Origin of the sequence: Mesorhizobium sp. M0621, assembly GCF_040320745.1 — a bacterium.
Taxonomy (GTDB): domain Bacteria; phylum Pseudomonadota; class Alphaproteobacteria; order Rhizobiales; family Rhizobiaceae; genus Mesorhizobium.
Genome location: NZ_JAMYQF010000043.1, coordinates 1 through 56,120, shown reverse-complemented (window position 1 = coordinate 56,120; position 56,120 = coordinate 1). Strand labels below are relative to the sequence as shown.

Below are 56,120 nucleotides of genomic sequence, written 5' to 3'. Positions count from 1 at the left end.
GCTGGCTGCCAGATAGGGGTCGCTGGTTTGTATAAGCCCTCGACTGGTGAGCTTTTGAAAGCAGGAAGCCATTGAGCCAAGCATGCGCTCGAAGCCCTTTTCGTACCAACTGCGGCCAAGCTGCGGCATTCGATCCGCGTTGGCGATAATTAGGCGCCGCAGCTTCAACAACTCTTCATCCATGAGAATCGCTATCAAACGTCTGGCAAGCTGCTGCAGGCCGCCTTCCATGAATTTCGACTCGGAAAGCAGCGTCGTCACGGACTCGATAATATCGTTGGCCTGGGTAGCGGTTGCCAGAACGACTTCGCCGAAAAGCGTCTCCTTGTCCGTGAAATGCTTGTAGACGGTCTGCTTGGAAGCGCCCGCCCTGGTGGCGATTTCCTCCATGCTGGTCCCATCATAACCCTTACCGATGAACGCCGCCGTGGCCGCCTGGATGATTTCACGATCCTTGCGCGCTGACCTGGTCTCACCGTCGATTTTCATGGCACCTCTCAACCAGTACTAGACGGTACCGTTCCTGCATGACAGCCATGGAAACGGTACTGGACTGGCTAGTACCTGTCAACGAAATGCAAGGCTTAGACCGATGACCAAGATGATCTTTATAAATCTGCCGGTGCGCGATCTGCAGGCAGCCACCAACTTTTATCTCGCGATTGGCGGCACGCTGAATCCGCAGTTCTCGAACGACCAGGCCAGCTCGATCATGTTCTCAGACTCCATTGGGGTCATGTTGCTTACGCACGGGCATTACAGCCAGTTCACGGCGCGGCAGATCGGTGACCCCAAGCGTGACAGCCAGATGCTGATAGCGCTCACCACAGACAGCAAGGATGAGGTCAATGCCGTAATCGAAAAGGGCGTGGCGGCAGGTGGTCGCGCTGATCCCAATCCAGCGCAGGATCTCGGTTTCATGTTCAACCGCCACATCGAAGATCCCGACGGAAACGTCTGGGAGTTTCTATGGATGAACCCGTCTGCCATGCAATAGCCCCAGCGGGATCAAAGCGTGTGGGATGACGAGCCATTTTGGCACTCGCCCGTCGCATCCATGCCGAGTCGGGCAGGCCATGAGCATCCTTTCGGATGCATCATGGCCTATCCTGATATGACGGCGCGGAAATAGAACTCTTAGCCTAATTCCGGGCGGAACGCCCTAAACGCTGGTCCCGGATTTGCTAAACCGCCGCCGGATCGAGCGCCGGCTGTCCCTTGCGGCGAGCGACGATCGCCTCGAAGTCGGCGGTCTGGAAGGCATCGCGCAAGGCGTCAAACGACGGCAGCACGAAATAGGCGCGCTGGAACTTGTCGATCTCGTAGCCGGTCCGCATCACTGTCTCCAGGTCGAAGGGCACGTGGTGGGCGTCCTTGCCGTCGACCGCGAACTGCAATTCCGTGAACGACGACATCAGGCCGGCGCCAAAAGCCTTCAGCGGCTGGCCGGCCTCTTGGATCAGGCCGTATTCGGCAGTGTACCAGTAGAGCCGGGTGATCATCTCGTCACCGCCCAGCGCAATGATGTCGCCGGCCTTGCGGCCATACATCTGCATGAAATCGGCGAACACCGGTTGCGACAACACCGGCACGTGGCCGAAGAAGTCGTGGAACATATCCGGCTCGACGATGTAGTCGAGCTCCTGCCTGGTCCGTAGCCAGTTGGTGACCGGGAACCGGCGATTGGCGAGATGGTCGAAGAACGGTGCGGCGGGGATGAGACCGGGCACGGCAACGATCTCCCAGCCGGTCAGCTTGCGCAGCTTGGTGCTGACGTCTGCGAAATCGGGAATCCGATCGAGCAGGCCGAGCTTTTCGACGCCGTCGAGATAGGAATGGTGGGCGAGCTTGCGCGTCAGTTTGGTCTGGCGGTCGCACAGCGTGCGCCACACCGCCTGCTCCTCGGCGCTGTAATCGTAACCCTGCGCCACGGTGAAATCGGCTCGGCAGACCGAATAGTCGCCGCGAAGGCCTTGCGCCGCGCAATCGCGGGCGTATTCGGCAACGCTCATCGTCGTCATGGTTTTCTCCTCGCAAATCATGAATGGTTGACCTGCTCAAGATTAACCGGATTTGCCGAGGCAAATCGGTTTTGATGGTAGCTCGAAGGCAGAAATCGAGATAAGATTCACCCATAAAATGTCTATAAGGAGTGCAAATGCCTCAATTCGACGATTTCGAGATCAAGATGCTCGATGTCCTGCAGCGCGACGGGCGCAAGCCGGTGTCCGAATTGGCGCAAGAGATCGGCCTGTCGACGACGCCGTGCGCGCGGCGTTTCGAGGCGTTGCAGGAGGCCGGCATCATCAAGGGCTTTGCCGCGGTGATCAGCCGGCGCGCGGTCGGGCTGATGGTCGAGGTGTTCATCCAGGTGCGCCTTGTCAGCCACAGTGACGGCTCGCCCGAAAGCTTCATCGCCGCCGTCCAGCGCATGGATGAGGTGTCCTCGTGCTGGACGATGACCGGCGACCACGATTTCCTGCTGCATGTCATGGTGCCGTCGGTCGACGAACTCAACGCCTTCGTCATGCATCGGCTGATGCGGCTCGACGGCGTGCGCGACGTCCACACCCAGCTCGTGCTGCAGAACATCAAGGGACCCGGCCACGTGCCGCTCGCCCACCTCAGGCGATGACGATGCCTGCCTTCCGTATTCTTGCGGGAAAGCTGCACGCAAACTGCTGGAACTAGCCAAGCGCGTGTCCACATCGCCGGCCAGTTTGCGCGGACCAAATGCCCAGGAGGTCCGCCATGAAAATCGTCCTGATCAATCCGCCGCACACCGCCATCGGCAGCCGCGTGCCCGACGATCACCTGCCGCCGCTCGGTCTGCTGGCACTCGGCGGCCCGCTGATCGATGCCGGCCATGAGGTGCGCCTTGTCGACGCCGAAATCGGACCGATGCCGCTCGACGGCGTCGTGCGCAACGCTCTGGAGGACCATCCCGATTTTGTCCTGATCGGCCACTCCGGCTCGACCTCGGCGCACCCCACCGCCTTGCTGATCGCTGAGTTGATCAAGCAGCATGAGCCGGCGACCATCGTCATCTATGGCGGCGTCTTCCCGACCTATCACTGGCGCGACATCCTGGCCGCTACGGACGTCTTCGACTTCATCGTGCGCGGCGAGGGCGAGGCGACCGTCGTGGCGCTGGTCGAGGCGCTGGAAATGCACCAGCAGCCGGCGAGCGTGGCCGGCATCGCCTATCGCGACGATCTGCGCCGTCCCTTTGCCACGCAGCCTGCCATGACCATTGCCGACCTCGATGCCTACCGCGTCGGCTGGGAGCTCGTTGACCACTCCCACTATAGCTATTGGGGCGGCAAGCGTGCCGTGGTCATGCAGTTTTCGCGCGGCTGCCCGCATCTGTGCAACTATTGCGGCCAGCGCGGCTTCTGGACCCGTTGGCGGCATCGCGATCCAGTGAAATTCGCGCAAGAGATCGCCTGGCTGCACCGCGAGCACGGCGTCGAGCTGATCAATCTTGCCGACGAGAATCCGACGGTTTCGAAGAAGGCATGGCGCGCCTTCCTCGACGCCCTGATCACCGAGAATGTGCCGGTGCTGATCGTCGGCTCGACCCGAGCCGACGACATCGTGCGCGATGCCGACATCCTGCATCTCTACCGCAAGGCCGGCATCATCCGCTGGCTGCTCGGCATGGAAAACACCGACGAGCGGACGCTTCAATTGATCCGCAAGGGCGGCAGCACCTCATCCGACCGCGAGGCGATAAGGCTGTTGCGCCTCAACGGCATCCTGTCGATGGCGACCTGGGTGGCCGGCTTCGAGGATGAGGGGTTTCGCGACCTGTGGCGCGGCTTCCGGCAGCTCATCGCCTACGACCCGGACCAGATCCAGGCGCTTTATGTGACGCCGCATCGCTGGACGCCGTTCTTCAGGATCGCGCGGGATCGCAAGGTGATCCAGCAGGACGCACGCCTGTGGGACTACAAGCATCAGGTGCTGCGGATGACGCGTCTGAAACCGTGGATGCTGTTCTTCAGCGTCAAGCTGATCGAACTGGCGGTGCAATCGCGGCCGAAGGCGCTGGCGCGCATCCTGTTTCACAAGGATCCGGAGCAGCGCCATTCGATGCGCTGGTATACGCAGATGGGCCGCCGCGTCTGGTTCCGCGAGGTGTGGGGCTTTCTGGCCCGCGATATCAGGGTGAAAGACGGCCCGACACTTGCCGAGTTCTGGGGCGCGCCGCAGGACGCCGAGGAGGAGGCGATGACCGTTCGACGTGCAGTGCGCAAGCCAGCACCGCCCGAGATTACGATTTCACCGCGCGCCTGAGAGTGCTTGGCAATCTTCTAATCCTACGCGACGAATGGGCATTGACATACGCAGCGTATGTACCCACATCCGTCATACGGTGCGTATGTCAGTAACGCCCCGGATTGGTGCAGCGCAGCGATCCAAACCCTGAAGCCTTTGCGAACGGCTCGCCTTCTCGGCGAAGCCGCGTCACGATCATCAGGAGGTCGGACCTGCCTTATTTTTGAATGGAGTGAAAATGACCAAACGCGACGCGATCTTTCCTGCCGGCCGGCAGGCCCTCTACGAGATCAACCGCTATTCGGCGGCGATCCGCTCGGGCGACCTTCTGTTCGTCTCTGGCCAGGTCGGCAGCCGCGAGGACGGGTCGCCCGAGCCGGTCTTCGAAAAGCAGGTGCAGCTGGCCTTCGACAATCTCGCGGCGGTGCTGAAGGCGGCCGGTGGCACGTTCGACGACATCGTTGACGTGACCACGTTCCATACCGATCCTGCCGCGCAGTGGGAGGCGATCGACGCCGTTCGAAAGAAGGCGTTCGGTGAACCACCCTATACGAACTGGACCGCGGTGGGCGTGAACTGGCTGGCGGGCTTCGATTTCGAGATCAAGGTCATCGCGCGCCTTCCCCAATCTGCCTAAACGATCGGCGACGGACGATCAACAGATCGGCCGCCGCTCAGGGCACGATCAGCGTGCCGGCGCCGTGTTCGGTGAACAGCTCTAGCAGAACCGAGTGCGGCGTCTTGCCGTTGAGGATGACGACACCTTCGACGCCGCGCTCAATCGCTTCGATGCAGGTTTCGACCTTGGGGATCATCCCGCCCGAAACCGTGCCGTCCTTGATCAGCGCCTTGGCCTCGGCCACGGTCAGCTCGTCGATCAGCTTCTTGTTCTTGTCGAGCACGCCCGGCACATCGGTGAGGAACAGCAGGCGTGTCGCCTGGCAGGCGCCGGCAATAGCGCCGGCGAAGGTGTCGGCGTTGATGTTGTAGGTGTGGCCGTCGCGGCCGGGCGCCACCGGCGCCAGCACCGGGATCATTTCGGAGCGCGCCAGAAGGTCGAGCAAGGTACGGTCGACCTCGACAGGCTCGCCGACAAAACCGAGATCGAGCACGCGCTCGATGTTGGAGTCCGGATCGATCATCGTCTTGCGCGCCTTTTCGGCGAACACCATGTTGCCGTCCTTGCCGCACAGGCCGATCGCCCATTCGCCCTCGGCGTTGATCAGCGCCACGATCTCCTTGTTGATCGAACCAGCCAACACCATCTCGACGATCTCGACCGTCTTCTGGTCGGTGACGCGCAGGCCGCCCTCGAACTTGGATTCGATGCCCATCTTGGCCAGCATGGCGCCGATCTGCGGGCCGCCGCCATGGACGACGATCGGGTTGACGCCGGATTGCTTCAGGAGCGCGATGTCGCGGGCGAACGCCTTGCCGAGCTCGGTATCGCCCATGGCATGGCCGCCATATTTCACCACAACGGTCTTGTTCTCGTAGCGCTGCATGTAGGGCAGCGCCCGTGAAAGCAGGGCCGCCTGCATTTCGGCGGTGGCGGTTATTTCCGTCATCGGCTTGTTTCCCTGGAGATCGGTAAGGACGGCGGCGTCTTAGCGGGAATTGGCGCCCCCCGCAAATGGCTTTGCTGTCATATTCGAGCGCCTCACGACCTCGTCATCATGACGGCACCTTCAGCGGCGCCCTGCGGCCCAGCCAGCCCGAGATCTTTTCCATTTGCGCGGCGAGCGACAGCAGCGTCTCCTCATCACCCGGGCGGCCCGCCGCCTGGATACCGAGCGGCAGGCCGGCATCGGTGACATGGACCGGCAGTGCGATCGACGGCTGGCCGCTGACATTCTGGATCGCCGGCCAATGGGTGAACCAGAGGCTCTTGTCCATCAACTGGCCGAAGAACGGCTTCAGCTTCAGCAAGGGCGTCAGATGAAGCTTGTCGAGCAGGTTCTCAATGAACTCGTCGGTGCCTTTCGGATCCATGGCGCCGCAGGCGAGCGGCGGATGGGCAATGATCGGCATCAGCACGGCGTCATACGGAGCGGTCTCCGCGATCAGCTGCCGCGAGGCGGCATGCAGCCGCTGCAAGTCGGCATAGGTTTCGCCGGCCGACAGCATCTCGCCCAACCTGCCGAGCACGCGAGTGGCCCGCTCGACATCACCCGTAACGGAACGGCCGACACGCAGCGCCTCCGCCCTCATCGTGCCGGCGACGGCCGAGGCAACCGTCCTGCAGAAGCCGGCGAGGAAATCGCGCCCTATGTATGGCAAGTCGATCTCCTCGACGGTGTGGCCGCCCTCGCGGGCAAGCGCCACCGCCGTGTCGAGCGCTTTGAGCGTCTCATCCGAGATCGGCAGGCCAAGCGGTGATTTGCGGTACACGGCCAGCCTGAGCTTGCCTGGATCGCGCGCTGCGGCCGCCGCGAACGTGCCTTTCGGCGGCGGCGCGGCATAGGGCGACAAAAGGTCGGGACCGTGGGTGAGATCGAGCAGCAGGGCGCTATCGCGCACCGAACGGGTGAGCGCATGGTCGACCACCATGCCGTACCAGCTTTCGCTCACCAGGGGCGTCAGCGGTGTGCGGCCGCGCGACGTCTTCAGGCCGACAAGCCCGGTGCAGGCGGCAGGCACGCGGATCGAGCCGCCGCCATCCGAGGCGTGCGCCACCGGCACGACGCCGGCGGCGACCAATGCCGCCGCACCGCCCGACGAGCCACCGCTGGTATGGCCGGTGTTCCACGGATTGCAGGTGATGCCAAAGGCTTTGGACTCGGTCATCAGCCGCAGCCCGTGTTCCGGCGACGTCGAGGTGACGATCGGAATGAGCCCGGCGGCAAGATAGCGGTCGGTGAGCGCTGAATCGACGTCGGCCAGCCATGCCGGAATGCGGCTGCCGCCATGCGTCGACACGCCCTTGATGGCGATGCCGAGATCCTTGATGGCGAATGGAACGCCAGCCAGCGGCAGCGAGCGGTCGACGGTCTTCGCGCGGGCGCGGGCGGCATCATAGAGCGGCTCGACCGTGGCGTTGATGTCGGGACGGGTGGCCTCGGCGCGGGCAATCGAGGCTTCGGTCAGCTCGATGGCTGAAATGTCGCCCTTGCGGACCAGGTCGGCGAGGCCGGTGGCGTCTTGCGCCCACAGTGTATGTTCGACCGACATGCGCGCTCCCCGTCCCTACAGCAAGCTAGCCAGTGGCGACTATATTGGCAATCGACGGGCGGTGCCGGGCTAGCGACACGCAAAGCTAAGGCGTGCACAAGGTTTTCCGCCGTTGCAAATATATCGCAATCGCCTAATTTGCCTGCGATGACGCCGCAGGACATCACCAAGCTGATCGTCCGGACTTCGATGAAGGATCGGGCCGCGTTCGATCTGCTCTACCGGCAGACCAGCGCGAAACTTTTTGGCGTCTGCCTTCGTGTATTGAACGACCGGGGAGATGCGGAAGAAGCTCTACAGGAAGTCTTCGTCAAGATATGGACGAAGGCGGATCGTTTTGCCGTCTCCGACCTGAGCCCGATCTCCTGGTTGGTGGCGATCGCGCGCAATCATGCGATCGATCGCATCAGGGCGCGGCGCAAGCCTGCTGCCGACATCGATGCCGCACTCGACGTGGCCGATCCGGCGCCGGGGCCTGAAGCGATGGCGGTGGCGGGCGACGAATCCGAACGCATCCACCATTGCCTCGATGAATTGGAGAAGGACCGGGCGGCGGCCGTCCGGGGTGCTTATCTCAAGGGCGAAAGCTATGCCGAACTGGCGGAGCGCCACGGCGTGCCGTTGAACACGATGCGTACCTGGCTGCGCCGCAGCCTGTTGAAACTCAGAGAATGTCTGGAAAGATGACGCTGGCAGAAGACATAGGACCGGAACGTGGAGGCGACGACCCGCTCGCCGCCGAATACGTTCTCGGCGTGCTTGATGCCGACGAACGCCAGATCGCCTCCCGTCGCATCGACGCCGAGACGGATTTCGCCCGCCTTGTCGACGGCTGGGAGGTCAATTTTTCGCCGCTGGCTGCCGCCTATCCGGAAATCGAGCCGCCGACTTCGGTCAAGCCGGCGATCGACCGCAGGCTGTTCGCCTCCACCGCTTCGATGACGACGCCCGTTCAACCGCGCGGCCTGTGGTCCAGCCTGGCCTTCTGGCGTGGTCTTGCCGCGGCGGCGGTTGCCGCACTGGCGATCTACATCGCCGTGCCCCTCCTCAACCCGCCGGTCGAGCAGCCCCAGGCGCGCCTCGTCGCCTCGCTGGCCGCCGAAGGCAGCGACGTCAAATATCTCGCCGTCTATGATGCCGCGCATCATGAAGTCGGCCTGTCGCACGTCTCCGGCGAGCGCGCCGCCGGCAAGGACTTCGAGCTGTGGATGATCGAAGGCAAGAACCCACCGGTCTCGATGGGCGTCATTCCGGCAGGCGCTACGGCGCATATCATCGTCTCGCCGGCGGCCCGGCAGAAGCTCGCCCAGGGCGCGGTGCTCGCCGTCAGCCTCGAGCCGTCAGGCGGCTCGCCGACCGGTCAGCCGACCGGACCGGTGGTCGCCGCGGGCGATCTGAAGAGCATCTGATCGGCTCTTGGCGCCTGCAAACTCAAAATAGCTTGCCTGAAGTCTATCCTTTGCCACACATGCCCCTGGACAGCATGTTAGCCGACGATCAGTCGCGGTCGAAAATCTCTCTGGAAGCATCTATAGTTTAAAAAATCACAATATTTCTGAAACTCGCGCGTTTTTGTTCCGTATCTCCTCGCGTTCCCAAAGATGGGAAGAGAAAAACCCGAGGAGTTTGATATCATGCGTAGAATCGCCACCCTTTTGCTCGCCGGTACGATCGCCGTTTCGGCCCTTGCAACCGCCGCCTATGCCGAAAATCCGATGGTCGGCGGCGCCGCCATGTATGCCAACAAGAACATCGTCGAAAACGCCGTGAACTCGAAGGACCACACGACGCTGGTCGCCGCTGTGAAGGCCGCCGGCCTGGTCGAAACGCTGCAGGGCACCGGTCCGTTCACCGTGTTTGCGCCGACCAACGACGCCTTCGCGGCACTGCCGGCCGGCACAGTCGAGACGCTGCTCAAGCCCGAGAACAAGGACAAGCTCACCAAGATCCTGACCTGCCATGTCATCGGCGCCAAGGCGATGGGGGCGGACGTCGCCTCGATGGCCAAAGCTGACGGCGGCGCCCACAAGGTCAAGACTGTCGGCGGCTGCGAACTGTCGCTCAAGGCCGACGGCGGCAAGGTCACCGTCACCGACGAGAACGGCAATGTCGCCAATGTGACGATCGCCGATGTCGAACAGTCCAATGGCGTCATCCACGTCATCGACAAGGTTCTTTTGCCTAAGATGTAACTTCTTTTGTCGAAGATGTAACAGGGGGCTTGCTGCCGGCGAACTGGCTGCAAGAGCCCTCCGCCGATTGCATGATCCCGCTCCCGGGATCCGCCATCGACCTGCGCGCTCCGCGCCGCCCACATCCAGATGTGGGACGGCGCGGAGTGTTCGTTCGAGGGCGCACCGTCACCGGCTTTTGATTTCCGCGTGGCGGTATAGTTTGGCAAACAGACAACAGGAGGAATTGGTCATGAACCGTCGCGACTTTCTTTTGAGCGGTGTAGCCGCCATCGGCGTCGTCGGGGCTGCGGCGACAGTGCTGCGCATGGGCAATCCGCAGGCCGCGCAGGCCGCAGAAAAGTTCGAGGTCACCAAGACCGAAGCTGAGTGGAAAGCCATCCTGTCACCGGCCGCTTTCGACGTGCTGCGCAAGGAAGGCACGGAATATCCCGGCACCAGCCCGCTGCTCAACGAACATCGCAAGGGCATCTTCGCCTGCGCCGGCTGCGACCTGCCGGTTTATCCGTCGGAGACGAAGTTCGATTCCGGCACCGGCTGGCCGAGCTTCTGGCAGGAGATTCCCAAGGCCATCGGCACCACTGTGGACAGGTCGCTCGGCATGACCCGCACCGAGGCCCATTGCCGCCGCTGCGGCGGCCATCTCGGCCATATCTTCGACGACGGCCCGGCGCCGACGGGCCTGCGCCACTGCATCAATGGCGTGGCGCTGGCCTTCAAGCCCGCCACTGCCTAAGACGATCCGTTGGAATACAAAAAACTCCGGGCTTGCGGCCCGGAGTTTTTTGCGCGGTCGGAGCTTTTTCGGGTGTGGACTGGAGGAGCTTCCCGAAAAACCGCAATTCCTGGTTCAGTGGCCGCCACCGCCGCCACCGGCGGCGACCGGCTTGCGGATCAGCATGGTGAACAGGCCGAGCGTTGCAAACAGCACCGTCAGCATGAAGAACACATCCATGAAGGACAGCAGCGCCGCCTGTTGCTGAACCATGCCCGACAGCTTGGAGATCGCGGCACTTGCCGCGTCAAGGCCGGCGGTCTGCTCGAAATTGAGCGTCATGTTCTGCAGCTTGGTCTGCGCGGCTTCACTGCCCCATTGCACATGCTCGGAGAGCCTTGCGTAATGGAAGGCATTGCGGTCGATCAGCACCGTGTTGATCAGGGCAAGGCCGACGGCGCCGCCGAGATTGCGGGTGAGGTTGAACAGGCCGGACGCATTCTTCAGCCGCTCCGGCGGCAAGGTGCCGAGCGCGATGTTGTTGATCGGCACCATGCATAGCATCATCGAACAGCCGCGCAGGATTTGCGGGATGAGCAGCTCGTAGAAATCCCAATCGGCGGTCAGATGCGTCATCCACCAGGTTCCGGTGGCGAAGCCGAAGAAGCCGACCATCATCATCAGCCGTGGGTCCATCTTGTTCGACAGGATGCCCGAGATCGGAGCGGTGAAGAACATGGCCAGTCCGCTGACGAACAGCGCCTCGCCGATCATCATCGAATCGTAGCCGCGGATGCGCCCGAGGAACACCGGGTAGAGATAGGTCAGGCCGTAGAGGCCGATGCCGATGACGAAGGAGAACAACGAACCGAAGGCGAAGTTGATGTTGGTGAACGCCTTCAGGTCGACGATCGGCTCCTCGGCGGTGAACACGCGCCAGAAGAACAGCACCCCGCCAATGGTCATGACGATGGCGCAGATGAACACGCCCTGGTCCTGCAGCCAGTCGTTGTTGGGACCCTCCTCGAGCACATATTCCATGCAGCCCAGGAAGGCCGCCATGCCGGCGAGGCCCCACCAGTCGAACTTGCTGAACAGCTTGAGATTGGGCTTGTCGAAGTCGATCAGCGTCCAGGCCGCCGTCGTCACCAGGATGCCGGGCACGACATTGACCAGGAACAGCCAGTGCCAGGACATGGCATGGCTGATATAGCCGCCGACGGTCGGGCCGATGGTCGGCGCCAGCGTCGCCACCAGGCCGATCATCGGCGAGACGACAGCGCGGCGCGACGGCGGGAAGATGGTGAAGGCGGCGGCAAAGACGCTCGGGATCATGCCGCCACCGATGAAGCCCTGGACGGCGCGGTAGACGATCATCTGGTCGATGTTGGTGGCGGTCGCCGCCAGCGCGCTGGCCGCGGTGAAGCCTGCCGCCGAGATCGTGAACAGCACGCGCGTCGACAGCATCCGGCTGAGGAAACCCGATAGCGGGATCATCACCACTTCGGCGATCAGATAGGCGGTCTGCACCCACGGAATCTCGTCGGAACTGGCGCTCAGGCCGGCCTGGATCTCGGCCAGCGAGGCGGAGACGATCTGGATGTCCAGGATGGCCATGAACATGCCGAACACCATCGCCAGGAAGGCGATGACGCGCCGCGTCGAAATGGTGTCAGGCACAGCCGGCCTCGCCGGCAGCGCTCCTACTGTCAGGGTTGCGGTTGCCATGGCATTGCTCCCCAGCAGCCGCTCAGTTCGACGCGGCCGCTGACGCCGACGCGGATGGGGCGGTGCGGCTGTCGACGGCGACGACGACGCTGAGGCCGGCGCGCAGCTTGCCACTCTTCAGCGCGTCGGCGGGCACGTCGATGCGGACCGGAACGCGCTGCACGACCTTGGTGAAGTTGCCGGTGGCGTTTTCGGGCGGCAGCAGCGAGAACACGGCACCGGAAGCCGGCGCCAGCGACGAGACGGTTCCCTCGAAGTCCTGGCCGTCGGTCGCATCGACCGAGATCTTGACCTTCTCGCCGGGAACCAGCCGGCCCAGCTGTGTCTCCTTGAAGTTGGCGACGATGTAGAGCTTGTCCATAGGCACGATGACGGCGAGCTTCTGGCCGGGGCTGACGAGATCGCCCTGCTCCACGGAACGGTTGCCGACGACGCCGTCATAGGGCGCCTTGAGCACAGTGAAGGAAAGGTCGCGCATGGCCTTGTCGTGGCTGAGCTGCAAGGACGCCAGTGTGCTTGCCGATTCACCGCGCTGCGCCTGCAGCACGCCGATATTGGCCTGTGCCGCGGCGATCTGGGCGTCGGCACCGACAAGGGCGGCATCGGCCTGCTGCACCGCCGTCTGGGCGTCGTCCAATTGCGCCTGCGTGCCGACATGCGTCTTGAGCAGCTGCGAGGCGCGCGCCGCGATCTTGGCCGCATTGTCGGCGGCGGCCTGGTCGGCGACCTTCTGCGCCTGCGCCTGTTGCAGCGAGGCGCGCGCCGCGTCGGTCTGGGCGTCGATACGGTCGAGCGTCTTGCTTAAGGTGGCGATCTGCGCCTCGGCCTGGGCGACGGCTATTTTGTAGTCGCCATCATCGACGACGAGCAGCGGATCACCGGCCTTGACCAGCTGGTTTTCGCTGACCTTGACCTGATCGACATAGCCGGAAATCTTGGGCGAGATGAACGCCATGTCTGCCTGGACATAGGCGTCGTCCGTCGAGATCATGAAGCGGCCCGTGGTCCAGTAATCGTAACCATACCAGGCGCCTGCGCTCAACAAAGCAACGCCGATGACCGGCAGCAGAAAGGAGCGCACCGAGCGCTTCTTCTTGGCCGGAGCCTCTGTCGGCGGCGGCGATACCGCGGGCTGGGTGGGTATTTCAGGTGCTTCCGTCGCCGGCGCGACCTTAGCGTTGGGGAAGGGACGGACTTCGGCTGACGTTGATGCGTTCGAGGACATGACATCTCTCTAATGTAATAGTACTGAACCGTTCGGTTCGATCTGGACGTTGACATAGCGCGTAAAGAGGACCATATCAAGTGCAATCGAACCGGATGGTTCGAATTATTTTCGAGGTGTGACCTTTATGGCCGAGACTCTGCCCAACGTCGAAACCGACCAGTGTGGCGATTTGCTGGACAGCTTGCGCCGCGGTCGCCCGGCGGCAGGACAGGACCCGGTCAAGCGCAGCCAGATCATCGATGGCGCCCGGCGTGTCTTCATCGACAAGGGCTTCGAAGCGGCGTCGATGAACGACATCACCCGCGAGGCCGGTGTCTCCAAGGGCACGATCTATGTCTACTTCGCCAACAAGGAAGAGCTGTTCGAAGCGCTGATCGAGGAAGAGCGCGGCAGCATCTTCAAGAACATGTATGACATGCTGGAGAAATCCGACGACCTTCGCCAGACACTGGTGAAGTTCGGCAAGGTGCTGGCGCTCAAGATCACATCAGCCAAGGTCATCCAGGCACAGCGCACGGTGATCGGCGCATCCGACCGGATACCCGACATGGGCGCGCGTTTTTATGAACGCGGACCCAAGCGCGGTCACGATAAGGTCGTGGCCTTTCTCAATGCTGCCATCGAGCGCGACCTGCTGCGGATCGATGATGTCGATCTCGCCGCCTATCAGTTCACTGAACTGTGCTTGGCCAGTCTGTTCCGCCAGTGCATCTTCGCCTACCGAACCAAGGCCCCGTCGCAGGACGAGATCGACCACATCGTCACGTCAGGCGTCAGCATGTTTCTGAAGGCTTACGGCACCGAAAGGCTCGTGGCGGAAGAAGGCCACAAGACGATTGCCATCGAGGCCAAGCCTTAGCTTTTGTTTCTGCGCAATTTCCCAGGGGAAAGCGCTATCCGCTTCCTTGGGAATTGTTCTATCCGCCATTGGCGGCAAGCACGATCGCGGCCTGCAATTCCTCGAGGCCCTCGGCCTTTTCCGAAGATGTCGCCAGAACGAACGGAAACGCCGCCGGCCGCTTCTTGATCTTTGCCAGCGTCTCCTCGATCAGCCGCGGCACGCCGGCAGCCTTGATCTTGTCGGTCTTGGTCAGCACGATCTGATAGGACACCGCCGCCTTGTCGAGCAGTGACAGCACTTCATCGTCCTTGGCCTTGATGCCGTGGCGGGCATCGATCAGCACATAGACCCGCTTCAGCGTGACGCGACCCTTGAGATAGTCGAAGACGAGCTTGGTCCACTCGTCGACCTTCTCCTTCGGCGCCGTGGCGTAGCCATAGCCCGGCATGTCTACCAGCGCCAAGGGCGGCAGGTCTGCACCCTCTCCCGAAAATCCGTCCGGTACGAAATAATTGAGCTCCTGCGTGCGCCCCGGCGTGTTGGAGGTGCGCGCCAGTCCCTTCTGATTGACCAGCGCGTTGATCAGCGACGACTTGCCGACATTCGAGCGGCCAGCAAAAGCTATTTCCGGCGGTCCTTCCGGCGGCAGGAACTTCATGGCCGGCACGCCACGAATGAAGATCCACCCCCGTGCAAACAGGTCGGTGCCGATCGTGCTGCTGTTTAGAGCGTTCAAGCTGCTGCCTCCAGAAGAGAAATATTGGCACCCCGGATAGCATCGAGGTTGCGGCTGATCTTGTCCACCGGCCAGTCCCACCAGGCCACCGCCAGCAGCCGCCTGATCGTCCGGTCGTCGAAACGCATCTTCACCACCTTGGCCGCATTGCCTGCGACGATCGCATAGGACGGCACGTCGTGCGTGACCACCGACTTCGCGGCAATGATGGCGCCATGGCCGATCGTAACGCCGGGCAGGATCACCGCCTCCATGCCGATCCAAACGTCGTTGCCAACGATCGTGTCGCCGCGCACTTCCTTGGACCATGTCGCCGGGTCAAAACCCTTTTCCCAACCATGGCCGAAAATATTGAACGGGTAGGTCGAAAAGCCGGACATGGCGTGGTTGGCGCCGTTCATGATGAAGCGCGCGCCTTCGGCGATGGCGCAGAACCTGCCGATGATGAGCTTGTCGCCAATGAAGGGATAATGATGCAGCACGCATTTCTCGGCGAATTTGTCCGGCCCATCGGGATCGTCATAATAGGTGAAGTCGCCGATCTCGATGTTCGGCGCGCTCACCAGTCCCTTGAGGAACCCGACACGCGTGTGCATCGGGATCGGGTGCTTGATGTTGGGGTTGGGTCCGTCCATGTCGAGATCCGTCAAAAAAATGGCCGCCAGGCGCATCCGAAATCCGCATGCGCCTGTCCAAAATAGCGTGATCCGCCCTATAGCACCAATCGGCTGACGAGCGAGCTTTCGATGGCGGCTTTGCTCATTTGCCGTCGCCATAGGCCAAGGTCGATGACAGCGCCGCCAAGAAGCGATCTCCTGGACCAGCCGGCGTCGATCTGACTCGACAGGCCAAACCCTACAGATCTTCGAGTCCAAGCAAAAAGAACCGGGGCCCCGTGGAGGCCGACAGGACCCCGGTCTGCCGCAACGGCCTCCCAAACACCGGCGCCTTTGCGCCGGAAGCCGTCTTGGCAAGGGTATCTTGCCGCCGTCGCGAAAACACGGTAGCCGCAATCCATGGCCTGTGCAAAGGCGTGCCGAAGCGCATGCCGCAGGGAATGGCAAAGCGCAGTTACGAGGTGCGTCAGGCCAAAGTTTCGCCGCAGATTGGAAATCGGTCGGAATGGGATGCCTCGCCGACAAGAAAGCCCCGGGCAATGAACTGACCGGGGCTTTTGATTTCGCAGAGGCAACGCCTGCTATTCTGCCGGCGACGGTTTCTTTCGGAACAGCGCAACCAGATTGTCCCACAGCTCGATCTTGGCGCCCTGGCGCTTCATGATCACGCCCTGCTGGAGGATCGACAGCGTGTTGTTCCAGGCCCAGTAGATAACGAGGCCGGCCGGGAAACCCGCCATCATGAAGGTGAAGATGACCGGCATCCAGGTGAAGATGGCCGCCTGCGTCGGGTCCGGCGGCGTCGGGTTCATGCGCATCTGCAGGAACATGGTGACGCCCATGATCAGCGGCCAGACGCCGATCATCAGCATATGCGGCAGCGTGACTGGAACGAGGCCGAACAGGTTGAAGATCGAGGTCGGATCCGGTGCCGCCAGATCCTGGATCCAGCCGAAGAACGGCGCGTGCCGCATCTCGATGGTGATGTAGAGCACCTTGTAGAGCGAGAAGAAGACCGGGATCTGCAGCGCCACCGGCCAGCAGCCGGCGAGCGGGTTGATCTTCTCGGTCTTGTACAACTCCATCATCGCCTGCTGCTGCTTCATCTTGTCGTCCGCGTATTTCTCGCGGATTTCGAGCATTTTCGGCTGCACCTTCTTCATGTTCGCCATCGACGCATAGGACTTGTTGGCGAGCGGGAAGAAGATGGCTTTGACGATGACGGTGGTGGCGAGGATCGCCAGGCCGAAATTGCCGAAGAATTTGTAGAGCGTGTCGATCAGCCAGAACATCGGCTTGGTGATGAAGTGGAACCAGCCCCAGTCGATCAACAGGTCGAACCGCTTGATGTGGCGGTCTTCCGCATAGGCATTGATCTTGGCGACTTCCTTGGCGCCGGCGAAGATTTCGCTCTCCACCGTCGCCGACTGACCGGCATCGACGGTGATCGGATCGGTCAGGAAGTCAGACTGATAGCGATGGCGGCCGTCCTCGAAATAGGCGTAGCGCGGCTGGAACGGCTGCTTCTCCGTCGGCACCAGCGTCACCGCCCAGTATTTGTCGGTGATGCCAAGCCAGCCATCGGTCGACTTGCCCGGCGTGGCCTGCTTGTCCTTTTCGATGGACGCGTATTTGTGTTCCTGCAGGCCTTCGGTGCCGGTGAAGCCGATCAGGCCTTCATGCAACACATAGGTGCTGGCGACGAGCGGCTTGTCGAAACGGGTGACGCGGCCGTAGTTGGACAGCGAGACGGCGGCCGTGCCCGCATTCTGCACCGTGTCGGAAACCGTGAACATGTAGTTGGTGTCGACGGAAAAGGTGCGCTTGAAGGTCAGGCCCTTGTCGTTCGAATAGGTCAGCGTGACCGGCGTTGTCGGCGTCAGCGTCGCATTGCCGTCGACGGCCCATACAGTCTCGGGACCGGGCACCGCGCCGGTCTTGTCGTTACCGACAAAGCCGATCTCGGCATAATAGCCATTGGGCAGTGCTGCCGGGTTGAGCAGGCTGATCTCGGGCGAGTTCTTGTCGACCGTTTCGGTGTAGTGCTTGAGCTTGAGGTCGTCGAGACGGGCGCCGGTGAGGTTGATCGAACCCTCGAGGCTCGGCGTGTCGATCTTTGCGCGGGTCGTGGTGGCCAGTGCCTGTTCGCGGCCGGCCGGCGTCACGGCGTCGGTGCCGGGTGCATTCGGAATGGCGCCGGGTGCGGCGGGCGTTCCGGTGTCGGTGCCGGGCTTGGTGCCCTCGGCCTTCTTCTGCTCCTCGACACGCTGCTGTTCGATGCGGGCCGCCTCGCGCTGGGCTTCGCTGCGCGGCAACACATAAAAATACTGCCATACCGCCAGGATCAGCACCGACAGCGCGATGGTGATGAAGAAGTTCCGGTTGTTTTCCATCGAAAGCCCTTGGCCTATCGTGTTCCGCGCAGTCGGCGGGAGAGTTCGGCCTTCAACTGGCCGAACGGAATGGTAAGCACGTCTTCGCGCCCGACGATCACATAGTCATTGCCAGGCGCCATGTCACTTGCCGCATGCGTACGCACAGCTTCTCGCAGCCGCCGCCGGACGCGGTTGCGGACAACCGCATTGCCGACCTTCTTGGTGACGGTGTAGCCGACGCGCGGCGACAGGCCGTCGCCGCGGTCGAGAACTTCAACGAGGAAAAGCCGCCCGCGTCGCTTTTCACCACGACGGACGGCCAGGAATTCCGCGCGCTTCAGAAGCCGCTTGGGATTTGGTCCCACTGGCTTGCCGGTTGCGGGCAACGATCTCGTCTTCCGTTCAGGCGCTGAGCCGCTTGCGGCCGCGGTTGCGGCGAGCTGCGACGACGCCGCGACCACCCTTGGTGGCCATGCGCGCACGGAAGCCGTGCCGACGTTTGCGGACGAGTTTAGACGGTTGGTAGGTACGCTTCATTTGTTTTAATACCGCGGGGTGCGGCCCTTCTTGATTCTGTCACTGTGTAACAGGAGCTTTGCCGGGCCGGTTTTGGCGCGATCGAAACCGCGCCGGGACGAATGGCCCGAGCGTGTGCGGGCTTATAGAAAGAAGGCTTTTGGAAGTCAATCCGGCGTCGTCGGGCCGAAACCCCGGCGTCGTCCAGGCCGGTTTATGTTTCCGACCAAGGATGAAATTGGCAAAAAAGCCGTAATCGCCTAATCTGCGATGATCAAGTGATTGTGAAGACATGGACCGCATGAGCGAAACCATACAAGCGCAGGAAGGGACCGGCGCGGCGGAGCCCACCACCGTGCGCACGGTGCCGCTGTCGCGCGGCCTGTCGACCAAGCTGCTGCTGCTGACCATCGTTTTCGTGCTGCTAGCCGAAGTGCTGATCTTCCTGCCCTGGATCGCCAGCTACCGGCTGAACTGGCTGAAGGAGCGGCTGAGCACGGCCGCGGCGGTGTCGATCGTGCTGGTGCAAGGTGAATCCACCTCGCTGTCGCGCACGGCCCAGAACGACGTGCTGATGGCAATCGGCGCCAAGGCGATCGCGGTGCGCGATGGCGGCGTCTCGCGGCTGCTGGTGGTGGCCGAAATGCCGCCGAAAGTCGATGAACATATCGATATCGCCAGCATCGGCATGATCAAGGGCATGACCGGCGCGCTCGACACGCTGTTTTTCGGCGGTGACCGGATGCTGCGCGTTTTCGGTCCGGTCGGCGACTCCGACAAGGAGTTCGAGCTGATCATGCCGGACAACAGTCTGCGCAATGCGATGCTGCGCTATTCGCGCAACGTCGCCTTCGTCTCGCTGCTGATCTCGCTGTTCACCGCCATGCTGGTCTATGCCGCGATCGACCTGATCATGATCGGGCCGATCCGGACGATGACGCGCTCGATGCTGTCCTTTTCCGAAGCCCCCGACGATCCTGGACGCATCATCCATCCGGCCGCCCGCGCCGACGAGATCGGCGTTGCCGAGCGCGAGCTGTCGCAGATGCAGGAGCGGCTGCAAAAAATGCTCTCCGAGCAGAAGCACCTTGCCGACCTCGGCCTTGCCGTCTCCAAGATCAACCATGACATGCGCAACATCCTGGCTTCGGCGCAGTTGATGTCGGACCGCCTGCGCCAGGTCAAGGATCCGACCGTGCAGGCCTTCGCGCCGAAACTGCTGCGCGCACTCGACCGTGCCGTCTCCTATTCCGAAGGCGTGCTCGCCTATGGCCGCACGCAGGAGCCGCCACCGGCGCGCCGACGCTTGAGGCTGCGCCAGCTGGTCGAGGACGTGCACGGCCTGCTCGACATCGGGCAGGGCATCGAGTTCGTCAATTCCGTCGAACCGACCTTCGAGGTGGACGCCGATTCCGATCAGCTGTTCCGCGTGCTCACCAATCTGTGCCGGAACTCCGTGCAGGCCATGGCGGCAGACAGTGAAAGCGCCCTGGTGCGCCGCCTGGCGGTGTCGGCCGTGCGGCTGGGCAGTGTCAGCCGCATTGCCGTCAGCGACACCGGCCCCGGTCTGCCGGCCAAAGCGCGGGAGAACCTGTTCGCGGCGTTCCGCGGCTCGGCCCGCAGCGGCGGCACCGGTCTTGGCCTGGCGATCGCGCACGAGCTGATCCGGGCGCATGGCGGCACAGTGGAACTGGTCGAAAGCATCGGCGGACGCACCACATTCGCCGTCACCATCCCCGACCAGCCGGTCCGGCTCGACCAGGCCCGCAGCAACGGCCTGCGCCGCCCGGCATGACGGGCCGGGCAGTGTCGCCCGCCGCTCGTGCCTTACAAGGTAGATGCTTCTTCCCACTGAGGAGGACCCGCCTCGGCTTCGGAACCGTTTCGGGGCGCCTGAATCCGGGCCGTCATCACCGGCCAGGGCACTTGTGACAAAACTTTTGCCGGATCGACTTGCTTTTCGGAAATTCAGTCGCTAGGGAACACGTCTCGTCGCGGCCGGTCGTTCACGATCGGATCGCGGGGTCATGGAAAACATGGCCTGATGCGCGCCCGTAGCTCAGCTGGATAGAGCACCAGACTACGAATCTGGGGGTCAGGAGTTCGAATCTCTTCGGGCGCGCCAAATTTCACATTGCGCTTGAGCCAATGCTTCGACCTGCTCGGACCTACGCAAGTACACGGCTGGGTGAGCCTGCGTCCACGAACTCCCGTATCAACTCGGCAGCCCTGGGCCCCTGCGTCTCCAGAAGGAGATGACCTGCGTCGAAGACGTGAGCTTCCATCCGGGGAAGATCGATGAGCCACGACTGAACCTCTGCAATATCGAAAAAGACATCGTGGCGACCCCAAAGAAGCATCGCTCGGGGTTGATGCTTCGCCAGGTAGTCGGCCACCTCCCCGAACCGGTCGACATATCGGCCGTAGTCGACTAGGAGCGCCTTCTGCAGATCAAGCCGCCCCCGGCAGGCACATGACCCGCCAGTCTTCAATCCAACGCTCGGCATCGATCTGCGCCGCGATCTCGGGCGGCAGGCCGGCGACGTACTGGTCGCGGGTTCCCTCAAGGGTCAAATGGGCGGTGGCGGCTTCCTCGTTGCTGGCATTCGGCGCAGCCCAGAAGTCCAATGTGGCTGCCCACTGCGGACCAAAGCCGGAGCGGTGGGCATTGGCATTCTGGATGATGAGGCCTTCTACAAGTTCCGGAGCGCGCATGGCGAGATGAAATGCCACGGGAGTGCCGAAATCATGCAAATAGAGAAACCTGCGGCCCACGTTGAGACGCGTAAGCAGCTCTTCGATCGCGTTGGCCAGCATATCGAACGATGGCTCAGGGGGGAGATCGGACGCGCCAAATCCGGGAAGGTCGGGTGCAACGACATAGACGGTGCCGGAGAGCCGGGCGATCACGTCGCTGAACATCCGAGAGGAATTCGGGAAGCCATGCAGCAGGACGAGCGCGGGTTTGGAGACGTCGCCGGCCGTCCGGACAGCCACCTCGCCGCCAGAGGACAAGGATATTTTCTGGATCTCCGGCACGTCCTTTTTCCTCCACGCCTGTGCGATCGCCACAATGCACCGTTCGTTCGATTCGACTTTCGGATTTTTAGAGAACGCAAAGCGGTGCGGAATGTTGCAGAGCCAAGTCTTCGCGGGGCTGTTGCCCAAAGCGCGTGGTAAGACCGGGGGCGGAAACCAGCGGAGCCTGATTTGACCATGCCTTCTTCCACCATCAAACGCGCTTTGATCACCGGGGCCGGTGCGGCCGACGGCATCGGCTTTGCCGTTGCGCGGCCGCTCGGCCGTGCCGGCCATGCCGTTTTCCTCACCGGTGCCAGTGCGCGTGTGTTGGATCGCGCCGCCGAGCTTAGTGCCGAAGGCATTGATGCGAACGCTGTAATTGCCGATCTCACCAAGGCTGCCGATGTCGCGCGGCTGCGCGCTGATGTCGGTGCGGTCGATATACTGGTCAACAATGCCGGCATGGGCTCGCTGGCATCGCCATCGGTCGATAAGGCGTTTCTCGCCATGACCGAGGCCGACTGGGATCAGGGGATAGACGTCAGCCTGAAGACGGCATTCCTCGTCACAAAGGCGTTTCTGCCGGCGATGGTCGAAGCGGGCTATGGGCGCATCGTCAATGTGGCGTCGGTCACCGGGCCGCTGGTGTCTTTCGAAGGCACATCAGCCTATTCCGCCGCCAAGGCCGGCATGGTCGGCCTGACACGCACGCTGGCGCTGGAAGTGGCGAAAAGCGGTATCACGGCCAATGCCGTGGCTCCAGGCTGGATCGAAACGGGATCGTCGAGCGAGATGGAGCGGCAGGCTGCCCTGCATACGCCGCCGGCGCGAGCCGGACGGCCGGATGAGGTCGCCGCAGCGGTGGTGTTCCTAGCCTCGGAAGGCGCCAGCTATGTCAACGGCGCCCTGCTAGTGGTCGATGGCGGCAACAGCCTTCAGGAACGCAAGGGCTGAAGGCCAAGTATTTCGGCTTATGTTCTACATCTTCGATAACGGTCCAAGCAGAACGCATCTTGTGTGTGTCGAAGCTGCAGCCTTGACAAGCCATCGAAGGACTGAGGCCCTTTCAGCGGGGGACTTCTCTCAAGGGGACAATTCCAAAATTGAATGCGACGGCATCATAGCACGCACGCTATGGTCTGCTATCTGCCAGTATTATATTGACTATTACTCCTTACGGCTATGTCGATAGCCCAACCGCAAAACCTTCGTAACGATACTTTTATTTCACGTTCCATCGTGATAGCATTCAGTTCTCTACCCTTACTTACTCACGATTAAAAGAGCTTCGTTCTGAGGGTGCAACCTGCCGCGGTGGCGGGCGACCGTTTGTGCTATGGGGGCAGCGGAATGGCCGGGGAGTTTCAGGTTGCGGGCAAGAATGCATCGGCGCCGTTCGCGCTGAAAGTGCATCGCGGCGACGGCATGGCGCTGCTGGCGATGAACTGGCGCAACGGACAGCCGCCGCGAGATTTTGTCGGGTTCGCCATCGAGTACCGCGTGCCAAACGAGACGCGGTTCTTTGCGGTGCCTAACCGGATCGCCTTTCCGGGGCCGGCGGGTGCGGTCAATCCCAACAAACTGTCGTCGCGGCTATCGCCGATCCAGAAGTTTCGCTGGGTGCATTTTCCGTTTAATGCCGAGATCCCCGGTGACTACACCTACGTGGTGACGCCGGTGTTCATGGACGACAGGCAGTTGCTGAGCTATGGCGAGCCGCAGACTGCGGACATCGAACTCCGGCGCGAGACCTATCCCGGCGCGCTCAACGTGGCGTTCACGCGGGGCTTCGTCTCATCGCAGGCCTTCGTCGACCGCTGGGATCAGTTTGGGCCGATCTCGACCCTCTTGCCAGAAGATGCCGACGACGGGCTGGTGTTTACTCCGACCCACCCAAAGACGGAACAGGCGTTAAGTTGGATGGGGTTCGAGGCGCGGCATGCGATCTACGAGACGCTGGATGAGGCGATCGGCGATGCGAGCGCCAAGGTCTGCATCGTGGCCTATGACCTCAGCGAGAAGGGGTTCGTCGACCGGCTGCGGCAGCTGGGGCCGCGACTCAAGATCATTATCGACGACGACGGCAAGCACGGTGAGGCGCATTCGGGCGAGACGCAGTCGGCAGATATTCTCATCGCCTCGGCTGGCGCCGCCAACGTCAAGCGTCAAAATATGGGCAAGCTGCAGCACAACAAGATGATCGTGGTCGATGGCAACCAAGTGAAGAAGGCGATCGGCGGCTCGACCAATTTCAGCTGGCGCGGCTTTTACGTGCAGTCGAACAACGCGATGATCTTCACCGGCGCCGCGCCGGTGCAGGTGTTCCGCGAGGCGTTCGAGGATTTCTGGGCCGAAACCGGATTCGGCACCAGCCGATCGGCAAGCTGGCGCGACCTGGGGATCGCCGGCGTGGAGGTCAAGGCGACGTTTTCGCCGCATGCGGCGGCCAACGCGCAACTCAGCAAGATCGCCGACGACATAGACGCTACGAAATCGAGCCTGCTGTTCTCGCTGGCGTTCCTGTGGCAGACGCCAGGGGCAATCCGCGATGCGGTGGGACGGGTGCGGGACAACGACGCGCGCTTCGTCTACGGCATTTCCGACAAGAAGGTCGGCGGGCTTGATGTGCAGAAGCCGGACGGCAACCCACCGGCGGTGTTTCCCACCGCGCTACTGAAGGGCAGAACCCCGGCGCCGTTCAAGGCCGAGCCGGTGGGCGGTAGCGGCAACCGCATGCACCACAAGTTCGTGGTGATCGACTTCGACAAGCCTAGCGCACGTGTCTATCTTGGCTCCTACAACTTCTCCAAGGCGGCCGACGTTACGAATGGCGAGAACCTGATCCTCGCCCGGGACCGGCGGATTGCCGTGTCCTATATGGTGGAAGCGCTGCGGACGTTCGACCACTACCACTTCCGCATAGCGCAGCAGGAAGCCAAGACTGCCGGTACCAAGCTGCAGCTGAAGCTGCCGCCGGCGGCCGGGCAGGATGCGTGGTGGCTCAGGGACTATACCGACGTGCGACGGATCAAGGACCGCGAGATGTTCTCGTAAGCAAGAAGGGGCAGTTCCCTGGCGTAGAAGCATCGGTCCGCCCTGTATTGAGGGGCATGTCCGCTGCGGGCGCCACAAGCGGACGCAAGGCGTGGTCGCTCACAGCCTGCTGTTCGAGGTTCCTTTGAGCTCTCCATCGCTAAGTTAACGATGTTGGCGATCCGCACCGCTCGGTACCATTCGATCACCCTTGCCCACAACAACGATCGGTGCCCAGTTCGCATCGCCCAAAGGGTCGGCTCGCTCAAATCCAGAAAGGTTGCGCATCGTTGGCCTGCTGGTGGTCGATGGCGGCAACAGCCTTCAGGAGCGCAAAGGCTGAAGGCTCAAAGGCGCTTCGCCGGAACGACAGGTCATTCACTATCGGAATAGCGGGTTCAGATTCACACTACTTCGCGCGTAGCGCGGCTCGTATGGAAAGTTGTGCCAACTGCGAATGAACGCGGTCGCGGCCGATACGATCCCGTACGTGTCGACTATCTCGCTTGACCTTCCAGCCACTGGAACCCTTAGGGTCGCGCGAGGCCTTCCGGCGGGCCTTTCATCGGGAAGCAAGGAGCGAAGAAATGCATCGACGCCGATTTCTGGCGGCAGGCCTGGCGACGGTTCTGACGAGCCCACGCGTGCTGGCGCAGACGAAGATGGACGATATGTCCATGCCCGGCAGGGATATGGGCGGCCATGCCGGCCACGACATGGCCGCGATGGGGCAAGACGCGGTCACCCTGCCCGACGGCCAGGCTTTGCGCGACCTGCCGGTGCTCGCCAACGAAGCCGGCCGGCCAGGTCTGTTCAAGGCGAGGCTGACGGCGGAACCTGCCATCGCCAGGTTCGCCGAGGGGCGCGACACTCCGATCCTTGCCTATAACGGCATGAGCCCGGGGCCGCTGATCGAGGCTTTCGAGGGCGATCGTGTCGAGATCGTGTTTGCCAACCGCATCGATAACAAGGCGAGCACCATCCACTGGCACGGCATGCCGGTGCCCGCCGACCAGGATGGCAATCCGATGGACCCGGTTGCGGAGGGCACCGAGCGCGTCTACACCTTCGAGCTGCCGGAAGGCTCCGCGGGCTCCTATTGGTATCACCCGCACCCGCACGGCAGGACGGCAGAGCAGGTCTATCGCGGGCTTGCCGGCGCCTTCGTCGTCAAGGCCAAAGCCGATCCCGTCCCGGCCGAATATGGCGACACTGTGCTGATGTTCACCGACCTTAGACTTGCCGCCGATGGCTCGATACCGGGCAACAGCACGAGCGATCTGATGAACGGCCGTGTTGGTGACCACGTGCTGGTCAACGGTCAGAAAAACCCCAGGCTCTCGGTGGCAAAAGGCGTCAAGCGACGCCTACGCCTCTACAACGCCACCAATGCACGCTTTCTAAGGCTCGCCTTCGACGGCGCAGCGATGACCGTCATCGGGACGGATGGCGGGCTGCTCGCGGCGCCGGTGGCGGCGGATGAGATCCTGCTCAGTCCGGGCGAGCGCATCGAGCTGGTGGCATCCTTCGACAGGCCCGGTCCCATTACCTTGTATACGCTCGACTACGACCGTGGCTGGATGGGCCCCGGCCGCCCGGCCGATGCAGGGCTGACGCTGCTGACGGTCGATGTCTCGGAAACCGAAGCCGAGGGGGTGCGGCAGCTGCCGGCGAGGCTGCGGCCGATCTCACCGCTCGCCGCCCCTATCGTCAGCCGGCGGCTCGTCTTGACGGAAACCATGGCGATGAATCCCACCGGCATGGAGATGAGCTTCCTGATCAACGGCAAGCCCTTCGACATGGGACGCGTCGACTTCGTCGCCAGGGCCGGCGAGACCGAGCTGTGGGAGATCGTCAACCAGGCTGACATGGACCATCCCTTCCACGTCCACGGCACACAATTCCAGGTCATCGAGCACGAGCGTGCCGGCGCGGTGTCCAAGCCGCCCTATCTCGCTTGGAAGGACACGGTGAACGTCGCGCGCGGCGAGACGGTGCGGCTCCTGCTGTGCCACGATAGGCCGGGGCGGCGCATGTATCACTGCCACATCCTCGAGCACGAGCAGCTCGGCATGATGGGCATGCTCGACGTCATGTCATGAAGGCCGGCATCGCGTCCAGGACGGTGATACTGGCGCTGGTCAGTTCGCTGAGCCTCTCCTCGCCGCAGGCCGTCGCCTCGGGTGACGGGATCGTGGCCGAACGGCAGGCTTCGATGAAGGCGATGGCGGCGGCGGCGAAAACCATCGCGGAGATGTTCGACGGCAAGCGCGCTTATGACGCTGCCGGCTTCAAGGCGGCGGCCGAGGCGCTCGGCGCCCGTACCGGCCCCGCCCTGATGGCCGAATTCCCGGCGAGCACGCTGGGCGCGCCGTCGGGCGCCAAAACGGAAATCGACCAGGCGCGGTCAGAATTCGAGGCACTCGCCAACCACATTGGCGGGCTCGCCGGTGCATTGGCAGCCAAGGCCGAAGCAGCGCCTGCCCAGATCACCGGCGACATGCGCATGGGCGCAATGACGTCAATGGACGGGGGCAGTCTGCTCGGCAAGCGGCTGAAGGCAACGCAAGCGGATCCGACCAGATTGCCAGCGGAGCATCTCCTGCATCTTATCCTCCAGGATTGCTCAAGCTGCCATTCCAAGTTTCGGCAAAAGGTGGAATGAGAATGGGCGATCGTACCGGCGTGCGACTTATTTGCCTCGTGCAGCGATACGGAATGCCGCGAACGCCCCAATGTCACGACGCCTTGGCGAGAAAATTCCGATAGTCCGACTTGGCCTGCAGCAAGCGCAGCACATTGTCGCGCGATCCGCGCACATGGGCACGGGCCAGGGTGCCGGCGCGGCTGGCGTCGCCGGCGCAGATGGCGTCGACGATTTCGGCATGCTCGTCGCGGGCAATCTTCCATTCGTCCAGCCACAGCAGCTCGGTCCAGACATAATGCTGGCACTTATCGAGGATGCCGCACAGCATGCCGTGCAGCATCACATTGCCGCTGATTTCGGCGATGACACGATGCAGGTCGATGCCGACTTCCAGCTCCTGGAATTTTTCCCTGTTGGTGCGTTCCGGAATGGCGGCGAGGCGCTCGCATTCGGCCAGCATGGCGCGCAGCCGCGCCTTGTCCTGTTCCGTAGCAGCGGTTGCTGCCAGTTCCGTCGCATGGCCATCTAGCAGCTCGCGGATCTCGAAGGCCTCGCGGAACATGTTGATGTCGAATTCCGTGACGACATAGCCCTGGCGCGGCCTGCCGGTGACCAGCCCATCGCGCTCGAGGCGGTTGAAGGCCTCGCGCACCGGCGTGCGGCTGACACTGAGCTTCACGGCGATGTCGTTTTCGGTGACGCGCGAGCCCGGCGGAATCTGGCCGGTCACGATCATCGCCTTGAGCGAGGAATAGACCGAGTCGCGCAACGTATCTTTGGTTTCCTTGGCCAAGATTCCCTTCCCACTTCTCCGGTCTTTCAGCCGGAACACGCATAGCTGTAGCCGCAGTCGGCGTAATTTGCCACGCCCGGCGAGGCCCGTCCCCCTCCACTTTGTCCGGCACGAAACGCGTTCATGCGATCGCGCCGGTCAGTGTTGACAAGATCGACTGCTAGGCTACACTCAAAATTGTATACAAGATAGCATGCGAAATCAAAAACAAATGGGAACACCGGTTGGAGAGCCGAAACATGAACAGAACCAAAAGCGTTAGCTTTGTTGCGATGGCGAGCCTCATGGCCTCGCTCGCTGCCCCCGCAATGGCGGGCGACACCATCACCGTCGCCTCATGGGGCGGCACCTATCAGGAGGCGCAGACCAAGGCGTTCTTCAAGCCGACCGCCGATGCGCTCGGCATCACCATCAAGGAAGACACCACCAACGGCCTCGACGACGTGCGGCTGCAAGTGACCGGCAATGCGGTGAAATGGGATATCACGGAATTGGGCGCCGACGAATGCGCGCGCGGTTCGAAGGAAGGCCTGTTCGAGAAGCTCGATTACGGCATCATCGACAAGAGCGGCATCAACCCAAAGCTGGTTCATGACGACTGGGTCGGCATTTCCTACACGTCGGTCGTGCTCATCTACCGGACCGATGTTTTCGGCGACAAAGGGCCGAAGACATGGGCCGATTTCTGGAACGTCGAGAAATTCCCGGGACGGCGCGCGCTGAGCGGCAGCCAGGCCACGGAAACGCTGAGCGTTGCCGCACTTGCCGAGGGCATTCCGATCGACAAGGTCTATCCGGTCGATATCGACGGCGCGGTGAAATCGGTCGACAAGATCCGCGGCCATGTCGACGCCTGGTGGACCTCCGGCGCCCAGGCCATGCAGCTGGTCAAGGACGGCGAAGTCGACATGGCGAGCATCTGGAACGGCCGCGCCGGCACCTTGAAGAAGGAAGGCGCGCCGATCAGCTTCTCCTTCGACCAGGGTGTGCTGACCGCCGACTGCATGGTCATTCCCAAAGGCGCCAAGAACAAGGAGGCGGCCATGAAGGCGCTGGCGATGTTCGTCAGCCCGCAATTGCAGGCCAATCTGCCGCTCTATGTCGACAATGGGCCAGCGAATGAAAAGGCCTTCGAGACCGGCAAGATCCCGCCGGACCGGATCAAGGACATCAATTCGTCGCCCGAAAACGTCAAGAAGCAGGTGCTGCAGGATCCCGAGTTCTGGCGCGACAATCTGGTCGAGGCGACGGAAAAATTCAACAATCTGATCCAGCAATAGGCCGCGGCCGCAACCCAAACCACGGCAGGGCGGCGTTTCGCCCTGCTTCTGCCGCCTCAGCCCTTAGGAGACGATGATCTTGTCCATTGCGCCATCCGCGCTGCCGATCAGCATGCGCCGGATCGAGAAACGATTTGGCAGCGTGCCGGTGCTGCGCGACCTGAACCTCGATGTCGAGGCCGGCGAATTCCTGACGCTGCTCGGGCCTTCCGGCTCCGGAAAGACGACGCTGCTGATGATCCTGGCCGGCTTTGTGCGGGCCAATGCCGGCTCGATCAGGGTCGGCGACGAGGAGATCATCACCACGCCGCCGCACAAGCGCAACATCGGCATGGTGTTCCAGAACTACGCGCTGTTTCCGCATATGAACGTCTTCCACAACATCGCCTTTCCGCTGAAGCAGCGCGGCGTCGCTGCCGCAGAGACGGCCGAGCGCGTGGAAAAGGCGCTCGATCTGGTGAAATTGCAGGGCCTGGGCGAGCGCCGTGTCGACCAGCTTTCCGGCGGCCAGCGCCAGCGCGTGGCGCTGGCGCGCGCCATCGTGTTCGAGCCGCGCATCGTGCTGATGGACGAACCCCTGTCGGCGCTCGACAAGGGCCTGCGCGAGCATATGCAGATCGAGCTGCGCAGCCTGCATCGCCGGCTTGGCATGACCACGGTCTATGTCACGCACGACCAGCGCGAAGCGATCACCATGTCGGACCGCATTGCCGTCATGAATGCCGGCCGCATCGAACAGCTCGACCGGCCCGAAACCCTCTACGCCACGCCGCAGACGCGGTTCGTAGCCGGCTTCATAGGCGAATCGAATTTCATTCCGGTCGAGTGTCGTAATGGGTCGGTCTGGTACGAGGACAGACGAATCCACACCGCAGCGCCGGCGCCTGCATCGGGCCAGCACTTGATGGTGGTGCGGCCGGAAAAGCTGCGACTGCTGGCAAATGCCGAACCGGCAAACGGCGTCAACGTGCTCGATGCGACGCTCAGCGACATCATCTACCAGGGTGACAGCTTCGTCTGCTACGCAATGCTGCGCGACGGCCGCCAGCTGACATTGCGCGACTATTGCCGCAGCGACGTGCTGGCCAAAATGCCGGCTCCCGGCCAGCCGGTCAGGCTCGGCCTCGATGCACAGGACACGATCCTGGTGGCGGCGGACTGATGAGCGCGCAATCCACTCTCATTGAAGAGACTTGCAGCCGTACGGGCCGGGAGTTGAACACGCAGGCGCTACGCACTGATGCACGGCGCGAGTCGTTGCGGCTGATGGCGCTGCTGTCGCCGAGCCTGCTCCTCGTCTTTGCCATCATCATCGTGCCGATCGGCTGGTTGTTCTGGCTGTCGCTGTTCGACGAGGCCGGCGCGCTGAGCGCCGCCAATTATGCGCGCTTCTTCGAACAGGCCTCCTACATCAAGACCTTCGTCACCACCTTCAAGGTCGCCTTCATCGTCACCGGCGCCTGTGTCCTGCTTGGCTATCCCCTGGCCTACATGCTGTCGCAACTGCCGCGCCGGGCGGCGTCGATCTGCCTGATCTTCGTCATCCTGCCGTTCTGGACGTCGGTTCTGGTGCGCACCTATGCCTGGCTGGTGATCCTGCAGCGCAAGGGGCTGATCAACAGCTGGCTGATCGACCTCGGCGTCATCAGCCAGCCGCTGTCGCTCGCCAACAATCTGTCGGGCGTCGTCATCGGCATGACGCACATCTTGCTGCCGTTCCTGGTGCTGCCGCTCTACGCCTCGATGAAGACGATCGACACCGATTGCCTGCGCGCCGGCATGAACCTCGGCGCGGGTCCGGTCGCCACCTTCCGGCAGATCTTCTTTCCGCTGTCGCTTCCGGGGCTCGCCTCAGGCGTGGTCATCGTTTTCGTGCTGTGCCTGGGCTTCTTCGTCACCCCTGCGCTGATGGGCGGCGGCAAGGTGGTCATGTGGGCCATGCGCATGGAGCAGACCACCAGCCTCTATTCCAACTGGGGGGCGGGTGCCGCGCTCGGCGTGGTGCTGCTGGTGGTTACACTGGCGCTTCTCGGCCTGTTCCAGTGGCTGCTCGGTGCGCGCGCCACCGGTGTGTGGAGTTCACGATGAGCGAGGACATCGGCCTGCCTATTTCGCACCGGCAACGCCTGTGGCTCTACTGCCTCGGCGGTCTCGTGCTGTTGTTCCTGATCGCGCCGTCGGTCATCATCGTCGTCATGTCGTTTTCGGATTCGACGCTGCTGCAATTCCCGCCGCAGCAATGGTCGCTGCGCTGGTACCAGACCTATTTCCAGTCGCTGGAGTGGCGAGACGCGACCATCGTTTCGGTCAAGGTGGCTGTCATGACCGTCCTCGTCGCGACACAGCTCGGCACCGCCGCAGCCTACGCGATCAACAGGGGCACGCTGCGCTTCAACGGCACCATCAATGCGCTGCTGACGGCGTCGCTGATCGTGCCGGTGATCCTGATCGGCATCGGCACCTTCTTCCTCTATGCGCGGATCGGGCTCAACAACACGCTGACCGGGCTGGTCATCGCGCATACGGTGCAGGCCTTGCCGCTGGTGGTGCTGACCGTGCTGTCGGGACTGCGCTCCTACGACATGAACCAGGAACGGGTGGCGCGCAGTCTTGGCGCCGGACGTGTCGCCGCGTTCTGGCAGGTGACCATGCCGCAGATCCGCTTCTCGATCGTCTCTGGCGCGCTGTTTGCCTTCATCACCTCCTTCGACGAAGTGGTGGTTTCGCTGTTCATCTCAGGCGGCGAGACGACGACATTGACGCGCCGCATGTTCAATGCGCTGCGCGACCAGATCGACCCGACGATCGCCGCCATCTCGACCTGCCTGATCGTGCTCTCGGTCGTGCTGTTGTCGGTTGCGCAGATCTTCGGGCGGCGGCATTGATTCAGATGACCAATTCGCAGAAGTGACCAATTTGCAGAAGTGACTAGGGGATATCCAGACAGAATGCGTGATTTCCAGTTTCCCGGCCGCTCGCCGGTTCGTGCCACTGAGGCGGTTGCCGCTACGTCACATCCGCTTGCAACCCTTGCCGCCATCGAGATGCTGCGCTCCGGCGGCAATGCCATGGATGCCGCCGTCTGCGCCGCCGCGGTGCAGGCGGTGGTCGAACCGCAGTCGACCGGCATCGGCGGCGATTGCTTCGTGCTCTATAGCCCGGCAGGGCAAGGCAATGTGCTGGCCTTCAATGGTTCAGGCCGGGCGCCAGCCAAGGCGACAGTCGACTGGTATCTGGAAAAAGGCTTCGACCGCATCCCGCTGCAGGGCCCGCACGCGGTGACCGTGCCGGGCGCCGTCGATGCCTGGAGCCGCCTGCTCGAAGACCATGGCCGCAAGGGCCTTGCCGAAGCGCTGGCGCCGGCCATCCATTATGCCGAAAACGGCTATGTCGTGCATGACCGCGTCGCCTTCGACTGGGCCGAGCCGGAGACCGACCTGTCGGCCGACGAGCATGCAGCTCGCATCTTCCTGCCGGGCGGCAAAGCGCCGAAGGCCGGCGACGTCCACCGTCAGCCGGAACTGGCGGCCACCTTGCGCATCATCGCCACGCATGGCCGCGCCGGATTCTACGAAGGTGCCGTCGCCGACGATATCGTGCGCCGGCTCAACGAATTGGGCGGGCTCCATTCGGCCGAGGATTTTGCGGCAACCAGAGGCGACTATGTGACGCCGGTCAGCACCTCCTATGGCGGTCATGACATCCACCAGATGCCACCGAACAATCAGGGGCTGACGGCGCTTTTGATGCTGAATTTGCTGTCGGGTTTCAAGCTTGGCGGGCTGGACCCCAATGGCGCCGAGCGCCTGCATCTGGAGATCGAGGCAGGGCGGCTGGCTTACCGCGACCGTGACCGCTACGTCGGCGACCAGGATCATGTCCCGGTGCCGGTGAAAGAGCTTCTCTCCAGCGCCTATGCCGACCGGCTGCGCGCCGAGATCGACCGCGACCGCGCCATGACGCATCTGCCGCGTGTGGACCTGCCCGGCAGCGACACGGTCTACATCTCCATCGTCGACCGCGACCGCAACGCCGTCTCGTTCATCAACTCGACCTACTATTCGTTCGGCAGCGGCGTGGTCAGCCCGAAGACCGGCATCGTGCTGCAGAACCGCGGCTCGAGCTTCCGCCTCGACCCGGCGCACCCGAACGCGATCGCGCCCGGCAAGCGGCCGATGCACACGATCATGCCCGGCATGGCGACGAAGAACGGCCATGTCGTGATGCCGTTCGGCGTCATGGGTGGCGGCTACCAGCCGTTCGGGCATGTCCACCTGCTCACCAACATGCTCGACTTCGGCATGGACCCGCAGCAGGCGCTGGATGCCCCGCGGGTGTTCTACAATGATGATACAGTGGAGGCCGAACGCAGCGTGCCCGCCGAGGCGATCGACGGTCTGCGCCGGCGCGGCCACCGCATCACCGAACCGCATCATCCGCTTGGCGGCGGACAGGTGGTGCTGATCGACTGGGAGAAAGGGACGCTGACCGGCGCCTCCGATCCGCGCAAGGATGGTTTGGCGCTTGGCTACTGAGGCGATCCGTTGTCCAATGGCGTATCCATATCGAGGCAAGCCCGTTAGCGAGGCTCCCGCCAATACTCGTTCGGAATCCAACCGGTGATCATGGCCAATATTGCAAATCCCAAAGACCTCTCCCGTCGTCTCGCCGCCGGCACCGATGATGCGCCCGCGATCCTGGCCCCCGACAGGGCGACGCTCACCCATGGCGGTTTGCGCGACCTGATCGCCGACACAGCGAAACAGCTGCATGCGCGCGGCATCGGCCGGGGCGACAGGGTGGCGATCGTGTTGCCGAACGGGCCGGAGATGGCCACCGCCTTCGTCGCCGTGGCGGCCGCCGCCTCGACGGCGCCACTCAATCCCGCCTACCGGGCCGACGAGCTTGATTTCTACCTGACCGACATCGGCGCCAAGGCGATCCTAGTCGCGGAGGGCGAGACCGGACCGGCGGTGACGGTGGCCGAACGCCTCGGCATCGGCGTGCTGCGGCTTGTCGTGCAGCCCGACACACCCGCCGGCAGTTTTGCCATCGAGGGCCTAGCGATCGGACCGCCGGCAGCGCCCGACATGGCGCGGGATGATGACATCGCGCTGCTGTTGCATACCTCCGGCACAACATCGCGTCCAAAACTGGTGCCGCTCAGCCATGCCAACATCGCGGCCTCGGCCGCCCATATCGGCGCGACGCTTGGCCTGACGGCCGATGACCGTTGCCTCAACATCATGCCGCTGTTCCACATTCACGGCCTGATCGCGGCCGTGCTGTCGTCGTTGGCATCAGGCGGCAGCATCTACTGCACGCCCGGCTTCAACGCGCTGCGCTTCTTCCAGTGGCTGGGCGAGGCGCGGCCGAGCTGGTACACGGCGGTGCCGACCATGCATCAGGCGATCCTGCCGCGCGCAGCGCGCAATGCCGAGGTGCTGGCAGCGGCGCGTCTGCGCTTCATCCGTTCGTCCTCGGCGTCGCTGCCGGCGCAAGTGATGGCCGAACTGGAAGCGACCTTTGGCTGCCCGGTGATCGAATCCTACGGGATGACCGAGGCCGCGCACCAGATGGCGTCGAACCGGCTGCCGCCGGGCCAGCGCAAGCCGGGCAGCGTCGGTGCCTCCGCCGGGCCGGACGTGGCTGTGATGGCGCCCGACGGGCGGCTGCTCAAAGCCGGCGAGACCGGCGAGATCGTCATTCGCGGCCCCAATGTGACTGATGGCTACGAGAAGAACCCGGATGCCAACGCCACGGCGTTCGCACATGGCTGGTTCCACACCGGCGACCAGGGCATGCTGGACGAGGACGGCTATCTCAGGGTCACCGGACGGCTCAAGGAGATCATCAATCGCGGTGGCGAAAAGATCTCGCCGCTCGAGGTCGACGATGTGCTGATGGACCATCCGGCGGTGGCGCAGGTCGTCACCTTCGCCATGCCGCATGACAAGCTTGGCGAGGAGGTGGCGGCAGCGGTTGTGCTGCGCGACGGCATTAGTGCCACCGAGGGCGACATCCGCACCTATGCCGGGACGCGGCTTGCCGATTTCAAGGTGCCGCGCAAAATCCTGATCCTGGACGAGATCCCCAAGGGCGCGACCGGCAAATTGCAGCGCATCGGCCTCGCCGCCAAACTCGGGCTTTGACGATGAAGATCACCATCTTCGGCGCCGGCGCGATCGGCGGCTATCTCGCGGCCAAGCTTGCCATGGCTGGGCGGACCGATCTTTCGATCGTCGCGCGCGGCGCCCATCTGGAAGCGATCAAGGCAAATGGCCTGCGCCTGATCGAGGATGGCCGGGAAATTTCGGTCCCCGTCCGGGCCGCCGCCAAGGCAGAGGAACTTGGCGCCCAGGACTATGTCGTGCTGGCGCTGAAGGCTCACTCCCTCACGTCAGCCCTCGACCAGATCGCGCCGCTGCTTGGGGACCACACATCGGTCGTCACCATGCAGAACGGCGTGCCGTGGTGGTACTTCCATGGCGTTGGCGGGCCGCTCGAAGGCACCAGGCTGAGCGCGGTCGATCCGGGCGGCGCGATCTGGCAGCGGATCGGGCCGGAGCGCGTCATCGGCTCGGTCGTCTATCCCGCCGTCGAAGTCGATGCGCCCGGGCTCATCCGTCATGTCGAGGGCAAGCGCTTCTCGCTCGGCGAACTCTCCGGCGAGCGCAGCGAACGGGTTACACTTCTGGCCGAGGAAATGGTCAAGGCCGGCCTGCAGGTGCCGGTGCGCGACGACATACGCAGCGAGATCTGGGTCAAGCTGTGGGGCAATCTTTCCTTCAACCCGATCTCCGCGCTGACCGGCAGCACGCTGGCGGCGATCGTTGCCGACGATGGCACCCGCACGCTGGCCCGCACCATGATGCTGGAGGCGCAGGCGATTGGCGAAAGCCTAGGCGTGCGTTTTCCCATAGCGGTCGACCGGCGCATCAAGGGCGCAGGCGATGTCGGTGAGCACAAGACCTCGATGCTGCAGGATCTCGAGCGCGGCCGGCCGATGGAGATCGACGCGCTGGTGGCCGCAGTCCAGGAACTTGGCCGGCTAACGGACAAGCCAACCCCCACCATCGATGCCGTGCTGGCACTGGTGCGGCGGCTGGCGGTGGAGCGCGGGTGTTATGGGTGAGGGCGGGCTTGGAGTAGCATGCTGAACGCCATTCACCACGTCGCGCTGATCTGCACCGACTACGACCGGTCGCGACGGTTCTACGTCGAACTCCTAGGCCTCGATCTGATCCGGGAGGTCTATCGGGAAGAGCGGCAGTCATGGAAGGCGGATCTGCGGATCGGGTCGGTCCAACTGGAATTGTTCTCCTTCCCTGCACCAGCGATGCGGCCGTCCCATCCAGAGGCGACAGGCCTGAGACATCTGGCATTTGCCGTGGCGAGCCTTGATCCCGTAATCATGCGCCTGGAAGCCGCAGGCGTTGCCGTTGAGCCAATCCGGATCGACCCATATACAGACCAACGGTTTACCTTTTTCAGGGATCCGGATGGATTGCCGCTGGAACTCTACGAAGCCCCATAGGGAACGGTTCGCTTTCGCGACGGGCGCTGTGTACTGCCGGGTCTTATCGGTATCGGCGGAACCGCGAATCTGTGCTAAGCGCCGCCCAAACCAACCAAGGGACGACACCGATGAGCGAAATGACCGTGGCCGAGGCGACTGAAAACATCTATGCCTCGCTCCGAGCGGACAATGCCGACATCGACGCACATATCGCGACGCTTAAGGCCGCGCTGACACGAGAGGGGATAAAACAGGCGGTGTTCGATCCGACCAAGTTGGCGCAGAACAACCGCTCGGGCCGCAAGTTGATGCAGGCTTATTTTCGGCAGCGCGGCGTCAGCGTGAGGTTTTCGGACTAGAGCAGTTCACCGTTTCACGGTCTTCCATCGGCTGCCGAGTGCATAACCGGCGCATTCACCAAAACAATTCATAACAGTGATGCTTCGGGCCTTCACATTTAATCGCCTCAGTAACAGCTATCTGCCCCCGCAAGTGCTTCGGCGCGGTGAGCTTCGTCCAGTGCGCCAATCTGTCGAACCGACGCATAGAACCTGACATAGTCGCCCGAACACAGATCGAACAGGTGGAGAAAAGCGGTCACCCGATCGCTATAAACGGAAGTCGCGGCGAGCTTTGCGTTGTTGATTGGGGTAGCGAACCAGGCATCGTATCCCCGGTATCGACCCCAGCGCCTGTCGCGCATGTGTCGGTAGCGCATCCGCAGCCGTTCAATCGCGGCCGTCTTTGCGGCCAGCTTTTGCTCCGAGGTGCCGGAGTTGGAATAGACTTGCGTCAACTCGTCCCGGGCCTGCGACACAAGCGCAAGAAATTCAGCTTTGCGCCTCCGGGCAGCCTCGTAGCGGCGCAATGCGGCGGTATTGCCAGCGGCGCGCAGCCATTTTTTCACGCCGGTCGTTTCGACGGCGACAGCGAACGCCTCATTGAATGCGGTATCGTCGTGCACGTAGACGCGCTGGTGGGCCAGTTCATGGAAAACCAGCCCTGCAAGATAGGTTTCATCCTGTCCGAGCATCGTGCTTAGCAGCGGATCACTTGACCAGCCAAGCGTGGAATATGCCGTGATGCCCGTCACATAGACGTCCATGCCCTGTCCTTGAAGTTCGACAGCGGTTTCAGTCGCAGACTTCCTGGAGAAATATCCCCGGTAGGGCACGCAGCCGAAAACGGGAAAACACCATGTTCGCGGCGTCAGCGAGAATTCCGGCGCGGCGAAGACGGCCCATGTCACCGAGTCCCGACCGATATCAACATAGCTGCGGTAGCTATTGTTGTCGGGCAGCGCCAGTTTATCTGTCGCAAACTGTCGTATGGCGCTCGCCGATGCCATTCGAGCGCGCAATGCCTTCGGCGTCGACGGATCCTCGATCAGTTTTCCGACATCCTTGCGCGCCGTCATGATCTGCAGATGACCGTTCACGGATTGCGCGTAGTAGGAAATGCTGGTGCAACCGGTTACGCCGGACGCCACGATCACAACGGCAACCAATCGAAAGAATGCGCGCATCACGATTTGCCCATGGCACTGCTCACCCGTTCCGATAGGGCGATTGTCGCGATTGCCCCAGGTCTCAAGCGGTCGCATTAATTTGATCGAGGTGTATAGCTTTCTAAAGAAGCCGCACAGAATATTCGGACCCGCTTCGCCTGGCCGCGAGGCGCGTTCTTCTCGCGCCACAGTCGGTGACAGGCTGCGACGCCCTACTCGTGGAGCAGGGGCAGCGCGCCCCGGTCACTTCACGGAAAAGTCGACCGATTCCTTCACCGTGCCGTCAACGGCGATCTGCACCTGATAGGTGCCTACCGGCCAGCCTGCATCCGGCTTGGTCACCGAGGAGTCGACATGGTTTTCGATCATGCCGATTTCGAAGCTGACCTCGTCGATTTTGTAGTTCGCCGGCGCGACACCGCCCGAATCCACCGAAATCCAGCTCACGGTGAGCTTCGATCCCGAGGCCACCGCGTCGGTCAGATCGGCGGAGAGGAAGATGCTGGCCGTATCCGGCGCAAATGTCGCCTGAGTCTCTTTTGCGTCCTTGCTTGCGGACAGCACGATGTTTTCGAAGTCTTCGGCCTGCGCGTGCACAGCGAACGTCCCAACTGCCACCAGGGCAGCTGCCCCTATCATCATCGACCGAATGTGCATGCTCTTCCCTTTGGATTGAAACAACCGCCCGCGTCCGACTCATGTCGCGCGTGCCCACAGCCGCTCTGTAGAATGCGAGGCCAGCGGTTGTCCATGGAGCCCGGCGTCATGATGTGGCGAGTGCGGGCGGGTCCGCTCACCGCGTCCGATCGATCTGGAGCTGATCAGTCCTTTGCCGTCCGCTTGAGAAGCCGCGCATAAAATTCGCCGACAATGCCGCGCCGGAAGATCAGCACGCACACCATGAAGATCAGCCCGGTGGCGATAGTCACCGGAAAACCCGAGGTGGCAAGGGTGTTTTCCAGTCCGATGACCAGGCTTGCGCCGATGATCGGCCCGACCATGGTGCCGATGCCGCCGAGAAGCGTCATCAGGATCACCTCGCCCGACATCTGCCAGGTGACGTCGGTGAGCGTGGCGAACTGGAAAACGATCGCCTTGAGCGAGCCGGCCAGCCCGGCCAGTGCCGCCGACATGACGAAGGCGCCGAGCTTGTAGTTGGCGACGGAATAGCCCAGCGAAATGGCACGGTTCTCGTTTTCCCGGATCGAGCGCAGGATCATGCCGAAGGGCGAATTGACGATGCGCCAGATGGCGAAGACGCCGACCAGGAACACGACAAGCACGAAATAATACATGTTCAGCGAGACGTTCAGGTCGAGGACGCCGAGCAGCATGCCGCGCGGCACGCCTTGAATGCCATCCTCGCCTTCGGTGAAGGGCGCCTGCACGCAGAAGAAGAAGAACATCTGCGACAGCGCCAGCGTGATCATGGCGAAATAGATGCCTTGCCGGCGAATGGCGAAAAAGCCCATGACAAGACCGAGCACGGCCGCGCCCGACATGCCGAGCAGGATGCCGGCTTCCGGCGGCCAGCCCCAGACCTTGACGGCATGCGCGGTGAAATAGGCGGCGCCGCCAAAGAAGGTGGCATGGCCGAACGACAGCAGCCCCGTATAGCCAAGCAGAAGATTGAACGCGCAGGCAAACAGCGCAAAGCATAGCATCTTCATCAGGAAGACCGGATAGACCAGGAAAGGCGCCACCAGCAGCGCCAGGATGCCTAGCCCGACCAGCGTCCATTCAAGCCGTGCCGAGGTCCTGGCTTGCGTTTCGCGAAGCGTCAGGTCGGCCATATCAGATGTCCGTTCCGACATCCCAGATGTCCCTTCCGACATGTCAGGCGTCCCTTCCGAACAGGCCGGCCGGCCGGACCAAAAGCACGATGGCCATGATGACGAAGACCACGAGGTTGGAGGCCTCGGGGTAGAAGACCTTGGTCAGGCCTTCGGCAAGGCCGAGCATGTAGCCGGTGACGATCGCGCCTAGGATCGATCCCATGCCGCCGACCACGACGACCGCGAAGACGACGATGATGAGGTCCGAACCCATCAGCGGGCTCACCTGATAGATTGGCGCGGCCAGAATTCCGGCAAGCCCGGCAAGCGCGGAGCCGAGGCCGTAGGTCAGGGTCAGCAGCAACGGCACGTTGACGCCGAAAGCGTGGACGAGACGGGGGTTCTCGGTTGCCGCGCGCAAGTAGGAGCCGAGCCTGGTCTTCTCGATCAGCGCCCAGGTTCCGAAGCAGACGATCAGCGAGGCGACCACCACCCAGCCGCGATAGTTGGGCAGAAACATGAAGCCGAGATTGGTGCCTCCGGCAAGCAGCGGCGGCACGGCGTAAGGGTTTCCCGAGACGCCGTAGTAGTAGCGGAATATGCCTTCGAGCACGAGCGCGAGACCGAAGGTGAAGAGCAGGCCATAGAGCGGATCGAGATCGTACAGCCTCGACAACGCCAGGCGCTCGACCACGATGCCGAAGATGCCGACGATCAGCGGCGCAAGGATCAGCGCGGGCCAATAGCCGATGCCGAGATGGGTGAGAAGCAGATAACCGACGAAGGCGCCGAGCATATACTGGGCGCCATGGGCGAAATTGATGACGCGCAGCAGGCCGAATATGACAGCCAGACCCAGGCTCAACATGGCGTAGAACGAGCCGTTGATCAGCCCGACCAGCAACTGGCCGAGGAAGGCCTGAACGGGGATTCCGAAGATCATCGTCATGGCGCCATCATACACCCAGGACTTCGTGCAGCAGCGTCATGCGGTCCGGCAGCTCGCCGACCGGAAACCCCGCCACGACCTTGCCGTGCTCCATCAGATAGAAACGGTCGGCGACACGGCTGGCGAAACGAAAGTTCTGCTCGACCAGCAGGATCGTCATGCCGCGCTTCTTCAACGTCGCCAGCAACGCGCCGATGCGCTGCACGATGACGGGAGCGAGACCCTCCGTCGGCTCGTCGAGAAGCAGCATTTTCACGCCGGTTCGCAGCATGCGCGCGATGGCCAGCATCTGCTGTTCGCCGCCAGACAGCCTGGTGCCGGGGCTGTTGCGGCGCTCCTTCAGATTGGGGAAGAGATCGAATATCTCCTCGACGCTCATGCCGCCCTCGGCGACGACCGGCGGCAGGATCAGATTCTCGTCGACGGTCAGCGTGGCGAAGATGCCGCGTTCCTCCGGCACGAAGCCGATGCCTTGATGGGCGGTGCGGTGCAGCGGCAGCCGCATCAGGTCCTTGCCATCGAAAGTGATCCGGCCGGTTCGCTTGCGGATCAGCCCCATGATGGCGCGCAGCGTCGTCGTCTTGCCGACTCCGTTGCGGCCGAGCAGCGTGACCGTCTCGCCGGCAAACACCTCCAGATCGACGCCGTGCAGCGCATGGCCCTCGCCATACCAGGCGTTGAGACCGCTGACTGCAAGCAGAGGTGCAGCACTAGTCATCGGCGGTGCCCATATAGGCGACCTTGACGCGTTCGTCGCGGCTGACGGTGGCGTAGTCGCCGGCCGCAAGCACCTCGCCGCGCTGCATGACCGTTATCCAGTCGCAAAGATCGGCCACAACAGTCAGATTGTGCTCGACCATCAGCACGGCGCGATCCCTGGCCACCGAGCGGATGAGGTCGGAAACCGTGGCCACGTCCTCGTGCCCCATGCCGGCCATCGGCTCGTCCAGCAGCAGCACTTTCGGATCGAGCGCCAGGGTCGTGGCGATCTCGAGCACGCGTTTCCTGCCATAGGAAAGATCGCCGGCGAGCCTGTTCCTGGCGTCGTCGAGACCGACAGACCGCAGCAGTTCCTCGGCGCGCGGCGTCAGCCGATCGAGCGCCGCGAGCGAGCGCCAGAACTGAACGCTGAGCCTGCCCGGCCGCTGCAGGGCGACCCGCACATTGTCGAGCACGCTGAGGTGCGGAAAAATCGCCGATATCTGGAACGAGCGCACCAGACCCATCCGCGCAACCCTGGCCGGTGATGTTCGGGTGATGTCGTGGCCGAGCAGTTCGATCCTGCCGCTGGTCGGCGCCATGAACTTGGTGAGCAGATTGAAGACGGTCGTCTTTCCGGCGCCGTTGGGTCCGATCAGCGCATGGATGTTGCCATGGCGGACATCGAGATCGACATTTTTGACGGCGACGAAGCCGGCAAAGTCGCGCCGCAACCCGCGGGCGGAAAGCACCACACGCGACCCGTTCGCGTTCAGGTCAGGCGGCGCCATGGCCGCGCCGATCACTGGCTGGCCGTCGGACAGCCGCTTTCCTTCTCGCTCAGGAACGCCTCGTTGCCGGGGATGGTGGCGAGGTATTTGTAGTAGTCCCACTCCTTGGTGCTCTCGGCTGGCGACTTGACCTGATAGAGGTACATGTCGTGGACCATGTTGCCGTCCGCCTGCACCTTGCCGTTGGCCGTAAAAACGTCGTTCACCGGCATCGAATGCAATTGCTTGGCGACGGCTTCGGTCTCGTCGGTGCCGGCCTTGTCGATCGCTTTCAGGTATTGCGTCACCGCCGAGTAGGTGGCGACCTGGATCATGTTGGGCATGCGGTTGGTGCGCTTGAAAAAGCGCTGCGCGAATTCGCGGCTCTTGTCATCGCGATCCCAGTAAAAGCCCTCGGTCAGCACGACGCCCTGCGCCGCCTGGAGGCCCAGCCCGTGCACCTCGGCCAGCGTAAAGAGAAGTGCGGCAAGACGCTGGCCGCCCTGCACGATGCCGAATTCGGCCGCCTGCTTGATGGAGTTGGAGGTGTCGAGGCCGGCATTCGCCAGCCCGACGACCTTGGCGCCCGACGATTGCGCCTGCAGCAGGAAGGACGAAAAATCGGTCGCCCCCAGGGGATAACGCACTTCGCCTAAAACCTTGCCGCCGTGACCCTCGACGAACTTAGTTGTCTGGTCCTTGAGCGAATAACCGAATGCATAGTCGACGGTGACGAAGAACCAGCTGTCGCCGCCCTGCTGCACGAGAGAGCCGCCGGTTCCAACTGCCTGCGAGTGGGTGTCATAGGCCCAGTGGAAGCCGTAGGGCGAGCACTGTTTGCCGGTCAGCTCCGTCGTCGCCGCACCGGTGACGATGTCGATCTTCTTCTTTTCCTTGGAAATGCCCTGGACGGCGAGCGCGACCGAAGAGGTGGTCAATTCCATGATGGCATCGACCTGTTCGGTGTCGTACCACTGCCGCGCAATGTTGGAGGCTATGTCCGGCTTGTTCTGGTGGTCGGCGCTGATGATCTCGACCGGCGCTCCCTGCACCTTGCCGCCGAAATCCTCGACCGCCATCTTGGCCGCCTCGACCGACCATTTGCCGCCGAAATCGGCATAGACGCCAGACTGGTCATTGAGGATGCCGATCTTGACCTTGCCATCGGAAATTTCGGCGGCCGAGGCGGGGATCGCGGCCGCGGCGAGAAGGGCGGCAGAAACGAAATAACATGCCTTCATGGTCTACTTCCTCCCATTACGATGAATCCGGCCGCCCCCTACGATCGATCATCGGCAAAACAAACATGAGGAAGATGGACATGATCGGCAAGAGGCCATTGCGGATTTCATGGCCGAAGCGACGCGCTTTGGCTCCACAACGCCGGCCATGCGAACACAAGCATGTGAAACGCTCCAGCGGTACGGCGGTCGTCTTGAGCTGTTGAAGGAGGCGCCTCAGCCCTCTGCGGCGACGAGATGGCCGTTGCCGACATCCCTAAGCGCCAGCTTCAGCGGCGCCTCGCCAATCTTGCGGGTGGCGCTCGGGATCTCCTGGTCGAGGCGGGCGAAGCGGCTTCTTCGTTGCGCCGGGTCGGGCACCGGCACGGCTTCGATCAGACGTTTGGTGTAGGGGTGGCGCGGGTTGGAAAAGACCTGGTCACGGGTGCCCATTTCGACGATCTGGCCGAGATACATGACGGCGACGCGGTCGGAGATGTTCTCGACCACCGCCATGTCGTGCGAGATGAAGAGATAGGCGACGCCGAATTCGCGCTGCAATTCCTTCAACAAATCGAGCACGCGCGCCTGCACCGAGACGTCGAGCGCCGAGACGCTTTCGTCGGCGATGATCAGCTTCGGCCTCAGGGCCAGCGCGCGGGCTAGGCAGACGCGCTGGCGCTGGCCGCCGGAGAATTCATGCGGGTAGAGCTCCATTTGGTCGGCCGACAGGCCGACGCGCTCGAACAGCGCCGCTACACGCTGGCTGCGCTCTTCCTTCGAGGCGATGCCGTGGATGACCAGCGGCTCGGCGACGAGGTCGCCGACGCGCATGCGTGGATCGAGCGAGGCGTAGGGGTCCTGGAAGATCATCTGCACGTCGCGGCGCACCGCCTTGCGCTCGTCGCGGCCGAGGCCCGACAGGTTGCGCCCGCCGATGACGATATCGCCACTGTAAGGCACCAGCCCGGCTAGTGCCTTGGCGGTGGTCGACTTGCCGCAGCCGGATTCGCCGACCAATGCCAGCGTCTCGTTGGGCGCGATCGAAAAGCTGACGCCTTCGACGGCGTGAACGCGGCGGGTGATCTGGCCGAAGAACCCGCCGTGCAGATCGAAGCGGACGTGCAGGTCTTGGACATCAGCGACATTGGCTGGCGTCGCCGTCTCGGCATCCTTGGACTTCTGGCGGCCGACGCCACTGCCGATACGCGGCACGGCGGCAAGCAATTCGCGTGTGTAGTCGGCCTGCGGCCGGGCGAAGATGTCGGCGGTTTTCCCCTCTTCCACCATGCGGCCATGCCGCATGATGATGACGCGGTCGGCCATTTCAGCGACCACGCCCATGTCGTGGGTGATCAGGATGACGCTGGTGCCGTGCTGGCGCTGCAGGTCGCGCAGCAGCTCCAGCACCTCGCCCTGCACGGTGACGTCGAGCGCCGTCGTCGGCTCGTCGGCGATCAGCACGTCCGGCTCGAGCGCCAACGCCATGGCGATCATCACCCGCTGGCGCATGCCGCCAGACAGTTCGTGCGGAAATTGCTTTAGCCGGCTTTCGGCTTCGGAAATACGCACCGCCTTCAGCGCCTCGATGGCGCGCTGGCGGGCCTCCGGTGGCGACAGGCTGATGTGGGCTTCGATGGACTCGGTCAGTTGCCGGCCGATCGACAGCACCGGGTTGAGTGAGGTCATCGGCTCCTGGAAGATCATGGCGATACGGTCGCCGCGAATGCGCCGCATCCGGCGCTCGTCGAGCGCTGTCAGCTCGGTCTCACCGAGCCGGATGGTGCCCGATGAAACCCGGCCGGCGGGCTGCGGCAGCAATTGCATGATCGCCAACGCGGTCATCGATTTGCCGGAGCCGGATTCGCCGGCAATGCACAGCGTTTCGCCACGCGCCAGCGTCAGCGACAGGTTGGAGACGACCTCGCGCTCGCCCTCCTCGCCGCGCACGCTGACGGAGAGGTTGGTGATGTCGAGTATGGGTTCGTTGGCCAGGGTCATTGCAAAGGCAGAGTTCTGAAAGGTTTATTCCGGCACGCCCCCCTCTGTCCTACCGGACATCTCCCCCTCAAGGGGGGAGATTGGCTGTCACGCAGGCCCGCACTTCTCCTTGCAACATTGAAGATTGGCGAAAGCCGAAGTGCCATCCGATCTCCCCCCTTGAGGGGGAGATGTCCGGCAGGACAGAGGGGGGTGCGGCGCCGACCCAAAATCATTCAAACACGCAGCGCGGGAAGTAGAACGACACCACCCAGTTCGGCATGTCGACGATCTCGCTGATGCGGAGGTCGCCGCACACCGAGGCCAGCATATAGGCTTCGACCGGGTCGAGTTTGTAGCGCGCTGAAAGCAGGTCGACCATCTGGGCAACCGCTTCCCTGGCGCCGGCCATCAGGTCCGGGCCGATGCCGGTGGTCACCTCATAGCCCTTGGCGTCGAGATGGCGCGTCACCGGGCCGGATGTGGTGAAGCGCGGCGTCTTCAGCCTGGCATCCTTGACCAGGTCGAGCTTGAGTACGACATCCATAGGGCTTTCGATCGCCGTGCCGCAGACCTCGCCATCGCCTTGGGCGGCATGGGTGTCGCCGACCGAAAACAGCGCGCCCGCCACTTCCACCGGCAGATAGAGCGTGGTGCCGGCGGCGAGATCGCGGATGTCGAGATTGCCGCCGACCCGCCGCGGCGGCACCACCGAGTGGTGGCCCTTTTCAGCCGGCGCGTTGCCGATGGTGCCGGCAAAGGGTTTGAGCGGAACACGCGCATTCTTGCCGAACAGCGCCGGCTCAAGCGAGGCGGCGTCGTATTTCCAGATGTTCAGCTCCGGCTCCTTGAAGTCATCGGCGAGCAGCCCAAAACCTGGGATGTTTGCCGTCCAGCCGAAGCCGGACGGTTTGAACATCTCGATCGTCACCTTCAGCGCATCGCCCGGCTCGGCACCCTCGACGAAGATCGGCCCGGTCACCGGGTTGACCTTGGCGAAATCAAGCTTCGCGACGTCGGCAACGGTGCTGTCGGGCCTCAGCTGACCGCCGCCGGCATCGAGGCACTGGAACTTGATGGTCGAGCCGGGCGCCACCCGCTCGGCCGGGGCAAACGAATTGTCCCAGCCGAAATGATGATGGCGCCCATGGATGGTGTAGTCGCAGTTATTGCACATCTTTTACATACACATTGTCGTAGTTGATGAACACGTGGACCGGGTCGACGTAGAGGTTGTCGGCGCCGCCCATGCGCGCGGATCTAATGGTGAAGCGCTGCTCGTTGAAGACCGGCGCCCAGGGCGCGTCCGCCATGATCTTGTCGTAGATGTCACTCCACATCTTGTTGCGCTCAGCTGATTTGGCCGGATCGGTCATCGAGTCGGCTTCCGCCGCCTTGGCGTCGAGATCCTTGTTGCAGTACCACGACCAGTTCCAGCCGCCGGGAACAGCACCGGCACAGCCGAGGATCGGCCCGTAGAAATTCGACGGATCGGGGAAATCCGCGATCCAGCCCATGCCACCGGACCAGATCATCGGCGCACCGGTCTTGTCGCCGCCTGCGGCGATGACGTTCGCCTGCGCCAGCGCCTGGATGCTGGCCTTGATGCCGATGGCCGCCAGGTCCTGCTGGATGGCCTGGGCAATGCGCGGGTTGGGATCGGTGTTCATGGCAAACAATTGCGTATTGAAGCCATCGGGATGGCCGGCCTCGGCCAGCAGCGCCTTGGCCTTGGCGACGTCATAGGGATAACCCTTGTATTCCTTGTCGTAGCCCGGCATCGATGGCGGCAGCGGTTGATTGGCCGGCACCGCGCGGTTGTTGATGATCTGGACGATGCGTGCCTTGTTGATCGCCATGTTGACGGCCTGGCGCACCTTCACATTGTCGAAGGGCGCCATGGTGGTGTTCATGGTGATGTAGCCGGTGTGCAACTGGCCGCCCTCGATGACGTGCGACTTTTGCTCGGGATCGGACATCACCTCCTGGAACTTGGCCGGCGGAATGCCGTCGAGAGCCAGGTCGATCTCGCCCTTCTGCAGGCGCAGCAGCGCCACGATCGGCTCCTGGCCAACCTCAAAGGTGATCTTGTCGAGATGCGGCAGGCCCTTGTGCCAATAGTCCGCATTGCGCTCGAAGACTATGCGCTGTCCCAGTGTCCATTCGGCCAGCTTGAAGGCGCCGGTGCCGACCGGATGCTTGCCGAAATCGGCGCCATATTTCTCGACCTCTTCCTTCGGCACGACATGGGCGAAATTGATGGCCATGACATGGAGGAAGGTGGCGTCGGGACGGGTCAGCTCGAACTTGACGGTGTAGGGGTCGACGACAGTGACGCCCGACAGGCTTTCCGCCTTGCCGGCGGCAACATCCTCATAGCCCTTGATCGAACCGAAGAAACCGGCGCCGGGGCTCTGCGTCTTCGGGTTGGTGACGCGGTCGAGCGAATATTTCACATCGGCAGCGGTCATTTCGCGGCCATTGTGGAATTTCACACCATGGCGCAGCTTGAAGGTGAAGGTCTTGCCGTCGGGCGAAATCTCGTAGCTTTCTGCAAGGTCCGGCTTCAGATTGGTCGTGCCCGGCTCGTAATCCATCAGCCCGTCGAACAGGCTCTTGATCATCGACCAGTTCTGCCAATCATAGCCGATCGCCGGGTCGAGCGTCGTGACGTCGTCCTTGTATGTGGCGACAATCTCGCCGCCCTGCTTGGCGTTCGGGTCGATGGCGTCTTCGGCGCGGGCGCTTGTCATGCCGAGCATGAGCGCCAAGGCCGATGCCGCGACTGTGGATGCGAAAAACTTTTTCATTGTTATGTTCCCTTTCTCTTTTCGGTTTTCATTTTCATCTGAGCTTGATGCGGGGATCGATGAAGGGTGCGATGATGTCGGCGAGCAGGTTGCCGAGCACGATGGCGAAGGCCGAGACCAGCGTGACACCCATGATGATCGGAATGTCGACGCGCTGGATGGCTTGCCACGCCAGCTGGCCGATGCCGGGCCAGCCGAACACGCTTTCGACAACGACGATGCCGCCCATGAAGATGCCGATATCGATGCCGATCATGGCGATGACCGGCAGGATGGCGTTGGGCAGCGCATGGCGGAACAGGATGGCGCGGCGTGCCAGACCCTTGGCGCGCGCAGTGCGGACATAATCCTGGCGCAGCACGTCGATCATCGACGAGCGCATCATACGGGCGTACCAGCCGGCGCCGAGGATACCCGTGGTCAGCGACGGCAGCACGAGATGGCGCCAGGTGCCGTAGCCGCCAATCGGAAACCAGCTGAGGCGCACGGCAAAGACGTAGAGCAGCAAGAGACCGACGACGAATTGCGGCGCCGACACACCGACGAAGGAGGCGACCATCAGCGTCTGGTCGGTGGCGGTGCCGCGCTTGACGGCGGCGATCAGGCCCATGCTCAGGCCGAGCAACAGCTCGCACAGGATAGCACCAACCATCAGCAGCAGGCTTGCCGGCAGCCGCGAGACGATCAGCTCGGTGACCTCGGAGCGCTGGATGTAGGAGCGGCCGAGATCGCCGCTGATGAGCTTCACCAGATAGCGCCAGTACTGGATGATGAAGGGCTGGTCGAGGCCGAGTTGCTGGCGGATGTTCTCGACCGTCTGCGGCGTCGCGCTGCGACCGGCGATCTGGCGCACCGGGTCGGCCGGCAAGAGATAGAGCAGTGCGAAGGTGATCAGCGAGACACCGAGCAGGATCAGCAGCGACTGGATCAGGCGGCGGCCGAGATAGGCGATCATGCCCGGCCTCTTTGCGTCGGATCGAGGATGTCGCGCAGTGCGTCGCCGATCAGGTTGAAGGCCAGCGCCAGCGCCAGGATCGCGGCACCGGGGAAGAATACCAGCCAGGGTGCGGCCTGGAAATAGGTCTGGTTCTCGAAGATGATGTTGCCCCAGGACGCGGTCGGCGGCTGCACGCCGATGCCGAGGAAGCTCAATGTCGCCTCAAGCAGCACGGTGGTCGAAATGCCGAGCGTGCCCCAGACGATGATGGTCGGCAGCAGATGCGGCAGGATGTGGCGAAACAGGATGCGCGGCGCGCTGGCACCGATGGTGCGTTCGGCGTCGATGAACTCGCGCTCGGCCAGCGAAGAGGTCTCGGTGTAGATGACACGCGCGGTCTGCACCCAGTTGACCAGCGCGATGACCATGGCGACGATCCACAGGCTGGGTTCGAACACCGCCGCCAGGCAAATGGCGAGCAGCAGCGCCGGAAAGGCCATCATCAAATCGGTGAAGCGCATCAGCGCGCTGCCGATCCAGCCGCGGAAATAGCCAGCGGTGACGCCGACCAGCGTGCCGATCAACAGCGCCACGCCATTGGCGAGGATGCCTATGACCAGCGAGGTGCGGGCGCCATAGAGGATGCGGGTCAGGAGATCGCGGCCGAGCAGGTCGGTGCCCAGCCAGAATTTCGCATCCGGCGGCAAGGGCGAGCCCTCGATGGTCAGGCCGTCGAACATCTGCTCGTTCGAATCGTAACCGGTCAGCCACGGCGCCAGCACCGCGCCGGCGACGACGATGGCGACGATGGCCAGCCCGAGCAGCGCCAGGCGGCGCCTGACCAGCCGGCGCCAGACGCCGGCGCGCGGCTTGACCGGCATGCGCCCGGCAGCCGGGAGGTCAGGCGCGATGGGACTGGTCATCGCCGCCTTCTTCCTCTTCGGTCATCGCCACGATCCGGCGCGCGGCGTCCTCGACGCTGATCTGCCAGCTCATCGCCAGCGAGCGCAGTTGCGCATAGGCGCGGCCGTCGTCGGTACCTTTCGACAGTGCCGCCACGGCGCGCACGATGGTCTGGCGCTCGGCGACACGCTGGCGTAGCGAAGCAATCTCGCCGGCTAAGTGTTTTCGCGCCTCGAAGCTCTGCCGTGCGATCAGCAGCGCGCTGTAGACGCCGGCAGTGCCGACCGGCTTCAGCAACTGGGCATCGGCCTTGTGCGACAGCGCCCATTCGATGCGGCCCGGCGCTTCGGAGCCGATCAGCGCCACCAGCGGCATCGGCGCCTCGCCCGGCTTCCATGGAAACTGCTCGTCGAAGCCGAGGTCGGCGTCGAAGAAGACGAAATCGGCGGCCAGCGCCTCTGGCGGCAGTTCCGGCCAGCACTCCAGCGTGATCAGGCCGATGGCCGACAATTGCCGGGTGATCGCCTGCACCGTCGGATGCGGCCGATGCAGGATGAAGGCCCTGGCGCCGCCGAGATTGGGGATGCGTGGGGTTCTGGTCACGACACGACCCTCAGGCGCGGGCGGCCGAATGTTTTTGCGGGGTCGTAGCGCGACAGATACGGGTCCGGCGCAACCTCGTCCTCACGGCTGACGACCTCGAAATACCCGTCCGCGATGCGGCCGATGATCACCGGCAGCGTTGCGTGCTGGGAGTGGGCGTCGATGGCGATCGGCCCGAGCCGGGTGGAGAAGCGCCGTTCGGCGAAGGCTTTTGAGAATTCCGCCGGACCGGCGTCGGCATCGCGCGCGAGCACATCGGCCATCACTTGCACCGAGGCATAGGCGGAGGCCTCGAAGGACGAGGCGAAGGCGGCCGGTCGCGGCGCGAAATACGGCCCGACCGACAAATGCCCTTTCCCCGATTCGCCGATCGCCGGCAGCTCGCCCTCGGTAAGGTTGCAGGAGATGACCGGGCAGGCTTCGGAGCGGAAGGCAGCGTCTTCGTCGCCCAAGTCGCGATAGGCGGCCAGGAAAGCGTAGGATGACGTGCCGATCAGATTGTTGAGGATGAAGCTCGGCCGTGTCGCCCGGATCTCGGCGATCAGGCGCGACACGTCGGTTTCGCCGATGCGCAGATAGCGCTCGCCCAGGACCTTGCCACCGGCATCCGCGATCAGGTCGCGCGCCACGCGGTTCATCTCCCAGCCCCAGATATAGTTCGAGCCGAGCAGGAAGCCGTTGGCGCCGAAGCGCGGCACGACATGGGCCATCAGCGGCACCAGATGCTGGTTGGGGCAAGCGTGCATGTAGACAACATGCTCGTTGGCCTCGAAGCCTTCATAGGGGCAGGCATACCAGAGCATGCCGCCGGCTTTCTCCAGCACGGGGATGGTCTCCTTGCGGCTCCAGGAGGTGACACAGCCGACCACATGGCGCGCGCTGCTGGTCTTGAAGATGTCCTCGCAAAGCGTCGCGTAGCGATCCGCATTGCTTTGCGGATCACGCTCGACCGGCACCAGCTCGATGCCATGCTGGCGGTCGGCGTTGACGTCGGCGATGGCGCGCATGGCGCCCATCCGGCACGCGTCGGAGACGAGCTGATAGCTCCCCGAGCGGGAATAGAGGATGCCGATCTCGATGCGCCGTTTCAAAACAGGTCCCCAAAATGACAATGCCCCGCAGCCGGCGCCAGTGGGGCGAGGCATACGAGGCATATTTGCCGCCCGGCGATCAGAGCCGGTATTTTTCCGATGGCTAACCTATTCGCTACGAGCGGTCAGTCAAGCCCTCAACGATATCCGCGTGCGACACCCATGGCCTGCCATCGCTGTTTCGTTGCCGCCAGCTATCTGGCCGCCGGCCTCTGACTGTGTTGGCGGGCATAGACCACACAGGCATCCACCGTGCTGACACAAAGCGCGTCGCGGCTGTTCGGCAGATTGTTGTCGCCGGCATAGGCAACTTCGGCGACGCGGCCGTCGACCATGCGAATTTGCGTGTCGCAATAACCGCCTGGAGCGACATTGACGGACCCGCCGACCGCCGGGATCGCACCGACCGCCAGGGTCGGGACGACAACGCTGAGATTGCCGCGCTGAACGACGCGCTTATAGGTCCAGATCTGGCTCGATTGGCCAGCGTCCGCGGTAGCGGTCGGAAACCCCGCGCACATCCGGACATCGGCTTCGCTGAGGCCGACCATCTCCTTGCGAGCCGCCGCCACCGTGGGGTCAACCTTGGCGATGCGCGACGTATCGTCGGGAATGACGCAGGAGGATTGCATGCCGACGAAGAGAACAGGAATGGCAAGCTTTCGAATACAGGAAAATGTCATACCGACTGTGGGATTTGCGTGGCGCCCGCCGCTCCTTTTACCTAGGCAGACAGGCGATCGGATCAACCCGTGCAGCTTCACGAAAAAGTGGCCACGGCTACGTCATGGCCGGCGGCCGGGAGACCAATCGCCCTGGCGGAGCGGGCTCACGCCGGGGCGCGCTCGCCGGGGACAGGATCCGTCAATGGGCGATCACCGCCCCCGCAACCGCTTCCGCCGCCAGGCGGCGGGTGCCTCGCCGACCCGCTCACGAAAGAACCTTGAAAAATACGCCGGGTCGTCGAAGCCGATCTCGTAGGCGATGTCCTCGACCGTGCGCACGGTGAACAGCAGCAGCCGCTTGGCCTCCAACAGCCGGCGCTCGCCGACCACGCGCTTGACGCCGGTGCCCAGCACCGCGCGGGCAGCCTTGTCGAGGAGATGCGGCGTCGTGGCCAGAGCCTCGACATAGTGGTCGACCGGCCAGTTGTCGCGGAAATGCACATCGACGAGCCGGCGCAGCTCCAGCGCCAGCGAAGCACCGGAAGAGGCTGCGGAGGCGGTCCCGCCGGGACTGAGGCGCGCGATGTGGGAGAGCGCGACGGCGATCAACGCCGGCAGGACCCTGTCATTGCCGGCCTGCGCCTCGGCATATTCGGCGGCGATCATCTCCAGCACCGCTGCCAGTCTCGTCCACGCCGCGTGTTGCGGCAGGCCGTCGGCAAAGACCGGCCTGTCCAGCGGCAGCAGGCTGTGGTCGGCAAGGGCGGCGAGCGCGCCGTCGGCGACCGAGACGACGATCGCGTCGGTGCCGGGCCCGATCGAGAAGCCATGCACGATCATGCTCGGCACGAAGCTGACGGCAGGCGCCGAAAAGTCCCAGGAACGGTCTTCGATGCGGTAGGTGCCGGAGCCGCTGGTCCAGTAGGTGATCTGGCCCATCTGCGGGTGCTTGTGCGCGGCGACCTGGCCGAGATGGATATTGCTGCGCGCAAGCACCGTCTCGACATGCAGGAAACCGACATCGAGCGGCCGCACCGGCTCGCCATAGACGAAGAAATCGGGGATGGAACTCTGGCTCATGGCGCCGGAAAAAGTCCAATCGGTTTTGCCGTTCCGTCCATAACCGATCCATGCACGGGGCGCTAGGGTTGCTCCTCAAGAGGAGGAACATCATGCCGTCAGAAGATTTCCGTGCCGACAAGGGGCGCCCGTTCACCGGGGCCGAGTATCTGGAGAGCCTGCGCGACGGCCGCGAGGTCTATATCAACGGCGAACGCATTGCCGACGTCACCACGCACCCTTCGATGCGCAATTCGGCACGGTCGCTGGCGCGCCTCTACGACGCGCTGCATGACGCCAAGCGGGGGGACACGCTGACCTCGCCGACCGACACCGGCTCGGGCGGCTACACCCACAAATATTTCCGCGTCGCCAAATCCTCGGCCGAGCTTGTCGCCCAGCAAACGGCGATCGCCGAGTGGTCACGCATGTCCTATGGCTGGATGGGGCGCACGCCCGACTACAAGGCGGCTCTGATGAACACGCTCGGCGCCAATGCCGACTGGTACGGGCCGTTCAAGGACAACGCTCTGTCCTGGCACAAACGTGCGCAGGAAGCCGCACTGTTCATGAACCACGCCATCGTCAACCCGCCGATCGACCGCCACAAGCCGGCCGAACAGGTGAAGGACGTCTTCGTTCACATCACCAAAGAGACCGACGCCGGCATCTACGTGTCCGGCGCCAAAGTGGTGGCGACGTCGTCGGCGCTGACCCACTACAATTTCCTGGCGCAGGGGTCAGCGACGGTGACCGAGGATCCGTCGCTGTCGGTAATGTTCATCGTGCCGATGAATGCGCCGGGCATCAAGATGTTCTGCCGCGTCTCCTACGAGCAGGCGGCCAACACGGTGGCGGCGCCCTTCGACTATCCGCTGTCGTCGCGCTTCGACGAGAACGACGCGATCCTGGTGCTCGACAATGTCTTCATCCCCTGGGAGGACGTGCTGGTGCTGCGCGACGCGCAAAAGATCCTGTCCTTCCATCCGGCGTCCGGCTTCATGCATGGCTACTGTTTTCAGGGCTGCACGCGTTTCGCCGTCAAGCTCGACTTCCTCGCCGGCCTGCTGGCGAAGGCGTTGCGCGCGACAGGCGGGGATGCCTTCCGCGGCAACCAGGCGGCACTGGGCGAGGTCATTGCGCTCAGGCACATGTTCTGGAGTTTTTCCAATGCCATGGCCTACAACCCGATCCCGTGGGCGAATGGCGCGGTGCTGCCCAATCTGGAGGCGGCGCTTGCCTACCGGACTTTCATGTCGGAAGCCTATCCGCGCGTCATCGATACCGTGCGCCGGGTGATCGCCTCGGGTTTGATCTACTTGCCGTCGTCGGTGCGCGACTTCAACAATCCCGAGATCGACAAATATCTGGCGCAATATGTGCGCGGCTCCAACGACATGGGCCACATCGAACGCATCAAGATCATGAAGCTGTTGTGGGACGCGACCGGCACCGAGTTCGGCGGCCGCCACGCGCTCTACGAACTCAACTATGCCGGCGCGCCGGAAGAGGTGCGGCTGCAGGTGCTGAAGGGTGCCGAGCGCGGCGGCAGGCTGAAGGCGATGGAGGAACTGGTCGATACCTGCATGGCCGACTATGACGAGAACGGCTGGACGGGAGACACCTGGCTCGATCCGCTTTCCTCCCCGGCCGGGTGAAATCGTCGACCGTGAACAATCCGGCCCCTAAGCGGCGACCGGCTTGGGCCGGAGTTGGAAGAGAGCGATCAAGAGGGACAAAAAACCCTTCAGCCACCTGAGCAGGAGGGAGAAGTTGTAGCCGGCGGCAGCCAGGATGGCGTTGACGGCGTCGCCCTGCTGGCCGGCGAGGTAGTTGCGGCCCATGCGGTGCTCAGCCTTGATGTGGCCGATCACCGGCTCGACCGCCGACCGCCGCCGCATCTGGCGTTTGATGGCCGGGGTGACGCGGCGTTTCTGGCCGCTGGTGAAGACCCTGAACTTGTGGCTCTGTGGTGCGTTGTGGCCGCGATAGCCGGCGTCGGCGAGGATGCGGCCGATCTGGTTGCCGATGGTCTCTTCCATGTCGGGGATGACGCTTGCCAGCGTGTGGCCGTCGTAGGGATTGCCGGGCAGCGCTTTTGCATGCAGAGCGAACTGGCCACCCTTGGAGCGCTTCAGCGTGGTGGCGAGCGAGACCTTCACTCCGAACTCGTAGGGCATGTGCGCCTTGCCCTTGCCGATGCATTCCACCTCGTGCGCGTGCAAGCTGTAGATCTTGCGGCCGCGCTGGCGCTGACGCTGCTCGAGGACGGTGGCGGCCTGGTAGAGCGGCCATTTGAAGAGCGCGTCCAGCCCCGCATCGCCGGCAATCTGGCGACCGATGTCGCGAATGGTCCGGCCGAGGTAGGTCTTGAGCCTGCGCAGCGCCTTGTTGGCCCGCTTGAACTGCTTGGCGTGGGCATAGCGCTGGTGCTTGATCAGCGCCAGCTTGCCGACCCG

Annotated in this window: 54 protein-coding genes and 1 tRNA gene (1 of these 55 running past the window's edge); 25 read left to right on the top strand and 30 right to left on the bottom strand. The window is 63.1% G+C overall.

What is annotated here, in order from left to right; genetic code table 11:
- A protein-coding gene (locus NKI38_RS24515; protein WP_352661793.1) for a TetR/AcrR family transcriptional regulator crosses the window boundary here: on the bottom strand, window positions 1-489 show its 5' portion. Its footprint begins 144 nt before the window's first position; the window shows 489 of its 633 coding nt (coding positions 1-489); the start codon lies at window positions 487-489; its stop codon lies off the left edge, out of view.
- Between the two features lie 103 nt (window positions 490-592).
- Between NKI38_RS24515 and NKI38_RS24510 the strand changes: the two genes are divergently transcribed.
- Window positions 593-997 (top strand): VOC family protein, encoded by a 405-nt coding sequence (locus NKI38_RS24510; protein ID WP_352661790.1) that lies wholly within the window; start codon window positions 593-595, stop codon window positions 995-997.
- Between the two features lie 187 nt (window positions 998-1,184).
- Here NKI38_RS24510 and phhA read toward each other — a convergent pair whose 3' ends face one another.
- Window positions 1,185-2,021: a phenylalanine 4-monooxygenase gene (gene phhA, locus NKI38_RS24505; protein WP_352661787.1), complete on the bottom strand. Its 837-nt coding sequence runs from the start codon at window positions 2,019-2,021 to the stop codon at window positions 1,185-1,187.
- A gap of 137 nt (window positions 2,022-2,158) precedes the next feature.
- Here phhA and NKI38_RS24500 point away from each other — a divergent pair, with 137 nt between their 5' ends.
- The 3 genes from NKI38_RS24500 (at window position 2,159) to NKI38_RS24490 (ending at window position 4,918) form a co-directional block, all read left to right on the top strand.
- The gene (locus NKI38_RS24500; RefSeq protein ID WP_127296467.1) at window positions 2,159-2,635 is read left to right on the top strand and encodes an Lrp/AsnC family transcriptional regulator; all 477 of its coding nucleotides are present in this window, start codon (window positions 2,159-2,161) and stop codon (window positions 2,633-2,635) included.
- A 116-nt stretch (window positions 2,636-2,751) separates the two neighbouring features.
- Window positions 2,752-4,299 carry a magnesium-protoporphyrin IX monomethyl ester anaerobic oxidative cyclase gene (bchE, locus tag NKI38_RS24495; protein ID WP_352661783.1) on the top strand — a complete coding sequence of 516 codons (1,548 nt, stop codon included), beginning with the start codon at window positions 2,752-2,754 and terminating at the stop codon, window positions 4,297-4,299.
- Window positions 4,300-4,519: 220 nt separating this feature from the next.
- Window positions 4,520-4,918 carry a RidA family protein gene (locus tag NKI38_RS24490; protein WP_352661781.1) on the top strand — a complete coding sequence of 133 codons (399 nt, stop codon included), beginning with the start codon at window positions 4,520-4,522 and terminating at the stop codon, window positions 4,916-4,918.
- Between the two features lie 37 nt (window positions 4,919-4,955).
- Here the strand turns inward: NKI38_RS24490 and argB are convergent, their stop codons facing one another.
- Both argB and NKI38_RS24480 read right to left on the bottom strand, forming a co-directional pair.
- On the bottom strand, window positions 4,956-5,849 hold the full coding sequence (gene argB, locus NKI38_RS24485; RefSeq protein WP_352635618.1) for an acetylglutamate kinase: 894 nt from the start codon (window positions 5,847-5,849) through the stop codon (window positions 4,956-4,958).
- Window positions 5,850-5,955: 106 nt separating this feature from the next.
- On the bottom strand, window positions 5,956-7,452 hold the full coding sequence (locus NKI38_RS24480) for an amidase (protein ID WP_352661778.1): 1,497 nt from the start codon (window positions 7,450-7,452) through the stop codon (window positions 5,956-5,958).
- Window positions 7,453-7,599: 147 nt separating this feature from the next.
- On the opposite strand from NKI38_RS24480, the gene NKI38_RS24475 reads away from it, so the two are divergent.
- From NKI38_RS24475 to msrB, 4 genes are all read left to right on the top strand, one after another.
- The gene (locus tag NKI38_RS24475; RefSeq protein ID WP_013528490.1) at window positions 7,600-8,139 is read left to right on the top strand and encodes a sigma-70 family RNA polymerase sigma factor; all 540 of its coding nucleotides are present in this window, start codon (window positions 7,600-7,602) and stop codon (window positions 8,137-8,139) included.
- Window positions 8,136-8,861, top strand: a complete 726-nt coding sequence (locus tag NKI38_RS24470) for an anti-sigma factor (protein ID WP_352661817.1) — start codon at window positions 8,136-8,138, stop codon at window positions 8,859-8,861. The genes NKI38_RS24475 and NKI38_RS24470 overlap by 4 nt, the downstream gene beginning before the upstream one ends.
- A gap of 225 nt (window positions 8,862-9,086) precedes the next feature.
- Window positions 9,087-9,644, top strand: coding sequence for a fasciclin domain-containing protein (locus tag NKI38_RS24465; RefSeq protein WP_352661776.1), 558 nt, complete (start codon window positions 9,087-9,089; stop codon window positions 9,642-9,644).
- Window positions 9,645-9,876: 232 nt separating this feature from the next.
- The gene (msrB, locus tag NKI38_RS24460) at window positions 9,877-10,380 is read left to right on the top strand and encodes a peptide-methionine (R)-S-oxide reductase MsrB (protein WP_352661773.1); all 504 of its coding nucleotides are present in this window, start codon (window positions 9,877-9,879) and stop codon (window positions 10,378-10,380) included.
- Window positions 10,381-10,494: 114 nt separating this feature from the next.
- Here the strand turns inward: msrB and NKI38_RS24455 are convergent, their stop codons facing one another.
- A complete protein-coding gene (locus NKI38_RS24455; protein ID WP_352661770.1) occupies window positions 10,495-12,087 on the bottom strand; it encodes a DHA2 family efflux MFS transporter permease subunit in 1,593 nt (530 codons plus the stop codon).
- Between the two features lie 22 nt (window positions 12,088-12,109).
- Window positions 12,110-13,312, bottom strand: a complete 1,203-nt coding sequence (locus tag NKI38_RS24450) for an HlyD family secretion protein (protein ID WP_352661767.1) — start codon at window positions 13,310-13,312, stop codon at window positions 12,110-12,112.
- Window positions 13,313-13,439: 127 nt separating this feature from the next.
- Here NKI38_RS24450 and NKI38_RS24445 point away from each other — a divergent pair, with 127 nt between their 5' ends.
- On the top strand, window positions 13,440-14,174 hold the full coding sequence (locus tag NKI38_RS24445) for a TetR/AcrR family transcriptional regulator (protein WP_352661764.1): 735 nt from the start codon (window positions 13,440-13,442) through the stop codon (window positions 14,172-14,174).
- A gap of 58 nt (window positions 14,175-14,232) precedes the next feature.
- Here NKI38_RS24445 and yihA read toward each other — a convergent pair whose 3' ends face one another.
- The 5 genes from yihA to rpmH form a co-directional block, all read right to left on the bottom strand.
- Window positions 14,233-14,892: a ribosome biogenesis GTP-binding protein YihA/YsxC gene (yihA, locus tag NKI38_RS24440; protein ID WP_352661761.1), complete on the bottom strand. Its 660-nt coding sequence runs from the start codon at window positions 14,890-14,892 to the stop codon at window positions 14,233-14,235.
- Window positions 14,889-15,527 carry a CatB-related O-acetyltransferase gene (locus NKI38_RS24435; protein ID WP_352661758.1) on the bottom strand — a complete coding sequence of 213 codons (639 nt, stop codon included), beginning with the start codon at window positions 15,525-15,527 and terminating at the stop codon, window positions 14,889-14,891. Before NKI38_RS24435 ends, yihA begins: the two co-directional genes overlap by 4 nt.
- A 563-nt stretch (window positions 15,528-16,090) precedes the next feature.
- Complete coding sequence (gene yidC, locus NKI38_RS24430) at window positions 16,091-17,902, bottom strand: membrane protein insertase YidC (RefSeq protein ID WP_352661755.1); 1,812 nt, start codon at window positions 17,900-17,902, stop codon at window positions 16,091-16,093.
- Window positions 17,903-17,916: 14 nt separating this feature from the next.
- Window positions 17,917-18,270, bottom strand: a complete 354-nt coding sequence (gene rnpA / locus NKI38_RS24425) for a ribonuclease P protein component (RefSeq protein WP_091575737.1) — start codon at window positions 18,268-18,270, stop codon at window positions 17,917-17,919.
- Between the two features lie 16 nt (window positions 18,271-18,286).
- A complete protein-coding gene (rpmH, locus tag NKI38_RS24420; protein ID WP_008833937.1) occupies window positions 18,287-18,421 on the bottom strand; it encodes a 50S ribosomal protein L34 in 135 nt (44 codons plus the stop codon).
- A 280-nt stretch (window positions 18,422-18,701) separates the two neighbouring features.
- Here rpmH and NKI38_RS24415 point away from each other — a divergent pair, with 280 nt between their 5' ends.
- Window positions 18,702-20,195, top strand: a complete 1,494-nt coding sequence (locus NKI38_RS24415; RefSeq protein ID WP_352661752.1) for an ATP-binding protein — start codon at window positions 18,702-18,704, stop codon at window positions 20,193-20,195.
- 253 nt (window positions 20,196-20,448) lie between these two features.
- Window positions 20,449-20,525: transfer RNA gene (locus NKI38_RS24410), tRNA-Arg, on the top strand.
- 326 nt (window positions 20,526-20,851) lie between these two features.
- Here the strand turns inward: NKI38_RS24410 and NKI38_RS24405 are convergent.
- Window positions 20,852-21,568, bottom strand: coding sequence for an alpha/beta fold hydrolase (locus tag NKI38_RS24405; protein ID WP_352661749.1), 717 nt, complete (start codon window positions 21,566-21,568; stop codon window positions 20,852-20,854).
- 48 nt (window positions 21,569-21,616) lie between these two features.
- Between NKI38_RS24405 and NKI38_RS24400 the strand changes: the two genes are divergently transcribed.
- From NKI38_RS24400 to NKI38_RS24385, 4 genes are all read left to right on the top strand, one after another.
- Window positions 21,617-22,375 carry an SDR family NAD(P)-dependent oxidoreductase gene (locus NKI38_RS24400; RefSeq protein WP_352661746.1) on the top strand — a complete coding sequence of 253 codons (759 nt, stop codon included), beginning with the start codon at window positions 21,617-21,619 and terminating at the stop codon, window positions 22,373-22,375.
- Window positions 22,376-22,771: 396 nt separating this feature from the next.
- Entirely contained in the window at window positions 22,772-24,475 is a 1,704-nt protein-coding gene (locus NKI38_RS24395; RefSeq protein WP_352661814.1) for a phospholipase D-like domain-containing protein, read from the top strand.
- 566 nt (window positions 24,476-25,041) lie between these two features.
- Window positions 25,042-26,556, top strand: coding sequence for a multicopper oxidase family protein (locus NKI38_RS24390; protein WP_352661743.1), 1,515 nt, complete (start codon window positions 25,042-25,044; stop codon window positions 26,554-26,556).
- Window positions 26,553-27,119 (top strand): cytochrome c, encoded by a 567-nt coding sequence (locus tag NKI38_RS24385; protein ID WP_352661740.1) that lies wholly within the window; start codon window positions 26,553-26,555, stop codon window positions 27,117-27,119. The genes NKI38_RS24390 and NKI38_RS24385 overlap by 4 nt, the downstream gene beginning before the upstream one ends.
- 73 nt (window positions 27,120-27,192) lie before the next feature.
- Here the strand turns inward: NKI38_RS24385 and NKI38_RS24380 are convergent, their stop codons facing one another.
- Window positions 27,193-27,894, bottom strand: a complete 702-nt coding sequence (locus tag NKI38_RS24380) for a GntR family transcriptional regulator (RefSeq protein WP_352661737.1) — start codon at window positions 27,892-27,894, stop codon at window positions 27,193-27,195.
- 239 nt (window positions 27,895-28,133) lie between these two features.
- Between NKI38_RS24380 and NKI38_RS24375 the strand changes: the two genes are divergently transcribed.
- The 9 genes from NKI38_RS24375 (at window position 28,134) to NKI38_RS24335 (ending at window position 37,052) form a co-directional block, all read left to right on the top strand.
- The gene (locus NKI38_RS24375; RefSeq protein ID WP_352661734.1) at window positions 28,134-29,174 is read left to right on the top strand and encodes an ABC transporter substrate-binding protein; all 1,041 of its coding nucleotides are present in this window, start codon (window positions 28,134-28,136) and stop codon (window positions 29,172-29,174) included.
- Between the two features lie 79 nt (window positions 29,175-29,253).
- Window positions 29,254-30,336: an ABC transporter ATP-binding protein gene (locus NKI38_RS24370; RefSeq protein WP_352661811.1), complete on the top strand. Its 1,083-nt coding sequence runs from the start codon at window positions 29,254-29,256 to the stop codon at window positions 30,334-30,336.
- Complete coding sequence (locus tag NKI38_RS24365; RefSeq protein WP_352661731.1) at window positions 30,336-31,262, top strand: ABC transporter permease; 927 nt, start codon at window positions 30,336-30,338, stop codon at window positions 31,260-31,262. The genes NKI38_RS24370 and NKI38_RS24365 overlap by 1 nt, the downstream gene beginning before the upstream one ends.
- Window positions 31,259-32,059, top strand: coding sequence for an ABC transporter permease (locus NKI38_RS24360; RefSeq protein ID WP_352661728.1), 801 nt, complete (start codon window positions 31,259-31,261; stop codon window positions 32,057-32,059). Before NKI38_RS24365 ends, NKI38_RS24360 begins: the two co-directional genes overlap by 4 nt.
- Before the next feature lie 63 nt (window positions 32,060-32,122).
- The gene (gene ggt / locus NKI38_RS24355) at window positions 32,123-33,709 is read left to right on the top strand and encodes a gamma-glutamyltransferase (protein WP_352661725.1); all 1,587 of its coding nucleotides are present in this window, start codon (window positions 32,123-32,125) and stop codon (window positions 33,707-33,709) included.
- Between the two features lie 90 nt (window positions 33,710-33,799).
- Window positions 33,800-35,326: an acyl--CoA ligase gene (locus NKI38_RS24350; protein ID WP_352661722.1), complete on the top strand. Its 1,527-nt coding sequence runs from the start codon at window positions 33,800-33,802 to the stop codon at window positions 35,324-35,326.
- Between the two features lie 2 nt (window positions 35,327-35,328).
- Window positions 35,329-36,309: a 2-dehydropantoate 2-reductase gene (locus NKI38_RS24345; protein WP_352661719.1), complete on the top strand. Its 981-nt coding sequence runs from the start codon at window positions 35,329-35,331 to the stop codon at window positions 36,307-36,309.
- A gap of 18 nt (window positions 36,310-36,327) precedes the next feature.
- The gene (gene gloA2, locus NKI38_RS24340; protein ID WP_352661716.1) at window positions 36,328-36,711 is read left to right on the top strand and encodes an SMU1112c/YaeR family gloxylase I-like metalloprotein; all 384 of its coding nucleotides are present in this window, start codon (window positions 36,328-36,330) and stop codon (window positions 36,709-36,711) included.
- Window positions 36,712-36,821: 110 nt separating this feature from the next.
- Window positions 36,822-37,052, top strand: coding sequence for a hypothetical protein (locus NKI38_RS24335; protein WP_352661713.1), 231 nt, complete (start codon window positions 36,822-36,824; stop codon window positions 37,050-37,052).
- 107 nt (window positions 37,053-37,159) lie between these two features.
- On the opposite strand, the gene NKI38_RS24330 is transcribed toward NKI38_RS24335, so the two are convergent.
- The 16 genes from NKI38_RS24330 to NKI38_RS24255 form a co-directional block, all read right to left on the bottom strand.
- Window positions 37,160-38,218 (bottom strand): aminopeptidase, encoded by a 1,059-nt coding sequence (locus tag NKI38_RS24330; RefSeq protein WP_352661710.1) that lies wholly within the window; start codon window positions 38,216-38,218, stop codon window positions 37,160-37,162.
- Between the two features lie 225 nt (window positions 38,219-38,443).
- A complete protein-coding gene (locus tag NKI38_RS24325) occupies window positions 38,444-38,857 on the bottom strand; it encodes a hypothetical protein (protein ID WP_352661707.1) in 414 nt (137 codons plus the stop codon).
- 164 nt (window positions 38,858-39,021) lie between these two features.
- Window positions 39,022-39,993 carry a branched-chain amino acid ABC transporter permease gene (locus NKI38_RS24320; protein WP_352661704.1) on the bottom strand — a complete coding sequence of 324 codons (972 nt, stop codon included), beginning with the start codon at window positions 39,991-39,993 and terminating at the stop codon, window positions 39,022-39,024.
- 43 nt (window positions 39,994-40,036) lie between these two features.
- On the bottom strand, window positions 40,037-40,924 hold the full coding sequence (locus tag NKI38_RS24315; protein WP_352661701.1) for a branched-chain amino acid ABC transporter permease: 888 nt from the start codon (window positions 40,922-40,924) through the stop codon (window positions 40,037-40,039).
- 7 nt (window positions 40,925-40,931) lie between these two features.
- Entirely contained in the window at window positions 40,932-41,642 is a 711-nt protein-coding gene (locus NKI38_RS24310) for an ABC transporter ATP-binding protein (protein ID WP_352661698.1), read from the bottom strand.
- Window positions 41,635-42,414 carry an ABC transporter ATP-binding protein gene (locus NKI38_RS24305; protein WP_352661695.1) on the bottom strand — a complete coding sequence of 260 codons (780 nt, stop codon included), beginning with the start codon at window positions 42,412-42,414 and terminating at the stop codon, window positions 41,635-41,637. The genes NKI38_RS24310 and NKI38_RS24305 overlap by 8 nt, the downstream gene beginning before the upstream one ends.
- A gap of 11 nt (window positions 42,415-42,425) precedes the next feature.
- Window positions 42,426-43,634 carry an ABC transporter substrate-binding protein gene (locus NKI38_RS24300; RefSeq protein WP_352661692.1) on the bottom strand — a complete coding sequence of 403 codons (1,209 nt, stop codon included), beginning with the start codon at window positions 43,632-43,634 and terminating at the stop codon, window positions 42,426-42,428.
- 216 nt (window positions 43,635-43,850) lie between these two features.
- Window positions 43,851-45,614 carry an ABC transporter ATP-binding protein gene (locus tag NKI38_RS24295; RefSeq protein ID WP_352661689.1) on the bottom strand — a complete coding sequence of 588 codons (1,764 nt, stop codon included), beginning with the start codon at window positions 45,612-45,614 and terminating at the stop codon, window positions 43,851-43,853.
- 211 nt (window positions 45,615-45,825) lie between these two features.
- Complete coding sequence (locus tag NKI38_RS24290; protein WP_352661686.1) at window positions 45,826-46,770, bottom strand: acetamidase/formamidase family protein; 945 nt, start codon at window positions 46,768-46,770, stop codon at window positions 45,826-45,828.
- A complete protein-coding gene (locus NKI38_RS24285) occupies window positions 46,760-48,355 on the bottom strand; it encodes an ABC transporter substrate-binding protein (protein ID WP_502899378.1) in 1,596 nt (531 codons plus the stop codon). Before NKI38_RS24285 ends, NKI38_RS24290 begins: the two co-directional genes overlap by 11 nt.
- A gap of 82 nt (window positions 48,356-48,437) precedes the next feature.
- On the bottom strand, window positions 48,438-49,358 hold the full coding sequence (locus tag NKI38_RS24280) for an ABC transporter permease (RefSeq protein ID WP_352661680.1): 921 nt from the start codon (window positions 49,356-49,358) through the stop codon (window positions 48,438-48,440).
- On the bottom strand, window positions 49,355-50,221 hold the full coding sequence (locus NKI38_RS24275; protein ID WP_352661808.1) for an ABC transporter permease: 867 nt from the start codon (window positions 50,219-50,221) through the stop codon (window positions 49,355-49,357). Before NKI38_RS24275 ends, NKI38_RS24280 begins: the two co-directional genes overlap by 4 nt.
- Window positions 50,222-50,240: 19 nt before the next feature.
- Window positions 50,241-50,846 carry an ANTAR domain-containing response regulator gene (locus NKI38_RS24270; protein ID WP_352661677.1) on the bottom strand — a complete coding sequence of 202 codons (606 nt, stop codon included), beginning with the start codon at window positions 50,844-50,846 and terminating at the stop codon, window positions 50,241-50,243.
- Window positions 50,843-51,937 (bottom strand): transporter substrate-binding protein, encoded by a 1,095-nt coding sequence (locus NKI38_RS24265; protein ID WP_352661674.1) that lies wholly within the window; start codon window positions 51,935-51,937, stop codon window positions 50,843-50,845. Before NKI38_RS24265 ends, NKI38_RS24270 begins: the two co-directional genes overlap by 4 nt.
- A 194-nt stretch (window positions 51,938-52,131) precedes the next feature.
- Window positions 52,132-52,620: a hypothetical protein gene (locus tag NKI38_RS24260; RefSeq protein WP_352661671.1), complete on the bottom strand. Its 489-nt coding sequence runs from the start codon at window positions 52,618-52,620 to the stop codon at window positions 52,132-52,134.
- A gap of 192 nt (window positions 52,621-52,812) precedes the next feature.
- The gene (locus NKI38_RS24255) at window positions 52,813-53,682 is read right to left on the bottom strand and encodes a helix-turn-helix domain-containing protein (RefSeq protein WP_352661668.1); all 870 of its coding nucleotides are present in this window, start codon (window positions 53,680-53,682) and stop codon (window positions 52,813-52,815) included.
- A 92-nt stretch (window positions 53,683-53,774) separates the two neighbouring features.
- Here NKI38_RS24255 and NKI38_RS24250 point away from each other — a divergent pair, with 92 nt between their 5' ends.
- A complete protein-coding gene (locus tag NKI38_RS24250; RefSeq protein WP_352661665.1) occupies window positions 53,775-55,319 on the top strand; it encodes a 4-hydroxyphenylacetate 3-hydroxylase N-terminal domain-containing protein in 1,545 nt (514 codons plus the stop codon).
- Window positions 55,320-55,346: 27 nt separating this feature from the next.
- On the opposite strand, the gene NKI38_RS24245 is transcribed toward NKI38_RS24250, so the two are convergent.
- Window positions 55,347-56,120, bottom strand: a 774-nt coding sequence (locus NKI38_RS24245) for a transposase (RefSeq protein WP_352661662.1), incomplete at its 5' end; no start/stop codon positions are given.

Excerpts from the sequence above, each read along its gene's own strand:
- NKI38_RS24320 (WP_352661704.1), bottom strand. The coding sequence starts at position 39,993 with ATGGCCGACCTGACGCTTCGCGAAACGCAAGCCAGGACCTCGGCACGG.
- NKI38_RS24275 (WP_352661808.1), bottom strand. The coding sequence starts at position 50,221 with ATGCCGGTCAAGCCGCGCGCCGGCGTCTGGCGCCGGCTGGTCAGGCGC.
- NKI38_RS24250 (WP_352661665.1), top strand. The coding sequence starts at position 53,775 with ATGCCGTCAGAAGATTTCCGTGCCGACAAGGGGCGCCCGTTCACCGGG.
- NKI38_RS24310 (WP_352661698.1), bottom strand. The coding sequence starts at position 41,642 with ATGACTAGTGCTGCACCTCTGCTTGCAGTCAGCGGTCTCAACGCCTGG.
- gloA2 (WP_352661716.1), top strand. The coding sequence starts at position 36,328 with ATGCTGAACGCCATTCACCACGTCGCGCTGATCTGCACCGACTACGAC.
- NKI38_RS24465 (WP_352661776.1), top strand. The coding sequence starts at position 9,087 with ATGCGTAGAATCGCCACCCTTTTGCTCGCCGGTACGATCGCCGTTTCG.
- NKI38_RS24345 (WP_352661719.1), top strand. The coding sequence starts at position 35,329 with ATGAAGATCACCATCTTCGGCGCCGGCGCGATCGGCGGCTATCTCGCG.
- NKI38_RS24490 (WP_352661781.1), top strand. The coding sequence starts at position 4,520 with ATGACCAAACGCGACGCGATCTTTCCTGCCGGCCGGCAGGCCCTCTAC.
- NKI38_RS24445 (WP_352661764.1), top strand. The coding sequence starts at position 13,440 with ATGGCCGAGACTCTGCCCAACGTCGAAACCGACCAGTGTGGCGATTTG.
- NKI38_RS24375 (WP_352661734.1), top strand. The coding sequence starts at position 28,134 with ATGAACAGAACCAAAAGCGTTAGCTTTGTTGCGATGGCGAGCCTCATG.
- msrB (WP_352661773.1), top strand. The coding sequence starts at position 9,877 with ATGAACCGTCGCGACTTTCTTTTGAGCGGTGTAGCCGCCATCGGCGTC.
- NKI38_RS24260 (WP_352661671.1), bottom strand. The coding sequence starts at position 52,620 with ATGACATTTTCCTGTATTCGAAAGCTTGCCATTCCTGTTCTCTTCGTC.
- NKI38_RS24300 (WP_352661692.1), bottom strand. The coding sequence starts at position 43,634 with ATGAAGGCATGTTATTTCGTTTCTGCCGCCCTTCTCGCCGCGGCCGCG.
- NKI38_RS24305 (WP_352661695.1), bottom strand. The coding sequence starts at position 42,414 with ATGGCGCCGCCTGACCTGAACGCGAACGGGTCGCGTGTGGTGCTTTCC.
- NKI38_RS24415 (WP_352661752.1), top strand. The coding sequence starts at position 18,702 with ATGAGCGAAACCATACAAGCGCAGGAAGGGACCGGCGCGGCGGAGCCC.
- NKI38_RS24390 (WP_352661743.1), top strand. The coding sequence starts at position 25,042 with ATGCATCGACGCCGATTTCTGGCGGCAGGCCTGGCGACGGTTCTGACG.
- NKI38_RS24435 (WP_352661758.1), bottom strand. The coding sequence starts at position 15,527 with ATGGACGGACCCAACCCCAACATCAAGCACCCGATCCCGATGCACACG.
- NKI38_RS24330 (WP_352661710.1), bottom strand. The coding sequence starts at position 38,218 with ATGCGCGCATTCTTTCGATTGGTTGCCGTTGTGATCGTGGCGTCCGGC.
- NKI38_RS24255 (WP_352661668.1), bottom strand. The coding sequence starts at position 53,682 with ATGAGCCAGAGTTCCATCCCCGATTTCTTCGTCTATGGCGAGCCGGTG.
- NKI38_RS24290 (WP_352661686.1), bottom strand. The coding sequence starts at position 46,770 with ATGTGCAATAACTGCGACTACACCATCCATGGGCGCCATCATCATTTC.
- NKI38_RS24350 (WP_352661722.1), top strand. The coding sequence starts at position 33,800 with ATGGCCAATATTGCAAATCCCAAAGACCTCTCCCGTCGTCTCGCCGCC.
- argB (WP_352635618.1), bottom strand. The coding sequence starts at position 5,849 with ATGACGGAAATAACCGCCACCGCCGAAATGCAGGCGGCCCTGCTTTCA.
- NKI38_RS24400 (WP_352661746.1), top strand. The coding sequence starts at position 21,617 with ATGCCTTCTTCCACCATCAAACGCGCTTTGATCACCGGGGCCGGTGCG.
- NKI38_RS24280 (WP_352661680.1), bottom strand. The coding sequence starts at position 49,358 with ATGATCGCCTATCTCGGCCGCCGCCTGATCCAGTCGCTGCTGATCCTG.
- NKI38_RS24500 (WP_127296467.1), top strand. The coding sequence starts at position 2,159 with ATGCCTCAATTCGACGATTTCGAGATCAAGATGCTCGATGTCCTGCAG.
- NKI38_RS24510 (WP_352661790.1), top strand. The coding sequence starts at position 593 with ATGACCAAGATGATCTTTATAAATCTGCCGGTGCGCGATCTGCAGGCA.
- NKI38_RS24470 (WP_352661817.1), top strand. The coding sequence starts at position 8,136 with ATGACGCTGGCAGAAGACATAGGACCGGAACGTGGAGGCGACGACCCG.
- NKI38_RS24285 (WP_502899378.1), bottom strand. The coding sequence starts at position 48,355 with ATGCTCGGCATGACAAGCGCCCGCGCCGAAGACGCCATCGACCCGAAC.
- phhA (WP_352661787.1), bottom strand. The coding sequence starts at position 2,021 with ATGACGACGATGAGCGTTGCCGAATACGCCCGCGATTGCGCGGCGCAA.
- NKI38_RS24480 (WP_352661778.1), bottom strand. The coding sequence starts at position 7,452 with ATGTCGGTCGAACATACACTGTGGGCGCAAGACGCCACCGGCCTCGCC.
- NKI38_RS24315 (WP_352661701.1), bottom strand. The coding sequence starts at position 40,924 with ATGACGATGATCTTCGGAATCCCCGTTCAGGCCTTCCTCGGCCAGTTG.
- NKI38_RS24325 (WP_352661707.1), bottom strand. The coding sequence starts at position 38,857 with ATGCACATTCGGTCGATGATGATAGGGGCAGCTGCCCTGGTGGCAGTT.
- bchE (WP_352661783.1), top strand. The coding sequence starts at position 2,752 with ATGAAAATCGTCCTGATCAATCCGCCGCACACCGCCATCGGCAGCCGC.
- NKI38_RS24295 (WP_352661689.1), bottom strand. The coding sequence starts at position 45,614 with ATGACCCTGGCCAACGAACCCATACTCGACATCACCAACCTCTCCGTC.
- NKI38_RS24395 (WP_352661814.1), top strand. The coding sequence starts at position 22,772 with ATGGCCGGGGAGTTTCAGGTTGCGGGCAAGAATGCATCGGCGCCGTTC.
- NKI38_RS24335 (WP_352661713.1), top strand. The coding sequence starts at position 36,822 with ATGAGCGAAATGACCGTGGCCGAGGCGACTGAAAACATCTATGCCTCG.
- NKI38_RS24475 (WP_013528490.1), top strand. The coding sequence starts at position 7,600 with ATGACGCCGCAGGACATCACCAAGCTGATCGTCCGGACTTCGATGAAG.
- NKI38_RS24450 (WP_352661767.1), bottom strand. The coding sequence starts at position 13,312 with ATGTCCTCGAACGCATCAACGTCAGCCGAAGTCCGTCCCTTCCCCAAC.
- NKI38_RS24360 (WP_352661728.1), top strand. The coding sequence starts at position 31,259 with ATGAGCGAGGACATCGGCCTGCCTATTTCGCACCGGCAACGCCTGTGG.
- yidC (WP_352661755.1), bottom strand. The coding sequence starts at position 17,902 with ATGGAAAACAACCGGAACTTCTTCATCACCATCGCGCTGTCGGTGCTG.
- NKI38_RS24385 (WP_352661740.1), top strand. The coding sequence starts at position 26,553 with ATGAAGGCCGGCATCGCGTCCAGGACGGTGATACTGGCGCTGGTCAGT.
- NKI38_RS24455 (WP_352661770.1), bottom strand. The coding sequence starts at position 12,087 with ATGGCAACCGCAACCCTGACAGTAGGAGCGCTGCCGGCGAGGCCGGCT.
- NKI38_RS24365 (WP_352661731.1), top strand. The coding sequence starts at position 30,336 with ATGAGCGCGCAATCCACTCTCATTGAAGAGACTTGCAGCCGTACGGGC.
- ggt (WP_352661725.1), top strand. The coding sequence starts at position 32,123 with ATGCGTGATTTCCAGTTTCCCGGCCGCTCGCCGGTTCGTGCCACTGAG.
- rpmH (WP_008833937.1), bottom strand. The coding sequence starts at position 18,421 with ATGAAGCGTACCTACCAACCGTCTAAACTCGTCCGCAAACGTCGGCAC.